The 55,135-nt window shown below is 66.9% G+C and carries 45 protein-coding genes and 3 tRNA genes; 16 read left to right on the top strand and 32 right to left on the bottom strand.

The window, feature by feature from the left end; genetic code table 11:
* The 8 genes from ACK4S9_RS16030 to ACK4S9_RS16065 all read right to left on the bottom strand — a co-directional run.
* On the bottom strand, positions 1 to 1,515 hold a 1,515-nt coding region (locus ACK4S9_RS16030; RefSeq protein WP_409727435.1), incomplete at its 3' end, for a PAS domain S-box protein.
* The gene (locus ACK4S9_RS16035; RefSeq protein ID WP_409727438.1) at positions 1,512 to 2,591 is read right to left on the bottom strand and encodes a 5-methyltetrahydropteroyltriglutamate--homocysteine methyltransferase; all 1,080 of its coding nucleotides are present in this window, start codon (positions 2,589 to 2,591) and stop codon (positions 1,512 to 1,514) included. The genes ACK4S9_RS16035 and ACK4S9_RS16030, both read right to left, overlap by 4 nt.
* Before the next feature lie 96 nt (positions 2,592 to 2,687).
* The gene (locus ACK4S9_RS16040; RefSeq protein WP_409727441.1) at positions 2,688 to 3,524 is read right to left on the bottom strand and encodes a response regulator; all 837 of its coding nucleotides are present in this window, start codon (positions 3,522 to 3,524) and stop codon (positions 2,688 to 2,690) included.
* Positions 3,525 to 3,648: 124 nt separating this feature from the next.
* Entirely contained in the window at positions 3,649 to 4,701 is a 1,053-nt protein-coding gene (locus ACK4S9_RS16045) for a hypothetical protein (RefSeq protein ID WP_409727444.1), read from the bottom strand.
* Between the two features lie 168 nt (positions 4,702 to 4,869).
* A complete protein-coding gene (locus tag ACK4S9_RS16050) occupies positions 4,870 to 5,955 on the bottom strand; it encodes an HlyD family secretion protein (RefSeq protein WP_409727447.1) in 1,086 nt (361 codons plus the stop codon).
* Positions 5,952 to 8,060, bottom strand: coding sequence for a hypothetical protein (locus ACK4S9_RS16055; protein WP_409727450.1), 2,109 nt, complete (start codon positions 8,058 to 8,060; stop codon positions 5,952 to 5,954). Before ACK4S9_RS16055 ends, ACK4S9_RS16050 begins: the two co-directional genes overlap by 4 nt.
* Position 8,061: 1 nt before the next feature.
* The gene (locus tag ACK4S9_RS16060) at positions 8,062 to 9,390 is read right to left on the bottom strand and encodes a glycosyltransferase family 2 protein (protein WP_409727453.1); all 1,329 of its coding nucleotides are present in this window, start codon (positions 9,388 to 9,390) and stop codon (positions 8,062 to 8,064) included.
* A gap of 4 nt (positions 9,391 to 9,394) precedes the next feature.
* Positions 9,395 to 10,726 (bottom strand): diguanylate cyclase domain-containing protein, encoded by a 1,332-nt coding sequence (locus ACK4S9_RS16065; RefSeq protein WP_409727456.1) that lies wholly within the window; start codon positions 10,724 to 10,726, stop codon positions 9,395 to 9,397.
* Between the two features lie 391 nt (positions 10,727 to 11,117).
* On the opposite strand from ACK4S9_RS16065, the gene ACK4S9_RS16070 reads away from it, so the two are divergent.
* From ACK4S9_RS16070 to ACK4S9_RS16085, 4 genes are all read left to right on the top strand, one after another.
* Positions 11,118 to 11,504, top strand: a complete 387-nt coding sequence (locus ACK4S9_RS16070) for a hypothetical protein (protein WP_409727459.1) — start codon at positions 11,118 to 11,120, stop codon at positions 11,502 to 11,504.
* 439 nt (positions 11,505 to 11,943) lie between these two features.
* Positions 11,944 to 12,183 carry a hypothetical protein gene (locus ACK4S9_RS16075; protein WP_409727462.1) on the top strand — a complete coding sequence of 80 codons (240 nt, stop codon included), beginning with the start codon at positions 11,944 to 11,946 and terminating at the stop codon, positions 12,181 to 12,183.
* A 173-nt stretch (positions 12,184 to 12,356) separates the two neighbouring features.
* Positions 12,357 to 12,953, top strand: coding sequence for a YfiR family protein (locus ACK4S9_RS16080; protein WP_409727466.1), 597 nt, complete (start codon positions 12,357 to 12,359; stop codon positions 12,951 to 12,953).
* Positions 12,953 to 14,845 carry an ATP-binding protein gene (locus tag ACK4S9_RS16085; RefSeq protein WP_409727469.1) on the top strand — a complete coding sequence of 631 codons (1,893 nt, stop codon included), beginning with the start codon at positions 12,953 to 12,955 and terminating at the stop codon, positions 14,843 to 14,845. The genes ACK4S9_RS16080 and ACK4S9_RS16085 overlap by 1 nt, the downstream gene beginning before the upstream one ends.
* A 114-nt stretch (positions 14,846 to 14,959) precedes the next feature.
* On the opposite strand, the gene ACK4S9_RS16090 is transcribed toward ACK4S9_RS16085, so the two are convergent.
* From ACK4S9_RS16090 to ACK4S9_RS16105, 4 genes are all read right to left on the bottom strand, one after another.
* Positions 14,960 to 15,505, bottom strand: coding sequence for an FxDxF family PEP-CTERM protein (locus tag ACK4S9_RS16090; RefSeq protein ID WP_409727472.1), 546 nt, complete (start codon positions 15,503 to 15,505; stop codon positions 14,960 to 14,962).
* Positions 15,506 to 16,002: 497 nt separating this feature from the next.
* A tRNA-Arg gene (locus ACK4S9_RS16095) sits at positions 16,003 to 16,079 on the bottom strand.
* A gap of 375 nt (positions 16,080 to 16,454) precedes the next feature.
* Positions 16,455 to 16,531: transfer RNA gene (locus tag ACK4S9_RS16100), tRNA-Arg, on the bottom strand.
* 138 nt (positions 16,532 to 16,669) lie between these two features.
* Positions 16,670 to 16,746 (bottom strand) — tRNA-Arg (locus ACK4S9_RS16105).
* A gap of 157 nt (positions 16,747 to 16,903) precedes the next feature.
* Between ACK4S9_RS16105 and ACK4S9_RS16110 the strand changes: the two genes are divergently transcribed.
* The gene (locus ACK4S9_RS16110; protein ID WP_409727475.1) at positions 16,904 to 20,788 is read left to right on the top strand and encodes a two-component regulator propeller domain-containing protein; all 3,885 of its coding nucleotides are present in this window, start codon (positions 16,904 to 16,906) and stop codon (positions 20,786 to 20,788) included.
* A 1-nt stretch (position 20,789) separates the two neighbouring features.
* Here ACK4S9_RS16110 and ACK4S9_RS16115 read toward each other — a convergent pair whose 3' ends face one another.
* Positions 20,790 to 21,737 carry a D-2-hydroxyacid dehydrogenase gene (locus tag ACK4S9_RS16115; RefSeq protein WP_409727478.1) on the bottom strand — a complete coding sequence of 316 codons (948 nt, stop codon included), beginning with the start codon at positions 21,735 to 21,737 and terminating at the stop codon, positions 20,790 to 20,792.
* A 269-nt stretch (positions 21,738 to 22,006) separates the two neighbouring features.
* Between ACK4S9_RS16115 and ligD the strand changes: the two genes are divergently transcribed.
* Positions 22,007 to 24,700 (top strand): DNA ligase D, encoded by a 2,694-nt coding sequence (ligD, locus tag ACK4S9_RS16120; protein WP_409727481.1) that lies wholly within the window; start codon positions 22,007 to 22,009, stop codon positions 24,698 to 24,700.
* A gap of 52 nt (positions 24,701 to 24,752) precedes the next feature.
* Here ligD and ACK4S9_RS16125 read toward each other — a convergent pair whose 3' ends face one another.
* Both ACK4S9_RS16125 and ACK4S9_RS16130 read right to left on the bottom strand, forming a co-directional pair.
* Positions 24,753 to 26,216, bottom strand: coding sequence for a catalase (locus ACK4S9_RS16125; RefSeq protein WP_409727484.1), 1,464 nt, complete (start codon positions 26,214 to 26,216; stop codon positions 24,753 to 24,755).
* Between the two features lie 91 nt (positions 26,217 to 26,307).
* Positions 26,308 to 27,768: an App1 family protein gene (locus ACK4S9_RS16130; RefSeq protein ID WP_409727487.1), complete on the bottom strand. Its 1,461-nt coding sequence runs from the start codon at positions 27,766 to 27,768 to the stop codon at positions 26,308 to 26,310.
* A gap of 162 nt (positions 27,769 to 27,930) precedes the next feature.
* Between ACK4S9_RS16130 and ACK4S9_RS16135 the strand changes: the two genes are divergently transcribed.
* Entirely contained in the window at positions 27,931 to 28,503 is a 573-nt protein-coding gene (locus ACK4S9_RS16135; RefSeq protein WP_409727490.1) for a hypothetical protein, read from the top strand.
* Between the two features lie 4 nt (positions 28,504 to 28,507).
* Here ACK4S9_RS16135 and ACK4S9_RS16140 read toward each other — a convergent pair whose 3' ends face one another.
* From ACK4S9_RS16140 to ACK4S9_RS16150, 3 genes are read right to left on the bottom strand one after another with little or no spacing between them, the layout of a single operon-like run.
* Complete coding sequence (locus ACK4S9_RS16140) at positions 28,508 to 28,744, bottom strand: hypothetical protein (RefSeq protein WP_409727493.1); 237 nt, start codon at positions 28,742 to 28,744, stop codon at positions 28,508 to 28,510.
* A 3-nt stretch (positions 28,745 to 28,747) separates the two neighbouring features.
* Positions 28,748 to 29,827 (bottom strand): Ku protein, encoded by a 1,080-nt coding sequence (locus ACK4S9_RS16145; protein ID WP_409727496.1) that lies wholly within the window; start codon positions 29,825 to 29,827, stop codon positions 28,748 to 28,750.
* A 38-nt stretch (positions 29,828 to 29,865) separates the two neighbouring features.
* Positions 29,866 to 30,831 (bottom strand): SDR family oxidoreductase, encoded by a 966-nt coding sequence (locus ACK4S9_RS16150; RefSeq protein WP_409727499.1) that lies wholly within the window; start codon positions 30,829 to 30,831, stop codon positions 29,866 to 29,868.
* Between the two features lie 178 nt (positions 30,832 to 31,009).
* Here ACK4S9_RS16150 and ACK4S9_RS16155 point away from each other — a divergent pair, with 178 nt between their 5' ends.
* From ACK4S9_RS16155 to ACK4S9_RS16165, 3 genes are all read left to right on the top strand, one after another.
* Positions 31,010 to 32,464 carry a diguanylate cyclase gene (locus ACK4S9_RS16155; protein ID WP_409727502.1) on the top strand — a complete coding sequence of 485 codons (1,455 nt, stop codon included), beginning with the start codon at positions 31,010 to 31,012 and terminating at the stop codon, positions 32,462 to 32,464.
* A 48-nt stretch (positions 32,465 to 32,512) separates the two neighbouring features.
* Positions 32,513 to 34,156, top strand: coding sequence for a SulP family inorganic anion transporter (locus ACK4S9_RS16160; RefSeq protein ID WP_409727505.1), 1,644 nt, complete (start codon positions 32,513 to 32,515; stop codon positions 34,154 to 34,156).
* A 130-nt stretch (positions 34,157 to 34,286) separates the two neighbouring features.
* Entirely contained in the window at positions 34,287 to 36,080 is a 1,794-nt protein-coding gene (locus ACK4S9_RS16165; protein ID WP_409727508.1) for a DUF1302 domain-containing protein, read from the top strand.
* Positions 36,081 to 36,082: 2 nt separating this feature from the next.
* Here ACK4S9_RS16165 and ACK4S9_RS16170 read toward each other — a convergent pair whose 3' ends face one another.
* Positions 36,083 to 36,715: a 1-acyl-sn-glycerol-3-phosphate acyltransferase gene (locus ACK4S9_RS16170; RefSeq protein ID WP_409727511.1), complete on the bottom strand. Its 633-nt coding sequence runs from the start codon at positions 36,713 to 36,715 to the stop codon at positions 36,083 to 36,085.
* Between the two features lie 178 nt (positions 36,716 to 36,893).
* Between ACK4S9_RS16170 and arsC the strand changes: the two genes are divergently transcribed.
* The gene (gene arsC / locus ACK4S9_RS16175; RefSeq protein WP_409727514.1) at positions 36,894 to 37,241 is read left to right on the top strand and encodes an arsenate reductase (glutaredoxin); all 348 of its coding nucleotides are present in this window, start codon (positions 36,894 to 36,896) and stop codon (positions 37,239 to 37,241) included.
* Between the two features lie 36 nt (positions 37,242 to 37,277).
* Here the strand turns inward: arsC and ACK4S9_RS16180 are convergent, their stop codons facing one another.
* The 3 genes from ACK4S9_RS16180 to ACK4S9_RS16190 form a co-directional block, all read right to left on the bottom strand.
* The gene (locus ACK4S9_RS16180; protein ID WP_409727516.1) at positions 37,278 to 38,495 is read right to left on the bottom strand and encodes a DUF1565 domain-containing protein; all 1,218 of its coding nucleotides are present in this window, start codon (positions 38,493 to 38,495) and stop codon (positions 37,278 to 37,280) included.
* Positions 38,496 to 38,648: 153 nt separating this feature from the next.
* A complete protein-coding gene (locus tag ACK4S9_RS16185) occupies positions 38,649 to 39,086 on the bottom strand; it encodes an acyl-CoA thioesterase (RefSeq protein WP_409727519.1) in 438 nt (145 codons plus the stop codon).
* Positions 39,087 to 39,174: 88 nt separating this feature from the next.
* Positions 39,175 to 40,029 carry an endonuclease/exonuclease/phosphatase family protein gene (locus ACK4S9_RS16190; protein ID WP_409727522.1) on the bottom strand — a complete coding sequence of 285 codons (855 nt, stop codon included), beginning with the start codon at positions 40,027 to 40,029 and terminating at the stop codon, positions 39,175 to 39,177.
* A gap of 91 nt (positions 40,030 to 40,120) precedes the next feature.
* On the opposite strand from ACK4S9_RS16190, the gene ACK4S9_RS16195 reads away from it, so the two are divergent.
* Positions 40,121 to 40,459 carry a hypothetical protein gene (locus tag ACK4S9_RS16195; protein ID WP_409727525.1) on the top strand — a complete coding sequence of 113 codons (339 nt, stop codon included), beginning with the start codon at positions 40,121 to 40,123 and terminating at the stop codon, positions 40,457 to 40,459.
* Here the strand turns inward: ACK4S9_RS16195 and ACK4S9_RS16200 are convergent.
* The 4 genes from ACK4S9_RS16200 to ACK4S9_RS16215 all read right to left on the bottom strand — a co-directional run bounded on the left by ACK4S9_RS16200 (position 40,456) and on the right by ACK4S9_RS16215 (position 45,462).
* Positions 40,456 to 41,184: a hypothetical protein gene (locus ACK4S9_RS16200; RefSeq protein WP_409727528.1), complete on the bottom strand. Its 729-nt coding sequence runs from the start codon at positions 41,182 to 41,184 to the stop codon at positions 40,456 to 40,458. The two genes, ACK4S9_RS16195 and ACK4S9_RS16200, sit on opposite strands and share 4 nt — an antisense overlap.
* A 3-nt stretch (positions 41,185 to 41,187) precedes the next feature.
* The gene (pepN, locus tag ACK4S9_RS16205; protein WP_409727530.1) at positions 41,188 to 43,845 is read right to left on the bottom strand and encodes an aminopeptidase N; all 2,658 of its coding nucleotides are present in this window, start codon (positions 43,843 to 43,845) and stop codon (positions 41,188 to 41,190) included.
* A gap of 251 nt (positions 43,846 to 44,096) precedes the next feature.
* A complete protein-coding gene (locus ACK4S9_RS16210) occupies positions 44,097 to 45,152 on the bottom strand; it encodes an alkene reductase (protein ID WP_409727533.1) in 1,056 nt (351 codons plus the stop codon).
* A gap of 13 nt (positions 45,153 to 45,165) precedes the next feature.
* The gene (locus ACK4S9_RS16215; protein WP_409727536.1) at positions 45,166 to 45,462 is read right to left on the bottom strand and encodes an ArsR/SmtB family transcription factor; all 297 of its coding nucleotides are present in this window, start codon (positions 45,460 to 45,462) and stop codon (positions 45,166 to 45,168) included.
* Between the two features lie 115 nt (positions 45,463 to 45,577).
* On the opposite strand from ACK4S9_RS16215, the gene sugE reads away from it, so the two are divergent.
* The gene (sugE, locus tag ACK4S9_RS16220) at positions 45,578 to 45,898 is read left to right on the top strand and encodes a quaternary ammonium compound efflux SMR transporter SugE (RefSeq protein WP_409727579.1); all 321 of its coding nucleotides are present in this window, start codon (positions 45,578 to 45,580) and stop codon (positions 45,896 to 45,898) included.
* Positions 45,899 to 45,902: 4 nt separating this feature from the next.
* Here sugE and ACK4S9_RS16225 read toward each other — a convergent pair whose 3' ends face one another.
* Positions 45,903 to 46,886 carry a succinylglutamate desuccinylase/aspartoacylase family protein gene (locus ACK4S9_RS16225; protein ID WP_409727539.1) on the bottom strand — a complete coding sequence of 328 codons (984 nt, stop codon included), beginning with the start codon at positions 46,884 to 46,886 and terminating at the stop codon, positions 45,903 to 45,905.
* Between the two features lie 58 nt (positions 46,887 to 46,944).
* Here ACK4S9_RS16225 and ACK4S9_RS16230 point away from each other — a divergent pair, with 58 nt between their 5' ends.
* The gene (locus ACK4S9_RS16230; protein WP_409727542.1) at positions 46,945 to 48,141 is read left to right on the top strand and encodes an acyltransferase family protein; all 1,197 of its coding nucleotides are present in this window, start codon (positions 46,945 to 46,947) and stop codon (positions 48,139 to 48,141) included.
* 110 nt (positions 48,142 to 48,251) lie between these two features.
* On the opposite strand, the gene ACK4S9_RS16235 is transcribed toward ACK4S9_RS16230, so the two are convergent.
* The 3 genes from ACK4S9_RS16235 to ACK4S9_RS16245 all read right to left on the bottom strand — a co-directional run bounded on the left by ACK4S9_RS16235 (position 48,252) and on the right by ACK4S9_RS16245 (position 50,327).
* Positions 48,252 to 48,725, bottom strand: coding sequence for a hypothetical protein (locus ACK4S9_RS16235; protein ID WP_409727545.1), 474 nt, complete (start codon positions 48,723 to 48,725; stop codon positions 48,252 to 48,254).
* A 66-nt stretch (positions 48,726 to 48,791) separates the two neighbouring features.
* A complete protein-coding gene (locus ACK4S9_RS16240) occupies positions 48,792 to 49,664 on the bottom strand; it encodes a pirin family protein (RefSeq protein ID WP_409727548.1) in 873 nt (290 codons plus the stop codon).
* 66 nt (positions 49,665 to 49,730) lie between these two features.
* A complete protein-coding gene (locus ACK4S9_RS16245) occupies positions 49,731 to 50,327 on the bottom strand; it encodes an FMN-dependent NADH-azoreductase (RefSeq protein ID WP_409727550.1) in 597 nt (198 codons plus the stop codon).
* Between the two features lie 112 nt (positions 50,328 to 50,439).
* Between ACK4S9_RS16245 and ACK4S9_RS16250 the strand changes: the two genes are divergently transcribed.
* Positions 50,440 to 51,423, top strand: coding sequence for a LysR substrate-binding domain-containing protein (locus tag ACK4S9_RS16250; RefSeq protein WP_409727553.1), 984 nt, complete (start codon positions 50,440 to 50,442; stop codon positions 51,421 to 51,423).
* Here ACK4S9_RS16250 and asd read toward each other — a convergent pair.
* The gene (asd, locus tag ACK4S9_RS16255) at positions 51,356 to 52,171 is read right to left on the bottom strand and encodes an archaetidylserine decarboxylase (protein ID WP_409727556.1); all 816 of its coding nucleotides are present in this window, start codon (positions 52,169 to 52,171) and stop codon (positions 51,356 to 51,358) included. The two genes, ACK4S9_RS16250 and asd, sit on opposite strands and share 68 nt — an antisense overlap.
* A 242-nt stretch (positions 52,172 to 52,413) precedes the next feature.
* Between asd and ACK4S9_RS16260 the strand changes: the two genes are divergently transcribed.
* Positions 52,414 to 54,621: a TonB-dependent receptor plug domain-containing protein gene (locus ACK4S9_RS16260; RefSeq protein WP_409727559.1), complete on the top strand. Its 2,208-nt coding sequence runs from the start codon at positions 52,414 to 52,416 to the stop codon at positions 54,619 to 54,621.
* Positions 54,622 to 54,680: 59 nt separating this feature from the next.
* On the opposite strand, the gene ACK4S9_RS16265 is transcribed toward ACK4S9_RS16260, so the two are convergent.
* A partial coding sequence (locus tag ACK4S9_RS16265) for an IS1595 family transposase (protein WP_409727562.1) occupies positions 54,681 to 55,135 on the bottom strand: 455 nt, incomplete at its 5' end.

Genomic DNA, 55,135 nt, shown 5'->3' on the forward strand with positions numbered 1-55,135 from the left:
GCGCAGTTCCGGCGGATACAGCGTGCCGACGCGCGGTTCGCCGAAGCTCTGGAACTCGCTCGAGGTGGCCCCGGACAGCGTGACCATCGTGAACAGGGTGCCGTCGCCTTCCTGGCCGTAGTGGATGAAGGCGCCGAAGCGCGCGCCGCTGACCCCCAGCGCCGCCTCGGTGGCCGCGCGCAGCAGCGAGCGCAGGTCGCGGGTCGAGGCCAGGATGCTGCCGGTATTGTTGAGCAGCTCGAGCACGTGCGATTCGTCGCGCAACGCCTGCTCGGCGCGCTTGACCTGGTCGACGTCGGTATTCGTACCGAACCAGCGCACCACGCGGCCGTCGGCGTCGCGCACCGCGCTCAGGCGCGTCAGGTGCCAGCGGTAGCTGCCGTCGGCGCCGCGCAGCGGGAACTCCATCTCGAAGGGTTCGCCGCTGCGGATGGTCTCGCGCCAGCGACCCATCACCGCGGGCAGGGTGCCGGGCTCGATGGTTTCCTGCCATCCCCAGCCCACGCTCTGCTCCGGCGTGCGCCCGGTGTACTCGTACCAGCGGTCGTTGAACCAGACGATGCCGCCGTCGGTGCCGGCCATCCAGGCCAGCTGCGGGATCGTGTTGGCCAGCGCGCGCAGCAGTTCCTCGCTCTGGCGCAGGGTGTCTTCGGCGCTCTTGCGGCCGCTGATGTCCTGCACCACGCCGGTCATGCCGACCAGGGATTCCTGGCCCTTGCGCTCGGCGTAGTCGGGCCGACCGACCAGGGCCACCCAGCGCGCGGCCTGGTGTCCGGAGGCGCCGGTGGCGACCCGGCATTCGATGTTCAGGTCGGCCCGCGCCTCGAAGGCCTTGAGCACGGCGCGCCGCACCTGGATGCGGTGCTCGGGATGCAGGCGCGCGCGCAGTTGCGGCCAGGGCAGCGGGGTCTCGGCCGGCAGGCCCAGGATGCCGGCCGCGCGCGGACCCAGGATCACGCGGTCGAGCGCCGCATCCCAGCGCCAGTCGCCCAGGCGTCCGGCCGCCAGCGCCACCTGCAGGCGGTTGTTGTTCTCGACCAGGGCCTGCTGGTCGAGCTTGCGCTGGGTGATGTCCTGGAAGTACAGAGTGAGGCCGTCCGGAGAAGGGTGCAGGCGCATCTCCAGCCAGCACTGCAGGCGCACATAATAGAAGTCGCGCACCACCGTTTCGCGGCGCTCCATGGCGCGCCGGCAGTCTTCCGCCACCGAGGTGCCGTGCAGGTCCTCGAACTCGTCCCACAGGTTCTTGCCGACCAGGCCCGTGCGGTGCTTGTCCAGCGGCGCGATCATGTCGAGGGCGCGCCCGTTGATGTAGGTGATGCGCCAGTCGCGGTCGACCGCGCAGAAGCCGTCGGACAGGCTCTCGAGCATGTTTTCCATGCGTTCGTTGGCGCGGCGCAGCGCTTCCTGGGCGGCCAGCAGTTCTTCCTCGGCGCGCTGGCGCGCCGCCAGCACGCTCTGGGCGTTGCGCAATGCGGCCGAACGCATCATCTCGATTTCGTGCTCGTCGCTCACGCGGCGCCCTCCAGCAGTGCGCTTGCCAGGCGCGTGCCCTCGACCCGGGCCCGTATCTTGGCGAAGGCGGTGGCGCGGCTGACGCTGTCGTCGTCGAAGAAGGGGGCGAAGCCGGCATCGTCGGTCGTGCCCAGGCGCGGCGGCGCGAGGTAGCGCGCCGCCAGCAGCACCCGGTCGCGCACCTGCGCCGCGCTCTCGATACGCGCGTCGAAGGGATCGACCACGCCGACGAACACGCGCTGTTCGGGACGCGCGTAGTCGCGCGCGATGCGCAGCACGCGTTCGGGGTCGGGCTGGCCGGCCATCGCGATATAGAAGCTGCCGGCGCGGATCTCGAACAGCGCCGGCAGCAGTTCGGCATAGTCGACGCCGTCCGCGCCGCCGTGCGGGGCGCGGATGCCGGCGGCCGACACGTGCAGCCCGATCCGGGCGCGTTCGGCCGCGGTAAAGCGCGCCAGGGCCATGTTGTTCAGGTGGACGAAGCTGGCCAGCAGGGCGCCGCTCGGGTCCAGCCGCATCGCCAGCGGGCCTTCGGCGAAATCGATCTGCACCTTGTGGGCGCCGGCGTCCAGGCAGCGCCGGATCTCGGTCTCGTGTTCGCGAACCAGGTCGTCGAGAAACTGTTCGCGCGGATAGCCTTCCAGGCCGTCGGGCGGGTAGAGCAGCGACAGCGCCGAGGGCGAGATGATGGCCTGCTTGATCTGCGTGAACGGCCGGGTCGCATGGCGCTGCGCCGCGCGCAGGTACTGGTCGGCGTAGCACTGGTAGCGCAAGGGACCGTGCGTCAGGCGCGGCATGCGGTGGCTGGTGAGGCCGGAACCGGTCTGCACGGGAATGCGGAAGCCGTCCGGCGCGGTATTGGCCGCGCCCCGGAGCGGATAGCTCCAGAAGTTCTCGAACTTGCCCTGCTCGCCGTCGCTGATGACGCTGGCCCCGGTGGCCTCGAAATCGGCCACGGTCGCGCGCACCGCCGCCTCGAGCAGGGGCGCGAGCTCGCCCGTCGTGGCGCCGGCGCGGATCGCGGCGACCAGTTCGGGCGGACGAGGAATGCTGCCGATCGGTTCAGTTGGAATCATCAGTGCTGGCATGTGGCCGGCGAGGCGCGCGGCTGCGCCTGGCCTGGTACGGGCCATTGTAGCCCAGCCGAAGCCTGCCGGCACGCGGCACTGGCCTCACCTGGCGGGCGCCGGCTGGCGCGCCACCTTGTCCAGGGCGTCCTGGAGCTGGTCGAGCTCGTAGGGCTTCTGGAGCGACAGATAGGGGAACTCGAGGTGGCGCAGCAGCGAGTCGCCATAGCCCGAGGCGAAGATCACCTTCAGCGCCGGATAGTCTTCGAGCGCGCGGCGCGCCAGGTCCACGCCGGACATGCCGGGCAGGCTGACGTCCGAGAACAGCACCTGGTAGCGCTGCTTGGCCAGCAGCGCGAGGGCGTCGTCCGGATGGGCCACGCCGTCGGCCTCGTGGCCGAAAGCCTTGAGCATCTCGCAGACCAGGTACTGGGAATCGAGGTTGTCCTCGACCACCAGGATGCGCAGGCCGGCATCCTCGGTTTCCGGCTCGTTCCCGGCCGCCATGGGGGTGGGCGGCGCCAGCAGGATATGGATGCCGCCGACACCGCCGTCGCCGCCGGGCAACGGGGTCAGGCGCAGGTCGCAGCGATGCTCGAGCGGGCCGTCGGCATGGCGGAAGCTGAGCAGCGTGTCGGCCACCACGCCCGGCTGTCCGGACCAGGCCTGCTGCAGGACTGGGCCGGCCGCCGATAGGGGCGGCGGCAGCACCGAAGGCACCGAGCCGCCCGGCACCCGGCCGCAGCCCAGGCCGGCCAGCGCGGCATAGGCGTCGTTGAAGACCAGCACGGTTTCGCGCCCCCACACCAGCAGGCCCGGCAGGGGAGAGTTGAGCAGCAGGTCGGCGGCCACGCGCAAGGGCGCGGGCCAGCGGGCGGGCTCGCCCAGGCTGCTTCCAGACCAATCATAGGAGCTAGCGGTGCGCGGATCGTGTTGGAGCATGGGCAGACTGTTGTAGGAACGAAAACATGGCGGCCATCCTACACCAAATGTGGCCGTATCGCCGCCTTCATTCGTGCGCCGTCCGCGCTACGCCCCGCGCTGCTTATTGCCCGGCAAAGGCAAGCTACATCCGCATCGAGCGAAACGCGCGGAAATCGTGGATCGCCAACCCGCCATAGCCGGTATTGGCGCCAAAGAAGTTATTAACCGATGCAAGATTACTTTCCATCCTGCTATAACCTTCCTCGCAGAACGTGATCTTGGCAGGCTCGAGATTGCATGTTGTTTCGACACCGATCATAGTCTGCTTTCCCTTCGACATGGCGTACGAAATCGGGTGCTCGGCGTGCGAAGTAATGCTGTCTTCGCCCATTGCGTAGTCGCGGTAGGCCATCAGGGTCGTGCCGTCTACGGTGTCGACCATCCAGTGAGAAAGTGAACGCGTGATGCCCTTGCGGGTAATGGCGACATATGCGTATCCCATTGCGATATCGGCATTGAGCGATAAATCGGATGTATTCGCCACTTTCATTTTGGCATAGAGGTCGATGAGTTGGTTGCCGAGCGAAACTTTATTCTGATTCCAATCGGGTAAGCCATGCGGTTCGATATCGAAGTGGAGTCCGCTCGGGCGCGCCCCGCTCAGCCCCGCGACGAATGCGCTGGCCTTCTTGACCATGTTCACTGCCATGTAATGATTTTCCGTACGCGACCATTCGGGCGCACCGAACAACAGCTCGACCTTGATCGAGCGGGACGCGGCGCGCTCGATGAATCCAGCCAGCAATGCAGGCTTGTTCAGCAATGCCTGACTGTGCAGGAAGATGACGTTGACCCTTCGCTGCGCAGCAAAATCCAGCATCGCCTTCTGCTTCGCATTCGTGCCGATGTCGCTGTCGAACCAGCTCCACATGGCGCGCGTGGCCGTGGCCGCGCTGGGGGCAACGGTGCTTGCAGTAGTCACCGACGCCAGTGTCAGGTTCGTCGCCGACGCGCTCGGCTGCACTGGTGCGGTGCCTTGCGGGACGTCATCCCGCTGCTGGGCGACGCGGAACGCCGGCAGGCTTTCGGACACGCCAATCGCGCTGTCAGGTGCAAGCGGCTCGACATTCGCGCCGCCACATGCTGCGAGTGCTATTGATAATGTTGCCAGGGAAATCGCTCGTTTGTAAAACATAATTCTGCACAGTAAGTTTCTGGAGGACGCACAGAATAACTTACTACACAGAAAAATATAGCGAGGAAATATCTAATATATTTTGATTGCTTATCGGTATCTTATAGCTGACCGATAATCCAATAGCCAAATGCAAATCGAATTAACATGATGAAATAAGAATTGGCATTATCGCATGGACTGCCCGGAAGCATAAAGCCGGTTTGCCAATGCGGTAGAGCCCTGACGATCACTGGGGAACAAATCGAATCTGACATCAACGGGCAAAATGTTGATGCGGTATCGCTCCGGCAGTGCCGGCACCGGGTCGAGCATCGCGATCAGCGAATGGTGGCGCACGACGAGGGGATTGGCGCGGTCCGCCGGCAGACGCTGAGCCGTGGCCTTGACCTCGGCCACCATGGCGCGGTGCGTGTAGCCGTCGAGGAAGCGAATTGTCGCCCAGCTACCGATGCTCGCGTCGGAAGCCGCCGACGGATCGACATAGACTTCGACCTTGGGCGCGTGCGCGGAACGCACGTCGGCAACCTCGGCGTTCTCGGCCAGCCATTCGCCGGGCTTCGGGAATACCTGGGTCACCGTACCGTCGCGTGGCGCCACCAGACGCAGGGAACGGATGCGCGCCTCGACCTCCGCCAGGCGCTCACGCAGGATGCCCAGCTGTGGGTCCTCGACCACGGTATCCGGCGCCGCGCTGGTGGGAATCGGGACACTGTCGCGGCGCGCCTGCAACAGGGCGGTGTAGGCTTCATCCAGTTCGGCTTTGGTAGCCGCCCCCATGTCCATCAGCGCGCGCAGGTCCCGGTATTGCTGCTCGCGTAGCGCCAGCAGAGGCCGCGCGGCCGGATTGGGAGGCACGGGCCGCGCCGTCGCGGAGCGCGCTCGCGCCTGCTGCTGCCGCTGAGCGTGGCCGAGGGCGGCCTGCAGCGCGTCCCGCTGTGACTCGAGCACTTCATTGCGCAACTGCGCGACGGTGTCCCCGGCATGTACGCTGTCGCCCTGGGACCGACTCTGCACCAGCCGTCCCGCAAGCGGCGTCTTCACGAGGCTGTGGTCGATCGCAACGAAGCCCGGCATGCTGACGAAGATCGCGTTGTAGACCACGCGTCCCAGGAACAGCAGCAGGGGCGCCAGCACCAGTACGATCAGGACGCGCCAGCGCCAGCTCGGCAGGCTGCGCTTGCTGGGTGCATAGTGAACGGCAAGCCCATTCGTTTCGAAGGCGGTCGGCGGTTGTTTGAAACTGATCTTCATGGCTTGGCTCCAAGAAATTGATCGAGCGATTGGACAAGAATGCCCCGGAAATTCGGCTCGCCTTGCAATGCCTCGCCGACTTCGCGCAAGGCGGCAAGCGCACGGTCCGGCGCCATGCGTCCATAGCTTTCCGCGCTGGGCAACTCACGTTCCACCGATTGCGCCAGGCTGATGCCGAGCCGGGGATGGGCCTGCAGGACGCGCGCCAGGAAAGCGGTGACGCTCGGCGCCTGGGTGCTGTAGTACATCACCGTGACCTCGTCCACGCCGCCTGCCGCCAGGTTGCGCAGCAGGGTGTCGCTGGCGTCGCGCGGATGCAGCGACATCCCGAGCGGCACACGGTGGGCGGCGCCGAGCCGGCGGGTCAGTGCCGTTATCCCGGCCTCCCAGCGCGGCTGCTGCGCTGGCGGGAGCTGGGACCGCTCGATATCCAGGTGCAGACCAGCGAAGGGAAGATCGCGCAGCTGGGCGAGCAGATGCAGCAAATCGGCATGGCCCTCCTCGAGCGCCCAGCTGGGCTCCCCGAGCAGCAGCTCAACCCGGATTCCCGCCTTGCGCGCCGCCTCGATGAAGGCGCCCAGCCGGTCGCGCACGGGTCCTGGCCGGGCAACGCGGGCGATCTCGTCGCGTGTCAGCGAAAGCAGGATGCGCTTCGCGGGCGGCAGGCTTTGCAGAACGCTTTGCGCAGGCGAAGTGGCAATGCGCTCGAACAGGTGCCAGGCGTACCAGCCCGGCTTGTCCGCGGCCGCGCCAGCGGCTGCCACGGGAGCCGCTGCCGGTGGTGCGGGAACGGGATCGGGACATGCCCGTCCCATGCCGAGTAGATCGGCCTCGCGCTGCGCTACCGCCAATCGGGCGCGGCCGGCTGCGCGCATTGCCGTGTAATGCGCATAGCGCTTCTGAACCAGGGTTTCCATGGCTGTCTCCCGCGCATGGGCCAGACGCAGCTCGGCGACGCGAATGCCTTCGGCTTCCGCGGATTCGCGCTGCATCAGGGTCGCAAGCCGTTGGCGGGCAATGCCGGCCTGGAGGACGACCTGATCGGCGCCCAGGCGGAAGTCGTTGCGGCGGGCTTCCAGTGCCAGTTCGGCTGCGCGCAGCTCGGCCGCGGCGAGACCGCGGCGCGCTGCGCGCCAGCGCTTCAGTTCGAAGGGAATGCTCACGTCGATGCTGACGGCGCTGCTGTAGCCGCTACGCCCGCCGGATTCCCTGAGCGCCGACTGTGACAAGCTGAGCCCGCCTTCGATCGCGTCCGTGCCCGCGACTCCTAGCGCACGGCGCCGTTCGGCGGCAAGGGCGGCGTGGTACGCAATATCGGGGTGCGCCTCGATCTGCGCCTGCAAGTGTGCGGCGGACAAGCATTGAACCTGGAAGGCGGGCGCCGCGAGTGCCGCCGGATCGACTTCAAGGCCGGTGATCAGCCTGATCGTCGTCACGGCGGACGTGGCCGCGGCTGCCGCATCCGCGGCGTCGTCCTCCGCTTCACTGAAGGTGGCCAGCAGGCGGGCACGCTCATCGGCGAGAACGAGGTGGCGGGCCTGGCGCGAATCCAGACTGCGCCGGCTGCCGGCCGCAGTCGCCGCATAGGCGCGTGCCCGAGCGAGGTCCAGATTGCGGTAGTACGCCTCGGCATAGGCATAGCGCAGGGCCTTCAGCACCTCCAGTTCCGCGGTCCTGTGCCGGTACTGCTGTGCGTTGGCGACGCCCTGCGCCTGGCGACCGCTCTCCTGCAGGGCCGTACGGCTTCCAAACAGCGGCAAGCGGATACCCAGCTGGGCAACGGCGCGTCCGCGCGCCGAAGGAATCGCGGTCAGCACCTGCTCGGCGCTGGATCCGGTCCCATCCGGTAGAAGATTGTCGATCCGGTAGCGCTCAGGACGCGTCGCGTCGCGACCGTGGGCGAGCGTCGCCGCGCCAAACAGGCGGATGCCGCTGTCGGAAGCGAGCTCTACCCGGGCATTGGCCGCCTCGCTCTCGGCGGCGGCCAGGCGCATCCGGTTGGAGTGGCCGATGCGCGCTTCCAGCTCCGCGAGCGTGGTCGCGGCGGCGATCGGCAACGTGCAGGACAGGATGCCTGCGAACAGCAAGGAGTGGAGTCGGCGCATGTCAGAATTTGCTCTTGCGTAGTACCCACCATGGCGCCATTGCCGAATCGAGATGGCCGCGGTTGGCGATTTCATTCAATATCCCAATGGCGGCAACGACCCGCGAAAAAAGGCTGAAGAGGGGATAAATCGGAAGGAACAGGAAGTACAAGGCATCTTTTGTCGGTCGTTCCGAAACGAGTAGCCAGAATGCGCTGAACAGCATTATCAGGAATATCAAATAAACGAGATAGACGAATGCGAGTATTCCCAGGACAATGCCGGTGTCATAGCGCCAGAACAGGATTCCCAGGTAAACAATGATCAAGAAAGGCATGCAGATCTGGAATAAGACGCCGCCCACCAGATGGGAAAAGAAATTCGGCCATCCCAAAAGCGATGGGCGCAGGTTCCTACCGTATTTTCGGAAATAAATATAGAATAAATCTCCGTCCCACCTGATGCGCTGCCAGAAGAATGCGGTCAAAGTGGCGGGCGCATCCGTATGGCCGATGACGCGCGGATCGAATACGATGCGCAGGCCGGGATGTTGACTGCACAATTGTTTCAGGCGCTGTGTCATGTCGAGATCTTCAGCGGTGCCGGCGTCCCATCCAAGCACTTGGCGTAATATATCGGCGCGAAATATGCCGAATGCGCCGGAGATATTATTGATGATCCCGAATTCGGCCAGCCCGGTCTTTCCCCCGCTGATCGATACCAGGTATTCGACAGCCTGCAACCGGGTCACCAGCGAGGAGCCCGCATTGCGGACGCGCAGGTTGCCCGATACCGCAATCACGCCGGGATCGAGGAAATGCGCTGCAGCTCGGTACACCATGTCGGGATCGAAGGAGGTATCGCCGTCGAGCGCCATGACGATATCGCCGGTGGCGATCGACATTCCCGAATTCAGCGACGACACGCGTCCTCCACGCTGCCATTTGGGCAGAACGATCAGTCGGCGCTGCGGCGTCCGGTCCGCCTGGGACTGGCAATCGCGCGCGGCGGCCAGGGTCTCCAGGTTCTGGCGCGCGCCATCGATCACGGGGATGATTTCGATCTCTCCCGGATAGTCCTGGTTTAGCAGGGAAATGATCGTATGCTGGACGTCGCGCCCCTCCGAGTAACAGGTGATCACGCAGGAGACCCTCCGGAAGCGCCGCGGCACGACGGCCGGAGCGGCATTCTGGACAATGCCGTAACGGACGATGCCAAAAATTACGGTAAGAAACAGCGGTAGTTCGAGGAAGATCGCGAAGGGGATGAAGCGCCACAAGGTTTCGAACCAGGTCGACGCGAACACGCCTTGCAGTACGGTCAGGAAGCTGATCAATGCGGTATAGAGCATGGCATCAGGACGCAAGCAATTTATTCATGATCGCGCGCGAGTCGTCATGCTCGCCCAGGTCGCGGGGGGAGTGAAAGGTCCGAATCCTGACCTCCAGTGTCGGTCCGGCCGGCTCATCGCCTGAGCGCGCCAGCTGGCGGAGTCGGGCTGCCGCGGTGTCGGGCGCGCTCGAGGGCAGCAGGAGCCAGATCCGCTCTTGCGAATCATTGCTGGAGACATCGCAATCACGAATGACGTGCCGGAGACGCTCGCCGAATTCCGTCAGCATCAGGCTTGCGCGATGCGATCCGTAGGTGTCCAGCAGTTCGCCGATGTTTCCGATTTCGATCAGGACCACACTGAATTCGAAAGACCGATAGCGCCGCTGGGTACTCGACCACCAGCCAAGCAGTTGGCGGAATTGTCCTGGTACTACATGGCGTGCATCCTGCGCTTCGGAATAGCTCAGGGGGTGGCCTTGCCGAATCGATGCGAGGCCTTGTTCACCGAGGTTCAGGGCATAGACCTCGGCAACGTCGAGTTGATCGGGACTGTCGATACCGCCGCAATCGTAGCAGCGCCCGACCACAGGCGCGTCCATGGCCGCGCCACCACAGTGCAAGCAGGCGTATTGCGCCATGGGCAAGTCGTAGTCGACGCCGATATGCCGCAAGCGCGCATCGCATTTCGGGCAGGAAAGGATGCCTCCGACCTGAAAGTTTTCCTTTCGGGCAACGTGACCGCATGCGAAACAATGCAGCGAAGGCGCGTGCTGGACCTCGATACTCTGGCAAGACGGGCACACTTCGACATAAGACAGGTGAGCGCTGCCGCAGTTGCGGCACAAACGGATGCGATCGACCAGGCGGGCCGCCCGAAGAAGACCGCTGACGACATGGCGCGCCAGCACCTGTGGCGAGTCGAGTTCCGGGCTCAGCACCTGCAACAGCGGATAGACGTAGCGTGACTTGCTGGCGCGGTCGAGCACCGGAGCGAGCTCGTAGCCTTTTCTGATAGCCATGAAGAACAACAGCTTCTCGATATCCTCGAGATCGTCCGGCCCGATACGGGCCTGCTTGACGGCGAAATTGAGCTGTTTGGCCCTCCGGCCCGCATCCTGAATATCGCAACAACCATCGATCAGGGGTGATGCATTCGGAATTTCCGTGAAAAGCTGGCGGTACCAGATTGCCGAAGTGCGCATCTCTTTTGCGAGCGCGTGAATATCGCCGTCCCATGATCTGGAAACCCATATCGCATCCGGATTCAATCCGGATGTCTGGATGGCCTGCCAGGATTCGAAATTGATGCATTCGGCATCGGATATGCTCCGATCGTTCGAAAGGATTGCCAGCACAATGCGCCTCCCTAGTGGATACGGTTTCTGTAGAAGTTATACCGGGCGACGCATCCCGGTAACCAATTATAGGCGGGCTGGAGCGCTTGCTAGTCAAGTATTTACATCGCTTCGCGGATTATGTCTATAAAAAGCCACTCGTCGTTACCGGGAATGGTGCCGGTAATCAAGGCCGCATGGCGCCAGCCTCTATGTCAATAAAGAAATAATGATCCACGAACAGATTCGATTGCGCTGAATCCGATATTTTCATTGTTTTTTATCGGAATCCGGATTATGTTCATATTCGCCAATTCGAACAGTCGGCTCATTAACTGCGGCTCGGCATCGGCGTTATGGTGGAGGGCGAATGGCAGGGTCCAGGGCGGCGGCAGAGAGAAGGGAATTCGGCTTGCGCCTGACAGCGGCGCTGGCGGCGGCCGGCGTTCCGGCGAACCCGGGGCTGCTGCTGGCAGCATTCAACCGACTCGACCCGCGTATGCAAGTGACCGTCTTCGCGGTAAGGAAATGGCTGTCGGGTGGCGCTATTCCTACTCAGGAAAAGCTGCAGCTGTTGGCGGACTGGCTTGGCGTGAGCAAGCAATGGCTGCGCTTTGGCGAAAGCGGCCCGGCGGAATGGCAAGCTTGCCAGTCTGGCGCCGGTCTGCTTCCCCGCGACAAACGCCTGCTGGACGACGTCCACCGGCTCGATGAACTTTCACGTCAGGTCCTGGAGGATCTGGTCACTTCATTGTTATTGCATTTTCCGTCCCGCAGCGTTCGCGTGGATCCAGAGTAGGAAGTCGCCGGATCGTTCCCCGGTACCAGGGCAACAGCGGGTTCGCCAGCGATGTCATGCAATCCGAGCGCTGAGCCTTAGGCCTGGCAGGCACGCCAGGGCGGGGGCACATGGCCGCCGCATCGGTTCCCCGGGCTCGGTCCAGGTGGGCCATCGGCTCAACTCCTCAGTCCAACGTCTTTCCGGAGCGCGTGCAGCGCCCAAAAAAAAACCCGCTTCCAGGAAGCGGGCTGAATCTATTTCCTTGGAGGAGAATAGAGGAGACAGGAAGCATGATGCTGCACTGCCGCAAATCCGTCCAATTTATATTTCAAATGACTGCCATCAAGATTATTGATGAGCCGGGTTTGTCAACCATGCCGTGGCGTCGCCGCGACGCCAGCCTGGCGCGAGGCGCGCACGCTTGGTGCATGGGTGAAAATGTTCTACGATGGCAACTATGTTCAAACCTTCCCGGCTTGCCTGCGCTTGTGCGGCACTGTTTTTGCTGCACACAGGCGGCAGGCTTGCCGCTGTCCGCCCCAGCCAGGCGCAGGACGAGCGCCTCGTGCTTGCGCGGGAAGACCGCGCGTTTGATCGGCTAGCCGGCCTCGCGTCGATCAGGGTGTCCGGCGCCTACGGCCGCGCGCCCATGCGCGTCGGCCAGCGCGACGAAGCCGCCGATGCCGGGCTATCATGAACCCGGCCTCCGCGTGGCGTGCCAGGCAGGTCCCGGCGTCGAACTGGCCCTTGCTGGCGACAACCTGCTGCATGCCCGCCATCCCGAGTTCGGGGCGGCGGGCATGCGCCAACTCGCTGAACGCCCTGTGTTTGCCAGCGCAACGCTGTGATTCTGAAAGCTCCATGACAAGAATGAAAACAAAGCTCCCCGACCGCATGCGACGCCGCCTGGCCTGCCGGGCGCTGGCTCTACCGTTGCCGCTGTTGCTGGCGGCCGCAGTGACGGCGCCGCGCGCGCTGGCGGATGTGGGCGGGGCCCAGGCGCTCGAGCGCCGCGTCAAGGCGGCCTTCCTGTACAAATTCCTCGGCTATGCCGAATTCCCGGCGCACGCCTTCGTCGACCCGAGCGGACCGCTGACGATCGCCGTGGTCGGCTCGGAGGACATGGCGGCCGAACTGGCGCGCATCGCCAGCGGCCGCATGGTCGCGGGACGGCCGATCGCGGTGCGGCAGGTCGCCATGAACGAGGCGCCGCCGGCCGTGCACCTGCTGTTCGTGGCCGGCAGCGACGGCGAACGGGCCGGCCGGGTGCTGCGCGCCGCCCCGGGCGCCTACCTCACCGTCACCGAATGCGACGGCGGCCTGCGCCATGGCAGCGTCATCAATTTCCGCATCGTCGACCAGCGCGTGCGCTTCGACGTGTCGCTCGATGCCGCCGAGAAGAAGAACGTCAAACTCAGTTCGCGCCTGCTGACCGTGGCGAACCGGGTGCAGAAGGGAGGATCGTGATGAGCATGCACGATACCGGTTCGGTCCGCAGCAAACTGATCCTGATGGCGGTGGCGACCACGATCGTCGCGCTCCTGACGGCCGCCATCGCCATGATCGTCGTCGACGCGCGCACCTTCCAGCGCGTCTGGATCGACGACCTGAGCACCCAGGCCGACATCGTCGCCGACGTCGCCGCCTCGGCGGTGTCCTTCAACGACAGCAGTGCCGCCGCGCGTAGCCTCGCGGTGCTGCGCGTGCGTCCGCAGATCATGGCCGCCGCCATCTATACCAACAGCGGCCAGCGCTTCGCCACCTACGCCAAGGCGGGAACGGAAGCTTCCTTCCCGGCGCGCGCGGAAGCGCCCGGCCACCGCATGGAACGCGGCGAACTGGAGGTGTTCCGCCCCATCGTCGAGAACGGCGAACCGCTCGGCACGGTCTACCTGCGCTCGCGCTTCGGGCTGCTGGACCGGGTGCTCAGCTACGGCGCCATCCTGGGCGGCGTGATGCTGGGCGCGCTCGTGATCGCGGCCCTGGTGGCATCGCGCCTGCAGGCCTCGATCACCCGCCCGCTGCAGGCGGTGACGAACGTGGCGCGCCAGGTGATGCTGCGGCGCGACTTCAGCTTGCGCGTGCCCGGCAGGGAAAAGGGCGAGATCGGGGTGCTGGTGGAAGCCTTCAACGACATGCTGGCCGAAATCGGGCGCCGCTCGGACGCGCTGCAGGCGGCCAACCGCACGCTCGAACACGAGATGACGGTGCGCGAGCGCGCCGAGCAGGCCTTGATCGTGGCCGACCGCAGGAAAGACGAGTTTCTGGCGACCCTGGCGCACGAATTGCGCAATCCGCTGGCGCCGATCCGCACCGGCCTGGACATCCTGCGCATCCGCAGCGGCGACGCCCAGGCGACCCAGCGCGCCACCGACATCATGGAGCGCCAGTTGCGCCAGATGGTGCGCCTGGTAGACGACCTGCTGGACGTGTCGCGCATTAACACCGGCAAGTTCACCATCAAGATGGGGCGGGTGGAGCTCAAGGCCGTGGTCAACGACGCGCTCGAGGTGGTGCGCTCCTATATAGAACTGCACGGCCACGAACTGGTGATCGACCTGCCCGACCGTCCGGTCTTCCTGCACGGCGACGCGACGCGCCTGGCCCAGGTGCTGTCCAACCTCCTGAACAACGCCGCCAAGTACACCAACCGCGGCGGGCGCGTCACCCTCAGGGCAGGCGTCGAGGACCGCACCCTGGTGATGGAAGTGGCCGACACCGGCATCGGCCTGGCGCCCGAGATGCTCGACACGGTGTTCGAGATGTTCGTGCAGGTCGATTCGACGCTCGAGCGCAGCGTGGCCGGCCTGGGTGTCGGGCTGTCGCTGGCGCGCAAGCTGGTGGAGCTGCACGGCGGGACCATCGAGGCCAGGTCCGAGGGCCTGGGCCACGGCAGCCGCTTCATCGTGCGCCTGCCGATCGTGGTCGATCCGGAGCCGATCGCCAAGCCGACGCCGGCCGCCTTCATCAGCACCGAGTCCTACCGCATCCTGCTGGCAGACGACAACGTCGACTTCGTCAACAGCATCGGCGCGCTGCTCACGGCCATGGGCCACAGCGTGGTCATCACCCACAACGGGCCCGACGCGCTGGCGGCGGCGGCGCGCTTCTGCCCGGACTACGCTTTTCTGGACATCGGCCTGCCGCACATGTCGGGCTACGACCTGGCGCGCGGGATTCGCCGCCTGGCCTGCGGCTCGATGACGGTGCTGATCGCCGTCACGGGCTGGGGGCAGGAGAAGGACCGCCAACTGGCCTTCGAGGCCGGCTTCGATCACCACATGGTCAAGCCGGTGCGCTTCGAGCAGATCGAGGAGATCCTGGGCAACCGCAGCATCATCAAGAAGCTGCGTACCTGATTCCGGGGCGGCGCCGGGCAGGGCTCGGCCCGGTAGCCGCAGGCTGGCTTTGCGATGGACAAAAAAAACGGAAGCGCTTGCGCGCTTCCGTCGATTCAGTGAACCAGGAGGCTATCAGGCCTGCTTGGCTTTGCGGCGGCGTGCCAGGAAGCCCAGGATACCCAGGCCGCCCAGCATCATGCCGTAGGTTTCCGGTTCCGGAACCGGAGCCAGCATCACGGCGCCGCCGAACGAGGCGCCGGTATCCGACACCAGATTGCCGCTGACCTGCAGGTAGTAGTTACCGGCAACCAGGTTGTCGCTGGAGATGCTCCAGACGTCCATTGCGCCGCTCATCAGCGAGGAGCCGGTGGTGATCAGGGTGTCGTCTTCGCCATACAGCGCCAGGGCAGTGATGTCCAGGCCTTCGCTTTCGCTGCGGCTGATCGACGAGATGATCGCATCCAGGTTCATCGGCATGTCACCGGCGACCGTGAAGGTGAAGCGGTCTTCGAAGGTGTTGCCTTGGTTGTCGGCAGCGAAGGTGTCGCCGAAGAAGGCGGTGTTGTCGATCAGTTCGAGCGCCTGTGGGGAGTTGCCGATGACCTCTTGGGCCATGACGGCCGACGAGCCAAACGAAGCGGAAGCCAACACAATTGCAGCAATCAGAGATTTTTTCATTTCTTTCCTCGCATAGAATCAGCCGCGTCCTGCAGCCTGGGTTTCACGTATCGGGGAACTTCATGCTATCAAACGGGCAAAAAAAAGCACGTGGCAATGTGATTGAACGTTCAACTCGCGCCACGCATGCCACAAATCAAGATATTTCTGAGTGGACATGCTTTCGGGTGCCTCGTCATAGGAGAACTCGTCTCATTAGCGTTGATATGTAGAAAAAAATTCTCGAGTTGCTGAAAATATGTCAGCCCAGTCCTACAAAAACAGGAGGGGCTTTCCGGCGTCGAGCCCCCACGATTTCAGTCCGGTTTAATGAACGAAGCGTAGAAGTTGCTGGGTTTTAGGCGTTTTTGCTGAGTTACCCCAGCAGTGGACTCAAGCTTGGGCGTGCACGCGAACATGCATGCAAGAGAATGCGCCTACCGGCGTCGGAGAAGTGAAGAGGGAATGGCTGAAAAGAAAAATGGCCCAGAATCGCTTCTGAGCCATTTAAGAAAAGTTGGCGCGGCTGGCAGGAATCGAACCCACGACCCCTTGGTTCGTAGCCAAGTACTCTATCCAGCTGAGCTACAGCCGCCCGAGGCACGCATTATAGCAGCATTGGATGATTTGGCAAATCCCCCGATTCGTGAACCCAAGCTCATCCGGAGTGATCCCCCAGCCCCGTTGCGAGGAGCGGACGCCCGGTGAAGCATGGCGGCCGCGGGGAAGGGGGATCGAAAAGCGATGCTGCGGGATGAATCTTCTCAGAGCCGTCTTAGAAGGCGCTTAAGCACGCTTCATAAACCCCTGCCGATCTTGATGACGGGTTTGATGGAACGCCGGACCGGGAGCGCGACCGCGATGCCGGGTTCCACACCGCGCGGGCGTGGCGGATTGGGTGCCGCCGCAACATGCCGGCGCCCGGCAACGAAAAAAGGGACCAGATCTTTCGATCTGGTCCCTCATATTCTGGCGCGGCTGGCAGGAATCGAACCCACGACCCCTTGGTTCGTAGCCAAGTACTCTATCCAGCTGAGCTACAGCCGCCCGATGCAGGCATTATAGCAGGGTGTTTGCGTATTGCCAATGCCTCATTGGCGTCGCCGCCTTTGCGCGCTCCGGCAGGCCGATAACGGGCCGCAACGAAAAAAGGGACCAGATCTTGCGATCTGGCCCCTCATATTCTGGCGCGGCTGGCAGGAATCGAACCCACGACCCCTTGGTTCGTAGCCAAGTACTCTATCCAGCTGAGCTACAGCCGCCCGAGGCACGCATTATAGCAGCGCCTTCTTGTTTCCGGAAGCATCAATTTTTTTCCGTAGGCAAACCCGCTCTGGTAAATTAGCCGGGTTGGAATCTGATGAGACACCTATGTTTGCCTTGAAGCCGGGACCGCGCCTCGCTCTGCTCGTTCTATGTATGCTGTGCCTGTGGGCGGGTGGCGCCTCCGGCGCGCCGCGCAGCCTGCGCTTCGAGCGCCTGTCGATCGAGGAGGGCCTGTCGCAGCAGTCGGTGCTGACCATCCTGCAGGACCGCCGCGGTTTCATGTGGTTCGGCACCCAGGCCGGCCTGAACCGCTTCGACGGTTACCGCGTCACGGTGTATCGCAACGATCCGGCCGATCCCGGCAGCATTCCCGACAATTATGTGCTCGCCTCCTACGAGGACGAGCAGGGCAGGCTCTGGTTCGGCACCAAGGGCGGCCTGACACGCTTCGATCCCGCCACCGGCAAGTTCGCGCGCTTCGCGGCGCCCGCGAGCCCAGGCGCCAAGGCCCCTTACACCGGCAACCGCGCGGTGCTGGCGATCCAGCCCGCGCCCGGCGGCGGATTGTGGCTCGCCACGGGTGACGGCCTGCAGTACCTCGATCCCGCCAGCGGGCGCCTGCGCGCTTACCGCCATGACCCGGCCGATCCGCGCACCCTGCGCGACAACCGCGTCAACGCGCTGGCGCTCGACGGCCGCGGCCACCTGTGGATCGGCACCGCGGCAGGCCTGGACCGGCTCGCCCCCGGCGCCGACCGTTTCGAGCACCATGACCTCGACCCGGACGACCTCCAGCGCAATACCGTGCTGGCCCTGTCGATGGGGCCGCGCGACACGCTCTGGGTCGGCACCGCGACCGGACTGGAAGCCTGGCGCCTCGGCGACGGCGCGCCCGATGCGCAGCCGCAGCGGCGCCGCATCGGGCGCGAACTGGGCATGGAAGAGTCGCGCATCAATGCGCTGTACCACGATCGCGGCAACACCTTGTGGGTCGGCACCGAACTGGAGGGGCTGAAATGGCTGGACCCGGCGACCGGCCGCTTCCTCAGCTACCGCAACGACCCGGCCGACCCGCACACGCTGTCCGACAACCAGGTCAGTGCGATGCTGGTCGACCGCACCGGCACGCTGTGGGCCGGCACCCAGTTCGGCGGGGTCAGCCGCACCGACCTGGCCAGCGGCGGCTTCGCGCGCTATGGCGGCAACGAAGGCCTGGGACGGGCCAAGGTGCGCGCGATCGCCGAGGATCCGGAAGGGCGGGTATGGATCGGCACCACCGGCGACGGCCTGATGCGCCTGCCCCGGCCGGGCGGGCGCATCGAGCGCATCGGCCGGGGCGACCTGCCGGGCGAGGTGGTCAGCGCCGTGGCGCATGCGCGCGGCCGCACCTGGATCGGCACGCCGACCGGCCTGGCCTGGCGCGACGCCGCCGGACGATTCGGCCAGACGGGGCTGGGGGCGAGCCCGGGCGCCAACTATGTACAGGCGATCCACGCCGGACGCAGCGGCACGCTGTGGATCGTCACGCGCGGCGGCCTGGCCGCGCTGGTCCCCGGCCAGGCGCCTGCCCAGGACGTCGTGCGCACCTGGCGCCATGACCCCGACGACCCCGGTAGCCTGGGCGAGAACTACGGGTTCACGGCGCTGGAAGACCGCCACGGGATCGTCTGGATCGGCACCGAGACCGGCCTGGAACGCTACGACCCGGCAAGCGGACGCTTCACCCACTACCGCCACGACCCGCGCAACCCGAACGGCCTGCGCCACGGGCGCATCTATCACCTGATGGAATCGGCGCGCGGCGAACTGTGGGTCGGCACCGCCGGCGGCCTGCACCGCATGGAAAACGGCAAGGATGGGGTGCGCTTCCGTTTCTACCCGTTCAACAAGGGCCCCGAGGCGCTGCCGATCGGCGCGATGATCGAGGACGACCACGGCTTCGTCTGGGCCAGCACGACCGCCGGCATCACGCGCGTCGATCCGGCCACCGGCGCCACCAAGAACTACACCGCCAAGGATGGCCTGGTGGACGGTTCCTACTTCGTCGGCGCCGCCATGCGCAGCCGCGACGGCCAGTTCTGGTTCGGCGGCACCAGCGGCCTGACTTCCTTCATGCCGGATGCGGTGCGCGACAACCCCTATGCGCCGGAGGTGGTGATCACCGACTTCCTGGTGCTGAACCGCTCGCGCGCCATGCCAGATTTCCACGAGAAATCCGCCCTGACGCTGTCGCATCGCGACAGCGTGTTCACCCTCGAATTCGCGGCCCTGCACTATGCCGACCCGGACGGCAACCGCTATGCCTACCGGCTGGAGGGTTTCGACCAGGGCTGGGTCGACACCGATGCGCGGCGCCGCTACGCGACCTATACCAACCTCGACCCGGGCACGTATGTGTTCCGGGTGCGCGCCAGCAACAAGGACGGCGTCTGGAGCGCGCAGCCCGCCGCCCTCGCGATCACGATCACGCCGCCGTTCTGGAAGACCCCCTGGTTCCGCCTGCTCGCCGTGCTGGCCGTGCTGGCGCTGTTCACGGCCGGCTACCGCCTGCGCGTGCGCGGCCTGGTCGCGCAAAAGCTGCTGCTGGAGCAGGAGGTGGGCGTGCGTACCGTCGAGCTGCGGCGCCAGAAGGAATCGGCCGAGCGCCGCAAGCAGGAAATCGAGCAACAGAAGGAAGTGGTGGAGCAGGCGCATCGCAACATCGCGCTGCTGTCCGACATCGGGCGCGCGCTGACGGCGAACCTGGAACGCGAGGCCATCATGCGCACGCTCTACGAGCACGTGCACGCCTTGATGGACGCCAGCCTGTTCGCGGTGGTGCTGCGCCATCCCGAGCGCGGCATGCTGGAATATGCCTACGCCGTGGTCGACGGCGAGCGCCGCGAGGCCTTCGAGCTGCCCGAGGACCCGGAGCGCCACCTGGCCGCCTGGGCCATCGTGCGCGGGCGCGAAGTGCTGGCCGGCGAGCTTCCCGACGAGCTGCCGGATTATCTGCCGGCATTATCCGGCGCAGCGGCCATCCAGCATGCCTTGCCCTGCGCCTGGCGCGCCGGCATGGCGCCGCGTTCGCTGCTCCTGGTGCCGGTGCTGGTGGGCGAGCGCGTGCTGGGCGCACTGACGGTGCAGAGCCCGGCCGCGCGCGCCTATGGCCAGGTGCAGCTCGACATGTTCGAGACCCTGGCGGCCTATGTCGGCGTGGCGATCGACAACGCCAGCGCCTACCGCCAGCTCCAGGACACCCAGGCGCAGCTGGCGGCGCGCGAAAAGCTGGCCTCGCTCGGTTCGCTGGTGGCGGGGGTCGCCCACGAGCTCAATACCCCGATCGGCAACAGCCTCCTGATGGCCAGCACGCTGCAGGAGCGAACCGGCGACATCGCGGCGCGCTTCGACAGCGCCAGCCTGCGCCGCTCCGAGCTGGCCGACTACGTGGCGGCCTCGCGCGAGGCTTCCAGCCTGATCATGCGCAGCCTGCACAACGCGGCGGAACTGGTGAACAGCTTCCGCCAGGTCTCGGTGGACCAGGCCAGCGCCCAGCGGCGGCGCTTCGACCTGGCCCAGGCCTGCCAGGAGATCGTGGCCACCCTGATGAATACCGTGCGCCTGGCCGGGCACCGGCTCGACCTGGCGGTGGCGCCCGGCATCGTCATGGACAGCTACCCCGGCCCGCTCGGCCAGGTGGTGATCAATCTCGTCAACAACGCGCTGCTGCACGCCTTCGAGGGGCCGGGCGGCGGCATGCTGCTGGAGGCCGCGCCGTACGAGGGCGGGGTGCGCATCGTCTTCCGCGACGACGGACGCGGCATCCCGCCGGAACACCATTCGCGCATCTTCGATCCCTTCTTCACCACCCGCATGGGGCAGGGCGGCACCGGCCTGGGGCTGAACATCAGCTGGAACATCGTTACCACGCTGCTGGGCGGCTCGCTGCGGGTGGAGAGCGGCCCGGGACAGGGCACGGCCTTCATCCTCGCGCTGCCGCTGCGCGCGCCCGACCCGCAGCCGGCGCAGGCGGCGCCGGAAAGCGTCGGCGGACCGTAGTTCAGGCGACCACGTTGATGGGCCGGCCGGCGGCCCAGGCTTCGATGTTATCGACCAGCATGTCCGCCAGGGTCTGCATCGCCCCGCCGCTGGCCCAGGCCACGTGCGGCGTCAGGATGAAATTCGGCAGGCGCAGGCGCAGCAGCGGATTGTCGGGCCGCGGCGGCTCCTGGCTCAACACGTCGAAGCCGGCGCCGCCGATGCGCCCGTCCTGCAGGGCCGCGGCCAGCGCGGCTTCGTCCACCAGGCCGCCGCGCGCGGTGTTGATCAGGAGTGCATGGCGCCGCATCAGGCCCAGTTCGCGCGCGCCGATCAGGTGGCGCGTCGCCTCCGTCAGGGGCAGGTGCAGGCTGACCACGTCCGAGGTGGCCAGCAAGGCGTCGAGCGCCAGCTGGACGACGCCGGGATCGCCGATCGGCGAGCGCGTGGTGGCGGCGATCTCCATGCCGAAGGCGCGCCCGAGCTGCGCCACCTTGCGCCCCAGCGCGCCGTAGCCGACGATGCCGAGGCGGCTGCCGGCCAGGTCGCCGATCGGGTGGTCCAGCAGGCAGAAGCGGGTCGAGCGCTCCCAGCGCCCGGCCTCGACGTCGGCCGCGTAAGCCGGCAACTGGCGGCGCAGCGCCAGCAGCAGGGCGAAGCAGTGCTCGGGCACGGACACCAGGGAGTAGTTGCGGATGTTCGACACCACGATGCCGCGCGCCCGGCAGGCCGCGAGGTCAACGTTGTCGGTGCCGGTGGCGGCGATGGCGACCATCTTCAGGTCGGGCAGGCGTTCGATCGCGGCCGCCCGCAGCGGGACCTTGTTGGTGACGGCCACCGCGGCCCCGGCCAGGCGGTCCACGACCTGGTCTTCGCTGGTAGCGTCATGGTCGTGCCAATCGTGCGCGAAAGCGGGGGCGCGCACCCGGGCCTGCAGGCTGTCGCGGTCGAGGAAGACGATTCTGGGCATGGCGTGCTCGCAGGGGTGGTCAAAGCCACATTGTAGACGCCCTTCACGCGCTGGAAGCGACAATGGACAGGGCGAACCTGTCCTTTGGATATGGTGGGCCTGAGCGGCCTGTTATGTGCTGGACCTTCAACGCCTGCGCCGGCTGGCTGGTTGACGGGCTTACATTTGCTTACAAACGGGGCAGGGACGAAGGCAGGGTTAGCTGGCGTACAGTCGCGCCAGCCGGGCGCGGCCTACACTGGCTGCACGACCGTAGCCGGGAGACATCCATGCCAGACGCGCTCAAACTGTACAAGGCCAAGCGCAACTTCGATATCACGTCCGAGCCCGCCGAAGGCGGCGTACCTGGTACCGAGGCGCTCACCTTCGTGATCCAGAAACACTGGGCCACGCGCCTGCACTACGATTTCCGGCTGGAACTCGACGGCAGCATGAAAAGCTGGGCCGTCCCCAAGGGACCGAGCTACGACACCCACGACAAACGCATGGCCGTGCACGTCGAGGACCATCCGATTTCCTATTCCGATTTCGAAGGCACCATCCCGCCCAAACAGTATGGTGCGGGGAAGGTCATCATCTGGGACAAGGGCACCTGGGAGCCGATCGGCGATCCGCACGAGGGCTACCGCAAGGGCAACCTCAAGTTCGCCATCCACGGCCACAAGATGCATGGGCGCTGGGTGCTGGTGCGCATGAAGGGCCGCGGCGACGACAAGCAGGAAGCCTGGCTCCTGATCAAGGAGAACGACGAGCATGCCCGGCCGGCCGAGGAATTCTCGGTGGTGGACGAGATGCCCGACAGCGTCAAGGACCTGCCGATGCCCAAACCGGCGCGCGGCAAGGTGGCGGCCCTGAAGGCCGAAGCGGCGCTTGACGGAGAGCTTGAACCTGCGCGCAAGCCGCCGCGCAAGCGGGCTGCGGCCAAGGCACCGGCGAAACCAGCGGCAAAATCGGCTGCAAAGCCGGCGGCAAAATCCGCGGCCAAGGCCGTGGGCAAGGCGAGAGGCCCCAGGAAGGCCGCCGCACCCGGCCTGCCGGAAGGCGTGGTCGAGGCGGCCCTGCCCGAAACCTTCACGCCGGAACTGGCGACCCTGGTCGACGGCCCGCCGCCGGATCCGGAAAACTGGGTATTCGAGGTCAAGTTCGACGGCTACCGCATGCTGGCGCGGGTCGAGAATGGCGAGGTGCGCCTGATCACGCGCAACGCCAACGACTGGACCGACAAGCTGGCCCCGCTGCGCGAGGAGCTCGAGCGCATGGCGCTTCCGGACGGCTGGTACGACGGCGAGATCGTGGTGCACGACGAGAACGGCAAGCCGAACTTCGGGCTGCTGCAGCTGGCCTTCGACGGCGTGCGCACGGCCGACATCGTCTACTTCCTGTTCGATGCACCGTACTGCAACGGTTATGACCTGCGCGACGTGCCCCTGGTCGAACGCCGCGCGGCGCTGGAACAGATCCTCAGGAAAGCCAAGTCCGACAAGGTGCGTTTCTCCGCCGAGTTCGGCAACAACCCGGACGAACTGGTGGTGGCCGCTTGCAAGGTCGGACTGGAAGGCGTGATCGGCAAACGCCGCGATTCGCGCTACGTGTCGCGCCGCTCGCCCGAATGGATCAAGCTCAAGTGCGGTTTGCGCCAGGAGTTCGTGATCGGCGGGTATACCGACCCGAAGGGCTCGCGCAAGGGCGTCGGCTCGCTGCTGCTCGGGACCTACGACCGCGAGGGCGTGCTGCGCTACGCGGGCAACGTGGGCTCGGGCTTCAACCACGCGTCCCTGAAGGACGTCAAGGAGCGCCTGGAAGCGCTGGCGACCGACGAGAGCCCGTTCCCGCCGCGCGCGGTGCCGGGGCGCCAGCACCACTGGGTCAAGCCGGTGCTGGTGGCCGAGGTGAGCTTCTCGGAATGGACCAGCGCCGGTGCCGTGCGCCACCCGGTGTTCCAGGGCCTGCGCAGCGACAAGCCGGCCAAGGGCATCACGCGCGAGGAGCCGCGCCACATCGAGGACATCGAGGCGGACAAGGGACGGCCGGCGCCGGACGAACCGGTGTCGCCGCCGCCCGCCGGCCTGCACCGCAAGCTGCCGGAAACGCTGCGGGTCACCAACCCGGAGCGGGTGGTCGACCCGTCCACCGGCATCACCAAACTGGACCTCATCCGCTACTACGCGCTGGTGGGCGAGCTGATGATGGAGCACCTCAAGCGCCGCCCATTGACCCTGGTGCGCGCGCCCGCCGGCATCGGCGCGGAGCTGGTGTTCCAGAAGCACGCCGACGTCAAGAAGCTGCCGGGCGTGAAGCAGATGGATGCCTCGCTCGACCCGAGCAACCCGCCGATGCTGGAGATCGCGGGGGTGGAGGGCATCCTGTCGGTGGCGCAGTGGAACGCGATCGAGCTGCACACCCAGAATGCGGTGGCGAAAAGCTACGAGACCCCGGACCGCATGGTGTTCGACCTCGACCCCGGGGAGGGCGTGCAGTGGTCGCAGATGCAGGAGGCGGCGCAGATCATGCATGCCTTCCTCGATGAACTGGGGCTGCCGGCTTTCCTGAAGACCAGCGGCGGCAAGGGCCTGCACGTGGTGGTGCCGGTGAAGCCGGAGTACGGCTGGGATACGGTGAAGGCCTTTTCGCAGGCCATCGTGCGCCACCTGGCGGCGACGCTGCCGGACCGCTTCGCCTTCAAGAGCGGCCCCAAGAACCGGGTCGGCAAGATCTTCATCGACTACCTGCGCAACGGCCGCGGCGCGACCACCATCAGCGCCTGGGCCGCGCGCGCGCGCCCAGGGCTGGGCATTTCGGTGCCCCTCGCGTGGGACGAGCTTCCAAAGCTCAAGTCGAGCGCCCAGTGGACGGTGGCGAACGTGCACACGCGCCTGGATCGGGGGAACGAGCCCTGGGCGGGCTATGCGAAAGCCGCGAAGGGGCTGACCAGGGCGATGAAGATCCTGGGATTCGACGAGTAGGCAAGCTCTCCGGTGGTCGTCGGGTCGACGGCATCCGACGGCCACCCGGGCATCAATCGACCTTGCGCCCCAGCGCCTCGAGCGAGGCCCGCACGCCGCGTCCGTAGGCCGGATCCGCCTTGTCGAACTGGCGCAGCTGGCGCTGCAGGATGTCCTCGTCCACCTGGACCAGGGCACCGGCGAGGTTGTCGCACAGCTGCTGGCGCTCGGCCTGCGCCATCAGGCGGAACAGATTGCCCGGCTGGGTATAGTCGTCTTCCACGCCACGGAAGTCGTAGCGCCCCGCATCGCCGAAGATCGGCAGCTCGGGCTCGCCATGGCCCATGCCCAGCGCGCCGCGGCCGACGCTGTCGATGGTGGCGTAGTTGCGCGCCGCGCCGCCGTTGGCGATCGCCATCGCGCCGTCGCGCTGCTGGTTGTGGAAGGGGCAGCGCGGGGCGTTCACCGGCAGGTGCTGGTGGTTGGTGCCGACCCGGTACAGCTGGGCGTCGTGGTAGGCGAACAGGCGGCCCTGCAGCATCTTGTCAGGCGAGTAGCCCAGGCCCGGCACCACGTTGGCGGGCGAGAAGGCGGCCTGTTCCACTTCGGCATGGTAGTTGTCCGGGTTGCGGTTCAGCTCCAGCACGCCCACCTGCAGCAAGGGGAAATCGCCGTGCGGCCAGACCTTGGTCAGGTCGAAGGGGTTCCAGCCGGTGCGGCGCGACCAGTCTTCCAGCTGCGCGCTGGTGGCGACCTGGATCTTCACGTCCCACTGCGGGAAATTCCCCTCGGCGATGGCGCCGAACAGGTCGCGCTGGGCAAAATCCGGATCGGCGCCGCCCAGGCGGACCGCCTCAGGCGCCGTCAGGTTCCTGATGCCCTGGCGGGTCTTGAAGTGCCATTTCACGTAGACGCGTTCGCCCGCCTCGTTGATCATGCTGTAGGTGTGGCTGCCGAAACCGTCCATGTGGCGGTAGCCGTCCGGGGTGCCGCGCCCTGAGAACAGGATCGTGACCTGGTGCAGGCTCTCGGGCGCGCGGCTCCAGAAGTCAAACATCATGTTGGCCGACTTCAGGTTGGTCTGCGGATCGCGCTTCTGGGTATGGATGAAATCGGGGAAATTGATCGGATCCTTGATGAAGAAGACCGGCGTATTGTTGCCGACCAGGTCCCAATTGCCTTCCTCGGTATAGAAGCGCAGGGCGAAGCCGCGCGGGTCGCGCTCGCTGTCGGCGCTGCCTTTCTCGCCGCCGACGGTCGAGAAGCGCAGGAACACCGGGGTGGTCTTGCCGACCTCCGAAAACAGCTTGGCCTTGGTGTAGGGACGCAGGTCGGCCGTGACGGTAAAGCTCCCGTAGGCGCCCGAGCCCTTGGCATGGACCACGCGCTCCGGAATGCGCTCGCGATTGAAGTGCTGCAGCTTTTCGATCAGGTGGAAGTCCTGCAGCAGCAGCGGCCCGCGCGGGCCGGCGCTGAGCGAGTTCTGGTTGTCGGCGACCGGGATGCCGGAAGCGGTGGTGAGGCGGGGCTGGCGCATGCGAATCTCCTTGTTGTGTACTCGATAGGGAGATTCTATGGCTCCAGGGAGAATTAATAAATTTGATTAATTGGATCGGCCCGATAGCTTTTCATAATCCCGTCTTCGCCGGGGGCGCGTTGTCGTCCTCGCGCTTGTCCGAGCGGATCTCGGCAAGGCGGTCGACCGCGATCAGGCCCTCGGCCGCGGCGTGGGACGCGGCGAACACGCTGTCCGGCGACAGCAGCAACTGGGTGCCGGTGGCGCTGACTTCGTCGATCAGGCGGTCGAGGGCATCGATGCGCGAGGGATCGGGATTGACGTTGCGGATGTAGATCATCTTCACGGCGCCCGGATGGCGGCGCACGACTTCGGCGTAGATCTCGGGATCCTGTTCGCCGCTGTCGCCGATCAGCACGAACTGCATGTCGGGATGGAAGTCCAGGATACGCTCGATCTGGGCCAGTTTGTGGCTGCCGTGTTCGTTGATCTTGAGCACCTGGCGCACGCTCAGTTCGCGCAGCAAGAGGGGACCGAGCGGAATGTCCTGCAGCTTCAGGAAGTCGACCAGCGGTCCGAAAAGGTGCCAGGGGCTGCTCGAAACGTAGAACAGGGGATTGTCCTCGCTGCCGCCGAGACCGTCGCGCAGGGCCCGGTAGAAAGCGGCCACGCCCTTGAAGGGCTTGCGCGTGTGGTGGTTGGTGCGGGCCAGCATCAGCGCCATGTTCAGCTTGTTGGTGACATTGGTCCAGAGGACGGTGTCGTCGATGTCGCTGATGATGCCGAAGCGCGCGCTGGCGGCGGGGACCCGGATCTCGGCGGTGGCGCGCAGCGGCTGCCCGTCCGGCTGCGCATTGTCGGGAAATTCGAGCTCGACCGCATGCCAGCCGCCGCCGAGCGCGATATCGGGGGCGAAATCGAAGGAAAAATAGCCGCCGCCGTCGGTGCGCGTCTCGATGACGCTGCCGGCGAAGCGGGCCAGCACGCGCGCACCGGCCACCTCGTCCGACTCCAGGCGCCGGTACAGGGCGACCAGGTTCTGCCAGCCGCTGTCGGTGCCGCTCTGTTCGCGGAACGCCGCTTCGTCGAGCAGGCGGCCCTTGAGCCACACGCGGCCGGCGTTGCCGAAGCCGAGGTAGGGAACGGCCATCAGGCGCCGCCCGCTTTCCGGCGCGCTCAAGCGGCGCAGGGCGGCAGTGGCGAGGCCGCCGGCCGTGCGCGCCAACCGCTGGCGCAGCGGCGTGGCCGGCGCCAGCTCCTGACTGACTGTGCGCAGCCGGTCGGTGGCGTTGGCGGCCGTGGCGGCGCGCGGCGCGCCGCGTTCGACCCAGACGCTGCCGCGCGCATTGCGCGTCAGGAGCAGGGCTTGCTGCACCTGCTGCGGTTTCATCGGGTCGACCGGGGTGGCCATCACGTGCACGGCCGTGCCCATTTCGCGCAGCCGCGCGATCTCGGTTTCCGAGAGCAAGCCTGGATTCAGGAACAGGCTCGCCTTGCCGAGGTCGACCCTGGCCGCGATGTCGTCGAAACCGGCGCGGGTCAATACGAGGAAGGGCATGGCACTGTTGGGCATGGTCGATTCGGGCATGGTCGCGTTATGCGAAGTATGGCGCAGACGCGCGCAATCGTCCGCACGCTACGGGCATTGCCGTGGCGGGACAATCGCGGTGCGCGCTGTCGTGCGCGCCGTGCTTCTCTGGCAAGCTGGAGTACCTCTCACTTGCGCCGGCCATTCATGAACATCGTGTGCATCGCCTGGGGTTCCCTGCTGTGGAAGCCCGCTCCCCTCAAGCTGGCCTCGGGCTGGCATCCCGGCGGTCCGCGCCTGCCGCTCGAATTCGTGCGCAAGAGCGACGACAGCCCGGAAGTCGCCCTGGTGCTGTGCGAAGGCGCGCGCCCCATGCCGACCTATTGGGCCTACCTCGATGCGCCCGACCTCGATGCGGCGCGCGCGATGCTGGGCGAACGCGAGAAGATCACACCGGCGCGGCCGGACTGGATCGGCAGCATCCCGCCGGTGGGCGGCGCACGGACCGACACGCGCATCGCCGCCTGGCTGGCGCACATGCGCGTCGATGCCGCCGTCTGGACCGCGCTGCCGGCCAAGTTCGACGGACAATCGGGGCGGGTCCCGACGGCGGACGAAGTGGTGCGCGCGCTCGATCGCCTGCCGGGAGACGAACGCGCCGCGGCCGAGCGCTACGTGCGCTCCACGCCCCCGCATATCGACACGCGCTACCGGCGCGCCATCGCGGCGCGCCTGGGATGGCACGCCGAACGCGACGCCCACGTGACCCGGATGCGCTGAGCGCCTAGGACGATTCGTTCTTGAAGATGCCGCGGATGTTCATGGCCATCAGCGCCGCCTGCAGGACGATCAGGGCCCAGGCCTCGTCGTGGATGCCCCACACGATCCACAGTACGTTGCTGAGGATGAACATGGAAAAGCCGAACACGCGCCGCTCGGCGCGCTTGGAGCCGATCAGGTAGGCCGCGAACAGGGTGACCAGCATCGCCGGCCACTGGAGGAAGTCGATGAATTCATCCATCCTTTACGCAGCCTTCCTGCGGCGCGGGGCGGCCGTCGATGGTGCGCCGGTCGCGCGTTTGGGTGCGGCGGCGGTCTTCCTGGCCGCCGGCTTGGCCGCGGCTTTCGCCGCGCTCTTGCGCTTGGGCGCCGCGCCGCTGGCGGCGACCCGGTCGGTCCCGTGCGCGGCGGCCTTGCGCGCCCGCGGCGGCGCTTCCTCTTCCTCCTCGTCCTCGGCGGCGGGCCGGCGCTTCTTCGGCGGCGGCGGTTCGTCGTCGTCATCGTCATCGACGGCCGCGGCCTTGCCGGGCTTCTTGCCCAGGCTGGCCTGCAGGAGCGAAACCAGGTCGATGACCTTGCCGGTCTCGCGCTTCGTCTCGCCCGGTTCGGGCATGGTGATGGTCTTGGTCTGGTGCGCCTTGACCTTCTTCTCGATCAGGGCCATGACGTCCTCGCGGTAGGTGTCGTGATACTGCTCGGGATCCCAGTCTTCGGCCATGCCCTGCACCAGCGCCATCGCCATCTTGAGTTCCTTGTCGGTGATCGCGGCCTTCTTGTCGTCGGCCGTGGGAATCTTGAGGTCGCCCGCGTCGCGGATCTCGTCGGCGTAGCGCAGCGTGTTCATGACGATCGTGTCGCCCACGCACACCAGCGCCGCCAGGTGTTGCTTGACGCGGATGACGACCCGCGCGATGCCGATCTTGCCCGCCTTGCGAAGCGTCTCGCGCAGCAGGGCATAGACCTTGTCGCCGCCCTTGCCGGGGGCGAGGTAATAGGGCTGCTCGAAGTACAGCAGCGAGACGTCCTCGGCATCGACGAAAGCGAGGATGTCGATGGTCTGGGTGGCCTCCGGGTTGGCGCGCCGCAGGTCTTCGTCCGACAGCACGACGTATTCGCCGCTGGTGTATTCGTAGCCCTTGACGATGTCGTCCCAGGAGACTTCCTTGCCGTTGCCCTTGTTGTAGCGCTTGAAGCCGACCGGCGAGAAGTCGCGCCGGTCGAGCATGGTCAGGTCGAGCCCCTTGTTGTCGACCGCCGGATACATATCGACGGGGATGTGCACCAGCCCGAAGCTGATCGCACCCTTCCACATGCTGCGCGGCATAACTCCTCCTCGGTAGATGTTGCGTGCCAGTTCGTCCCTTATTCGCCGACCTTGCCGGTGACCGGCAGGATCACCCCCGTGATGTAGCCCGAGCACACCGGCGAGGCCAGGAACACGTAGGCCGGCGACAGTTCCTCCGGCTGGGCGGGACGCTTGAAGGTGGTGCTGGCGCCGAATTCCTTGATGTCCTCGGGCGACTGGTCGGCCGGGTTCAGCGGCGTCCAGACCGGGCCCGGGGCCACGCAGTTGACGCGGATGCCCTGGTCGATCACGCTGGCCGCGAGCGACATCGTGAAGGCATGGATGGCGCCCTTGGTGGCGGAATAGTCGAGCAGCTTTTTCGAGCCTTTCAGGCCGGTCACCGAACCGGTGTTGATGATCGACGAACCTTCCTTGAGGTGGGGCAGGGCCGCGCGCGCCATGTGGAAGTAGCCGTAGATGTTGGTGCGGAAGGTCTCGTCCAGCCGTTCCTCGGTGATGTCCAGTAGCGAGCTGGCATGTTCCTGGAAGGCCGCGTTGTTGACCAGGACGTCGAGGCGCCCGAATTCGGCCACCACCTTCTCGACCGCGTCCTTACAGAACGCGGCGTCCTTGACGTCGCCCGCGATGGTGACGCAGCGCCGGCCTTCCGCCTCGATGCAGCGTTTGGTTTCCTCGGCGTCCTCGTGCTCGTTCAGGTACATCACGGCCACGTCGGCGCCTTCGCGCGCGAACAGCACCGCGACCGCGCGCCCGATGCCGGAGTCGGCCCCGGTGACGATGGCGGCCATGTCTTCGAGCTTGCCGCTGCCCCTGTATCGCTCCGCCATGAACTTCGGCTTCATCTCCATCTGGGCCTCGATGCCCGGCTTGGCGAGGTGCTGCTCGGGCATCGGCGGGGCCGGCTGCTGGATCCCGGTCTGCACGGCTTCGTCGCTCTCCGCCTTCTGCATGCTGCCGTCCTTCTGGTCCTGGCGGCTCTGGATCGCCTTCTGCTTGTTTGCCACGTCATCCTGGTGTGCCATTGCGGTGCTCCCTGTGAACGTTCAATCGACCCGTAGAGTATCGATGCGTCGCTCGGTGCCGGACGGTGCGCTCCCACACACACCGGGACAATTCTTCACTATGCCCTGGCATGGCTTTATGGCAAACTTTCCATCGTTTTGTCACACTCTGGCTTGCCGGGAAATGAAAGGAGCACGGATGTCTCAGCAGGAAGGCGCGCGGCAGGCGGCGAGCGGCCTGTTCGTCAATGCGTCCGCGCCGCGCCGCGCCGCCTTCGAACGCGCCTGCGCCGGCCTGTTCGCGCCGCTGCGCATGGCCGATGGCGCCGAGGCGGCCCTCGCGATGCTGGCGCAGCAACCGGCCGACGTGCTGGTGCTCGACCTCGAGTGCTGCGAGATCGGCATCGACCTGCCGGCCCTCGGCCAGCTGCTTGCCGGGCGCGCGGGACGGCCGGTGCTGGTGCTGTGTCCCTTCGCGAACGCGCGCTGGCTGCCCGCCCTGATGGCCCATGGCCCGCTGGCCTACCTGATCACGCCGCTGGACCCGGAAGCACTGCGCCAGGCGGTCGGCGCGCGCCTGCGCGGCGGCTTTGCGCCGGCGGCCGAGGCAGAACCGGCGGCCCTGCTGGCGCTACTTAGTCAGGCCCAGCAGGCGCTGGCCGCGGCCGACGAGGGCATCCGCTTCGGCGAGCGCCTCTGCGCCGCCATGCTGGGCTGGCCCGGGGTGGTGCATGCCGCGCTGTTCCAGCGCCATGCGGGGGACGAACTGCGGCTGGAAGCGCAGCACGGCGCGGCGGGACTCGACCTGGCCGCCGTACTGGGGCGCGCCGAGCGCCTGCTGCAGTCGCCGCTGCGCCATGCCTTTCCCGGACTCTTGGCGGCCGCCAGCGGCGAGACCGTGCTGCTCGATGCCGTCGACAAGGCGGGCGAGCCGCAGCTAGCGCAGGCCCTGCGCGACCAGGGCGTGGACATGGTGGTCGGCGTACCGGTTCCCGGGTCCGGCCCGGGTGGGCCGCGTGGCGCCCTGTGCCTGTCGTTCGGACAGGCGCGTGCGCTGTCGCTCCCGCACTGGTCGACGCTGGAGGACCTGGCGCAGCTGACCGCCTTCGGGCTGCGCATGGCCGAACTGATGCGCGAGAACGAGGAGCTGCTCGGCCGGGTCACCCAGCTGGCGACCCTCGACCCCCTGACCGGCGTGGCCAACCGCCGCCATGGCGAATACCTGATGGAACAGGAGCTCAGGCGCGCCCGCCGCTACCGCACGCCGCTGGCCCTGATCGCCTTCGACATCGACCGCTTCCGCAACGTCAACGATGCCTACGGCCACCCGGTGGGCGACGTGGTCCTGCGCGCCGTGGCCGACACCGCCCGCGGCCTGCTGCGCTCGAGCGACGTGCTGGTGCGCTCGGGCGGCGAGGAATTCCAGGTGATCGCACCGCATACCAGCGCCATCGACGGCTTGAGGATGGCCGAGAAGCTGCGCGCGGCCATCGAGGCCGCCGAGCTCCCGGGCTGCGACCACGTGACGGTCAGCCTGGGCGTGGCGCAGCTGGGCGAATTCGAGAGCGGCGATGCGCTCGCCGTGCGGGTAGGCGCCGCGCTGGCGCGCGCCAAGCGGGCGGGGCGCAACTGCGTCGAACTGGCGATGCAATGAGCCTTCCGTCCGTGTTAGGCTAGCACCTTTTCTGTCGGGCAATACCTTATGCTTCAGTGGCTGCAGCACTACCGGCGTTCCATGCTGCCGGGCGACATCAGCGCCGGCATCGTCGTGGCGATGATGATGATCCCGCAGGGCATGGCCTATGCGCTGGTGGCCGGCCTGCCGCCGGTGGCCGGCATCTACGCCAGCATCGTGCCGCCGCTGCTGTACGCGCTGTTCGGCACCAGCAGCACCCAGTCGGTGGGGCCGATGGCGATCATTTCCTTGATGACGGCGTCCAGCCTGGCCCCGCTGGCGGCGCCGGGCAGCGCCCTGTACGGCGTGCTCGCCGCCCAGCTGGCGCTGCTCTCCGGCGCCGTGCTGCTGGCCTGCGGCCTGCTGCGCATCGGCTTCCTGGCCAACTTCTTTTCCCGTCCCGTGATGAGCGGCTTCACGATCGGCTCGGCGCTCCTGATCGCCTGGGGCCAGGTGCGGCCGCTGCTGGGCGCCATGCCGCCCGCCGTCCACTGGCCGAGCGCGGCGCTGGGACTGGGCTCGCTGGCCGTGCTGGTGTGGGCGCGCCACTACATGGCCGCCACGCTGCGCCGCGCCGGGCTGGCGCCGGTGGCGGCCGACATCGGCGCCAAGCTGGCGCCGATGCTGGTGGTGATCGGGGCGACCGCGCTGGTGCCGCTGATGAAGCTGGAAGCGGTCGGGGTCGCCACCACCGGCTCGGTGCCGGCCGGACTGCCGGGGCTGAACCTGGCAACGTCCAGCGCCCACTGGCAGGCCTTGCTGCAGCCGGCGCTCCTGATCGGGTTCATGATCTTCCTGATCAGCATGTCGGGTGCGCAGACGCTGGCGCTCAAGCGCGGCGAGAAGCTGGGCAGCAACCGCGAGCTGGTGGGCCTGGGCGCGGCCAACCTCGGCAGCGCCCTCAGCGGCGGCTTCCCGGTCACGGGCAGCATCTCGCGCTCGGCGGTGAACTTCGCCGCCGGCGCCAACACGCAGCTGGCCAGCATCATCACGGCGGCGCTGCTGGCGCTCGCCCTGGTGGCCCCGAACGGCTGGCTGGCCCTGCTGCCGCTGCCGGTGCTGGCCGCCACCATCATCGTCGCGGTGCTCGGCATGCTCGATCTCTCCACCCTGACCACGTCCTGGCGCTACGACCGCGCCGACGCGGCGGCGCTGCTGGCCACCGGCGCCGGGGTCCTGGTGCTGGGCGTGGAAGCGGGCGTGGTGGTGGGGGTGGCGCTGTCGATGGGAGCGCTGATCTGGCGCGCCAGCCGTCCGCACATCGCGCGGCTGGGCCGCATCCCCGGCAGCGAACACTTCCGCAACGTGGACCGTTATTCGACCGAGACCGCGCCCGGTCTCTTGATGCTGCGCGTGGATGCCGGACTGTTCTTCGGTAACGTCGAGGCGGTGAACGAACGGATCGAGGACGAACTGGCGGCGCGCCCCGATACGCGCCACCTGGTGCTGGTGCTGTCGGCGGTGAACGCCATCGATACCTCGGCCCTGTTCGGGCTGGGAGAGCTGAATGCCTCGCTGCGCCAGCGCGGGGTGCTGCTGCACCTGGCCGAGGTGAAGGGACCGGTGATGGACCGGCTCAAGCACAGCACGCTGCTGCAGGCGCTCAATGGGCGCCTGTTCCTGAGCGCCGCCATGGCCTGGGACGAGCTGGCGCCCGGGCCGGTCTCATGATTAGTTCCTAAAATGCAACGCTGTATTGACATCGTGTCGACCGGTCATTAGGATTGATCAGGCGCAATATCAAATCAGGTGTGACAGGCTTGGGCCTGGAGCGCACGCGCCGAACCGGATAAGGGCAGGGATGACCCGACATGAGACGCCTGCAAGCAGCGTTGCCGTTCGCAGGACAGGCGCGGCGATCGCACTTGCCGCGCTGGCGGCCGGAGCGGTCCAGGCGGCCGAGGTCAAGGCCAGCGGCCAGCTCATGGCCGGCAACGTCTACCGGGTGCAGGACCGGGACCCTGATCTCCTCACCAACGTGAATGCCCCCGCGCTTGGCCTGATGGGCTACGGTAACGGGAGCAACGCCGACGACGGCAATACCAATTACGCCAGGGGCGAGGCCGCCTCGCGCGCGATTCATGCCTTGCTCGACATCGCAGCGGCGGACGGCAACTGGTCGGGGCTGGTGCGTATCAAGGCCTGGCACGATGCCGGGCTGGCGCGCGACGGCCGGCCCTGGGGTAACGTCGTCAACGGCTACGGCGCGGGGGCGCCGCTGTCCGACAGGGGCATGCCGCGGCTGTCGCGCTTTTCCGGTGTCGCGCTGCTCGACGCCTGGATCGAGGGCAGGGCTGAGCTGGCGGGGATGCCGGTACTGGCGCGCATCGGGCAGCAATCGACGACCTGGGGCGCGCGCTCGATGACGCCGGGCGGGCTCGAGGCGCTCAATCCGCGCGACCTGCCCGGGCTGCACCGCGCGGCCCCGATCCCGAACGAGAGCATGGTGCCGCGGCCAATGCTGTTCGGGCGTATCGAGCCAGGATCCGGCCGTGGGTCGAGCCTTGCGCTGGAAGCCTATTACCAGAGCGCCTTCCGCCCGTCCGCACTCGACGCCTGTGGCACGCTGTGGTCGATGAGCGACTACCTGGTGGAGGGGTGCGACCGTGTCATGAGCGGACAACCGCTGGTAAGCGACCGCGCCCGCACCGCGCTTGGCGTCTACCAGAAACGGCTGCCGACCTTGACGCCGAAAGCGAAGGAATTCGGCTTCGGCGCCACCTGGCGGCCAGACGAAGGGCTCGAGCTCGGCCTGTACCATGCCCGCTATCATGCCCGCACCCCGCTGCCTGGCCTGCGCCGCAGCTTGCGCCCCGGTGGGCCGGCGCTGCGGCCCGGTGATCCGGACGGGCGCAACATGGCGTACTTCACCGAGTATGCCGAAGGCCTGCGCATCACGGCGGCGACCTTCTCGCGCAAGCGCGCCGGCACCAGCATCCACGGCGAAGTCTCGTACCGCCCCGCGCTGCCGTTCATGCTGGCGCCGGGCGACGTGCTGCCGCCTTTTCTGAGCGCCACGGCGCCATCGCTGTTGCGGGCGCGCGCCGATGCGGTGCCGCCGGGCGGCTTCTTCCACGGTTACGACCTGTATGCGATGTGGCAGGCCCAGGCCGGCGTGCGCCGCGAATGGACCCTGGCCGCGATGGAGCTGGCGTTCGGCGCGGAGGTCGTGGGCAAGCGCGTGCGTGGCCTGCCCGATCCGTCGGTGCTGCGCTACGGGCGCGGGGACAGCTTCGGGGCCGGCGCCGTCAACGGCAGCTGCGCGGTGAGCACGCGGGATGCGGCGCGCCAGTGCAGCCTGCGCGGCTATGCGACGCCGGATGCCTGGGGCTACCGGCTGCGCCTGGATGCGCGGCTGCCCAGCCTGGCGCCCGGACTGGCCGGCAGCGCCAGCCTGCTGTTCGTGCACGACGTGAAGGGCTGGTCGGGCGACCTGCTGCTGGGCGAGGGCCGCAAGTCCGCCAACCTCGCGCTGCGCCTCGAATACCGGCAGCGCTACCTGGCCGAGCTGGGCTACCAGCCGTCCTGGGGCGGGGATTACAACGCGGCCGCGGACCGGGATACGGCCTCGTTCGCGCTCGGGCTACGCTTCTAGGCTCAGCTGCGGCGGCGCTGCGGTTCGGACGGGTCGCGCGGCGGCGCCAGCTTGATCGGCGCTGCCTGGTCGGGATAGAGCGCCTGGCGGCCTTCGTAGACGGCGGCGATGGCGGCCATGTCCTGGTCGGGGTCGCCGTTCAGCTTCAGGGTGTGGACCACGCTGAGCACCTTGGCGCGGTAATCCATGTAGACCAGCAGCAGCGGCACGTCGGCCGTGGTGGCCAGGTGGTAGAAACCGCTCTTCCAGTGCGGGCGGTAGCTGCGCGTGCCTTCCGGGGTGATCCCGATCCAGCACCAGGGCGAGGCGAGCATGGTCTGGGCCAACTGGCGGGTGGCGCCCATCGAGGCGCGGCGGTCGACCGCGATGCCGCCCCAGTAGCGCATGAGCGCGCCCATCGGCCCCCGGAACAGCGAATCCTTGGCCAGCCAGCGGAACTTCAGGCCGAGCGCCCACTTGCCCAGCAGGCCGATAGGGAAATCCCAGTTCGAGGTATGCGGATAGACCACGGCGATCCCGTGCGGCCCCGGCAGGGGCTTGAAGTGCAGCTGCCAGCCGGCCAGGTTCAGCAGGCGAAGCGCGGCGCGCTGGCCCCAAGTGGGAAGTGCTGCGGGGCGCAGCAGGTGTTCGCTCATCGATTCTCCGTCGCGGTTCAAACGCTTTTTCCCAGGCAGGTTTTGTTTTCTGCCGGAAAAATAAGCGTCGAATTCTATAGCGAGCGGGGGCGAGGAACAAGCAAAAAAGCTGGTGCCGGACATGAGCTGTGGTTATGATGCCGCTACTTTTTCGGCAATATTGAAGAGCATCTAACACATGGATATCACGATTTACCACAATCCGCGCTGCGGAACCTCGCGCAACACCCTGGCGGCGATCCGTGCAGCCGGCCATGAACCGCAGGTGGTCGACTACCTGGCGGCGCCGCCCTCGCGCGAGCAACTCGCCGCGCTGATCGCGGCGGCCGGCCTGAGCCCGCGCGAGGCGGTACGCAGCAAGGAAGCCCTGTTCGGCGAACTCGGCCTCGACCGGCCCGGCGTCGACGACGCGGCCCTGCTCGATGCGATGGCTGCGCATCCGGTCCTGATCAACCGTCCTTTCGTCGTCACGCCGAAAGGCGTGCGCCTGTGCCGCCCGTTCGAGCGGGTGCAGGAAATCCTGTAGGGCGCTCGTCAAGCAGGGACGCGCCGTAGCGCGCCCCTACTGCGCACCCGGCGCCGGGCCGCCGGTCGGCTCCGAATCGGTATACGGTACCGCGCCGATGTCGATCGGCCGCCCGGGGCGCAGGGCGACCGCGTCGCCAGCGTCGGGCGGCAAGCCCTTGCCGATCGCCGGCGAGCCCGGCTGGAGCCGGAAGTCCGGCGTGGCCAGCGTGCGCCCATAGTCGGCGAACAGGGGCGCGGCGGCCACGGTGCCGCTGTGCCGGCGTCCCGCAGAGAGCTTCCAGTCGCCGCCCGCATTCTGGTAGACCAGGTTGTTGCGGTAGCTGATGTTGGCGCCGGTCGCACCCTGTTCCATGATGCCGTGGCCGTTGTCGTAGACGATGTTGTTGGCCGTGTGCGTATGGTCGTTGGGCCCGGTGCTGTGATAGAAGTCGCCGCCACCGACCACGATGCCGGTGCCGCAGCCGACCACCGTGTTGCCGCGAATCGTCACGTGGCTGGCGTCGTGCCACAGGTGGATGCCGGCGCCCGAGGTCCGGTAGATGATGTTGTCGCGCACGCTGGCCGTGGTGCTGACGTAGATGCCATGCATGTAGCGGCAATCGGGCGGGCCGATGTCGTGCACGTTGTTGCCGACCACTTCGGCGTCCTTGCCCTTGTAGTAGCTGTCGACGCCGATGCCGGCCCCGCCCTTGGCCTCGCAGGGCACGTCGTTGCCGATATGGTGGATGTGGTTGTGGTGGATGCCGTTGTGCGAGCCGCCGTTGTAGATGCCGCTCAGCCACTTCATGCCGCTCTGGTACTGGCCGCCGTCGATCTCGAAGCCGATGATGTCGAGGTAGTTGGCGCGGTTGTCCCAGGCTGCCGGCTGGCGCGAGTCGAGCGGCGGCACCAGGCGCGCGCCGCCGCGCTCGGTCGATTCGAAGACGATGCGCGCCTCCGCCGTGCCGTGGGTATTGGTGCGTATCCCGCCGAAATAGGTACCGGGCGCGACGTGCACCGTGGTGCCGGGCGTGACGGCCTGGGCCGCGCGGCTGAGGGTGCGGTAGGGTTCGTCGCGGGTGCCCGGATTGCTGTCCGAGCCGGACGGCGACACGTACAGGTGCGTGCGCACCAGTTCGGGAATGACGAGGTCTTCCTGGCCGGGCTCGCGCAGGCGGCAGCCGGACAGCAGCACCGCGCCAAGCAGCATGGAGAGCAGGGCGGCCAGCAGCGGGCGTGTGGCGGACGGGACGGCGGACGGGTAGGGGCGCATCTCTTTCTCGTGGCAGCGGACGTGACCGAGTCAGTTTGACCCAGCACAAGCGGGAGGGAGGCCGGTTGTCTCAAGGTCTACTTTGATGACACTCAACACGTCGCACCGCTTCTTCGGCGATCAACCGCGGGCAGGTTGCCCCGGCCGCCCGTGCTAGGCCGACGGCGCCAGCGCCGGCATGTAGGTGTCGATGAACTCGGCCGGCATGCGGCGCGCACGGCCGCTGCTGATCTCGATGCACACCAGGTCCCAGCGCCCGCGCAGCACGGTGGCGCCGTCGCTGTCGCGCACCAGCTGGAAGCGGCGCTCCATGGCGAGCTTGCCGTCGCCGGCCACCAGCCAGGTGGCCAGGGTCAGGGGCTCGCCCAGCAGGGTCGGCAGCAGGTAGTCGTATTCGCCGCGCCGGATCGCCATGGCGCGATCCAGGCGGCGGTAATCGTCCAGCGTCAGGCCGAGCCGCCCAGAATGGGCCCAGCCGGCCTGCTCGCACCAGCGCACGTAGACCGCATTGTTGGTGTGGTTCAGGCCGTCGATGTCGCCGGCTTGCGGCATGACGGGCAGGGTGAAGGGCTGCGGGTAATCCCAATCCAAAATGGCCTCGTGAAGCAGATGGGGTGGGCGGCATGCGGCCGCGACCCCCCCATTGTACGGCGCGCCGCCGGCCCGGGTGTCTTGACGCTCACGCCTCCCAATCGAGCTCGACCGAAAGGGCCTGGTGGTCCGAGCCCTGTTCGCTGGCGTCCACCCGCACCCGCCGCACGCGCCCGGCCAGGTCGGCGCTGGCGAACACGTAGTCGAAGGTAAACGGCGCCGAGGCATTCGGGCTGGCGTCGTGCAGGCCGACGGTGGGGGCGTGGCGCCGCCCCGGCTGCGCCAGCTGCCAGCAGTCGCGCCAGGGCTGGACGCCGTCGCCGAAGGGCGCCAGCAGGCGCTGGTGTTCGGGCGATCCGGGCAGCATGTTGAAGTCGCCGGCGAGCAGGGCCGGCAGGGCGCGCGGCGGCACCGCGAACGGTCCGCGCCCCGGGGCCGGCGGGGCGGCCGCATGCAGGCTGGCTTCGCGGTGCAGCTCGCGCAGGCGCTCGACCTGCGCCATGCGCTGGCGCTGCGAGAAATATTCGAGGTGCGCGGCCACCACGCGCAGCGGGCCGCCGGGCGCCGCCACCGTCAGCTCCAGCGCGGTGCGCGGCATGCTCATGACCTCGGGCTCGGACGGCCAGGGCAGCGAGTGGCGCAGGGCCTGCAGGACCGGATGGCGCGAGAACGCCATCAGGCCGAAACGGCGCCGTGGCGCGTCCGCGGCGTTCGCCTCGGCGGTGTCGCAGGCGATGGCCTCGAATCCGGCATAGCCGGGCAGGCGTTCGCGCAGCATGGCGAACTGGTCTTCGCCGCTTTCGGTGTAGCCGCTCGAAACTTCTTGCACACAAAGCATGTCAAAACTGCAAAATCGGTCGAGGCATGCGATGATACGGTCGAGGTCGGTCTTGCCGTCCGGGCTGCGGCCGGACTGGATATTCCAGGTGACGAGCTTGAACATGAGGGTCCTTTCAGTGGACCCACAGGCTAACCGCCTGGGCACACCGGACGTTTGAAGAAGCTCAGGCGTGCGGGATACTTAAGGAGCATGGATGTTTACGATGATCCTGCTGCTCTACCTGCAGCAGCACCGCGACGTGACGCTGGAAAGCACCAGCCTGCGCGGAACTTTCCAGACCAAAAAGGCATGCGAGGCGGCCGCGGTGCGCGCGCGCGGACCCTTGCCGACGCCGGATGGCTATGCGGCGGCCTGGCATGACGCGATGTGCATCCCGATCAACCGGGGCGTTACCGTCAACGAGGGCAAGCCGCTCGACCTGGGCAAGCTGCTGCAAGGGCGCCCGCCGGTGGTGTGCGAAGGCACCGGGGCCTGGCGCCGGGTGACGGAACTGTGTGCGCCCGCGGCGGACGGCAAGGGCGGGATGCGCTAGTCGCGCTTCCAGTCCCCATGGCTCGGGCAGCGGATCAATCCCGCGGCCCCGCCGCCGCCGCCGCTGTCGAACTGGGTGGCCCCGCCGCCGTTCGCGCCGCCGATCTGCGGCCGCCCGCTGCCGCCCGTGCGGCACCATACCTTGCCGCCCTGGCGGAAACGGTAGATGACCTGGCCGTCGGGCGCGGTATAGGTTTCGCTGGTCACGCCGCGACGGGTGTCCTTGTGGGCAGCTTCGAGCGCCCGCCTGAAGCGCCCCATCGGCGTGTCGGCCACTTCCGGCACGCCTGACTTCCCCTTGCGCATCTCGCGGTCGATGATGACGGCGTCGCGCTTCGCGCGCCCGACCATTGCATCGAGCGCGGATTCAGGCGCGGCGGATGGCACCGTGATGGCGAAAGGATCGGCAACGCTTGCCGGCGCTTGCGGCGCCGGGGTGATGGGCTCCGCCTCGGGAGCCGTGTCGGTGTTGGCGCTGCCGGTGCGCGCCGATGGCGTGTTGCGGGCAGTGCTGCGGGGCGGGGGCGGTTCGCGACGAATCCGCGGCAGTGCAAGCGCGGGCGGCGGCACGGGAATCAGGTCGATGACCCGTTCCCCGGGCAGTTCAGGCAGCGGCGGCGACGGCCGATGCGCGATCCGCCAGCCCCAGGCCAGCAGCAGGTGGATGCCCAGCGTGGCCAGCAGGGGCCACGCGCGCGTGCGGCGCGGGTAGGGCGCCGCCGCCACCGATCAAGCCTTCGGCGCCGTGATCGCCTTCTTGATCGCCACGCAGCGCTGGTCTTCCTGCAGCGTGTCGAGCAGGGCGCGGCGGGTGCCGGCCGACAGGTCCTTCATGGTGTCGGCGGCGCGCTGCAGGCGCTGGACGCTTTGCGGCGTGCAGCCGGTCGGGATCATCGTGCCCGCGTAGCTGCGCATGAAGACCGGACCGGCCGCCTTGTCGATCGCCGGCAGCCTGGCCAGGCGCTCGCTTGCGGTCTGTTCGGCCAGCTTGCGCTGTTCGACCGGATACATGGCGCCCATCGCGGTGCGGATGCGCGAGAAGGGCAGCTTGGTCTTCAGGTCCTGCACGGTGCCCAGCCACTCGCTCTTGAGCTTCGGATCCGGGCGCACCACGGTCGCGGCCAGCGCGGCGCCCTGGCCGGTGTCGGACTTGTCGCGCGCCGATTCAAGCTCGACCAGGCCGGCCGCGCCGGGAACGTCGAAGCGGTTGAGGCGGTTGATGATGGCCCAGCGCTGGTCCTGGCTGATGTTCAGGCCTTCGGTGCCTTTACCTTCGAGCATGCCGGCCAGGCGCGCCAGCGCTTCCGGGCTGCTCGCCAGGCTCATGTAGGTGCCGAACCAGCGGCGCTGGAAGGCGTCGTCGCCACGGCTGGCCAACACGCCCTGCCAGGCCATGTCTTCCAGCGCCTTGCCGGTCTTGTTCGCGTAGGCACGCTGTGGACCGTCCTTGAGGCCCATGGCGTCCAGGTAGTACTTCGAGTAGCTTACCTTGCCCAGCACGTCGCCCAGCAGGGTGTAATCCTTCTCTTGCGGCGCATTGGTGAGCGCCACCTCGATGAATTCGTTGAGCGGCAGCTTGGCGTCGCGCACGCCGTCCCACAGCGCCTGCCAGAGCATGGCGCGCAGCAGCGGGTCGTCCACGCCGCCCAGGGTAGTACGGGCGGTTTCAAAAGAGCGCTGGTCGAGGTTGACCTTCACGAAGCCCCAGTCCTGGTAGTTCGGATACACCAGGTCGGGGCAGGCGCTGCCGACCATGCCGGGGACATCGGTCTTGGCGCCGGAGTACGTCACCGGCACGTTCTTGGCCAGCACCAGCTTGCCGTTCTCGCGCTTGAAGGCGCCTACTTGCACGCGCTGCTCGCGCAGGGTCGGCAGGGCGCGGCTTGCAGCGGACTGGGCCAGCGAGAAGCTGCTGATCTTGCCGCCCGCGCAGCTGAAGTTGGCGGTGATGGTGTTCACGCCGGCCTGGTACAGCCATTCCTGGCTCCACTTGGACAGGTCGCGCCCGGCGGCCTGGCCCAGGCTGCCGATGAAGTCTTCCAGCTTCGCGTTCTGCCAGGCGTATTTCACCAGGTAGTTGTGCACGCCCTTGCGGAAGGTTTCCTCGCCCAGCATGTGGCGCAGCTGCTTCAGGGTCGAGGCGCCCTTGGAATAGGTGATGGCGTCGATGTTGTCGAAGGCGTTGGCCGAGGAAGGCACCGGCACCTCGATTGGGTGGGTCGAGACCTTCTGGTCCATGGTGTAGGCGCCCTGCTTGTCTTCCTGGTAGAAGGCCTGCCAGGCGTCCTTGAATTCGGTGGCTTCGGCGGTGGCCAGGGTCGCCATGAAGGAAGCGAAGCTCTCGTTCAGCCACAGGCCGTTCCACCACTTCATGGTGACCAGGTTGCCGAACCACTGGTGCGCCATTTCGTGCATGATGACTTCGGCCAGGCGCATCTTCTGCGCCGGGGTCATCTCGGCCTTGTACAGGAAGCCGCCTTCGGCGAAGGTGATCGCCGCCGCGTTCTCCATGGCGCCGTACAGGAAGTCCGGCACCAGCAGCTGGTCGTACTTCTCGAACTGGTAAGGGATGCCGTAGTAGTTGTCGAAGAATTCCAGGCCGGCCTTGGTGTAGCGGAACCAGTCGCTTGGGGTCACCTGCTTGGCCACCGACTGGCGCGCGAACAGGCGCATCGGGTACTTGCCGCTCTTGTCTTCCCAGACCTGGTAGGGGCCGGCGTGCAGCGAGAAGTTATACGGGCTCAGGCTCTTGGTCCTGGGGAAGGTCCAGCGCTTGCCGGCCGGCGCGTCGACGATGCTCGACTCCCGGGTGGCGGTGACCACGTGCCAGTCGCTCGGCGCGTTCACGGTGACGGTGTAGGTGGCGCGCAGGTCGGGCTGGTCGAACACGGCGAACATCTGGTGCGCGGCGGCCGGCTCGAAGTGCGAGTAGGTGTAGACGCGGCCGTCGACCGGGTCGACCATGCGGTGCAGGCCTTCGCCGTTGGTGCTGTGCGCACGCTCGTAGTCGATGGTGACGGTATTGCGGCCCTTGGCCAGGTATTCCGGCGCCAGGGTGACGAACCAGTTGTTGTAGCGGATCGGGACCTGCTTGCCGTTGATGCTGACGGACTTGACGGTCGCCTTGTCGAGGTCGATGCTCAGGGCCGAGTCGGTATCCTTGAGGTCGAAGCTGACCGTGGTGGTGCCGGCGAAGTTTTCCTTGCCGGTGAGCGTGAAGTCGAGCACGTAGTCCACGTTCGACACGCGGGCCGAGCGGGCCATGGCGTCGGCTTCCGACAGGTAGGCGTTCTCGGCGCGCACAGGGGCTGGAGCGGCATGCGCGGCGTGGAAGACGAAGGCGGAAGCGATGGCGAGTGCCATGGCGCGGGGGGCGAAGTGTTTCACGTGGTCTCCTGGGCAGCGCAGTCTCGGTGCGCAATATAAATAATCGCGCAAGAATAGCATGAGCGGAGTGCCATTTACACCACATACATACGCAAATGTAGAACGTCTGTACGGGTTTGCGGTGCCAGGAGAGTGAGGTGGTTTATCGAGTAACTGGGGTCCCGGCCTGCGCCGGGACGACGGCTCTCACGCTCACGCGAAGATAGTCGTCATCCCGGCGAAGGCCGGGATCCAGTTCGCGCCTCGTTAGCTCAGGCAAGCGCCGGATAATCGATATAGCCCTCCGGCCCCGAGCCATAGAACAGTTCCGGGCGCGGCTGGTTCAGCGGCGCATCCTGCTTCAGTCGCTTGGGCAGGTCCGGATTGGCGATGAACCACACCCCGAAGGCCACCGCATCGGCCTCGCCCGATGCGATCAAGTGCTCGGCGCTCTCCTTGGTCAGCTTTTCGTTGGCGATGTAGACGCCGCCGAATTCCTTCTTGAGGTGGGCGCGCAGGCTGTCGCCGCCGATGGCTTCGCGGGCGCAGATGAAGGCGATGCCGCGCTTGCCGAGCTCGCGCGCGACGTAGCCGAAGGTCTCGAGCGGGTTCGAGTCGCCCATGTCGTGCGAGTCGCGGCGCGGCGCCAGGTGCATGCCGACGCGGTCGGCGCCCCAGACCTCGATGCAGGCGTCGGTCACTTCGAGCATCAAGCGGGCGCGGTTCTCGACCGGGCCGCCGTAGACATCCGTGCGCTGGTTGGTGGAATCCTGCAGGAACTGGTCGAGCAGGTAGCCGTTGGCGCCATGGATCTCGACGCCGTCGAAGCCGGCCTTCTTGGCGTTCTCCGCGCCCTTGCGGTAGGCCGCGACGATCGCCGGGATCTCGTGCGTTTCCAGCGCGCGCGGAGTGGCGTAGTCGCGCATCGGGCGCAGCAGGCTCACGTGGCCCTTGGGCTGGATGCTCGACGGCGCGACCGGCAGCTGGCCGTCGAGGAAGTGCGGGTCCGAGATGCGGCCCACGTGCCACAGCTGCAGGACGATGCGCCCGCCGGCCTTGTGCACGGCCTCGGTGACGATCTTCCAGCCTTCCACCTGTTCGTCGGACCAGATGCCCGGGGTGTCGGCATAGCCCACGCCCATCGGGGTCACCGCGGTCGCTTCCGACAGGATCAGGCCGCTCGACGCGCGCTGCACGTAGTATTCGGCCATCATTGCGTTCGGCACGCGGCCCGGGCCCACGGCGCGCGCGCGGGTGAGCGGGGCCATGATGATGCGGTTCGGCAGTTCGAGTGCGCCCACCTTGATCGGGTCAAACATCGTCGTCATTCTTGGAGTACTCCTAAAGTCCGTCATTCAGTTGGGCGAGGAAGGCCTGGATGGTCTCCTCGTTACGCTGGAAGAAGATGAACTGCCCGACGCGCCGCGTGCTCACCAGCCCGGCCTTGTGCAGGGTTGCCAGGTGGGCCGAGACCGTCGATTGCGACAGCCCGGCGCGCTGGTCGATCAGCTTGCAGCACACGCCCATGTCGAGCGGGTGTTCCTGCTCGGCGAAATGCCGGTGCGGCTCCTTGAGCCAGTGCAGGATCTGGCGCCGCACCGGGTTGGCCAGGGCCTTGTGGATCGCGTCGATGTCCATGAGCTCTTCCTTATATCGGGTTCTTTCGATCCGAATATCGTGATTTTACGATATATCGGAAAATCCTGCCGGGCGCCGGTATACTCGGCGCCTTTGCGGATGACAGGGAGTAATGATGAGTTGGGTATATCTATTTATCGCGGGGCTGCTGGAAGTGGCCTGGGCAGTCGGCCTCAAGTACACCAATGGCTTCACCAGGCTGATGCCGTCCTTGTGGACCTTGCTGGCGATGCTCGGCAGTATCGGCATGCTGGGCCTGGCCTTGCGCGAACTGCCGCTCGGGACCGCATACGCGGTGTGGACCGGCATCGGGACGGTCGGCGTCGCCATTGCCGGTATCGTGATGCTGAACGAACCGGCCGACGCCCTGCGCCTCGGCGCGATCGCGATGATCGCCGCCGGTATCGTCGCGCTCAAGTTCCTGTCGCCGGGCTGATCGTTTATTCGCGCCCGAAGGACGGGTTCGGGCGGGTCAGGTAGTACCACTCCGAATTGGCGTTGGCTTTCGCATCCGGGAACAGGATGCGGCCGCTGAACTCCGCCACCACCTTGCTGCCGTCGGCGCGCACGCCGATCTCCTCGCCTTCCTCGACGCGGTCGAAACTGGCCCACTGGCGGCTGAAGGCGTCGTCCGCATGCAGCTTGTCGTGCACCACGACCATCGACAGCGCTTCCATCTCCTCGAAGGGCACCGGTTCCGGGTCGGGCGCGGCGATCAGCTTCAGGTGCGCGAGAGTATTCATGATGGCGCGGTAGGCCACTTCGGGCGCCGCCGGGTCGAGGTGCTGGCCGCATTCGAGCGTGAGCGCGTAGCCGCCGGTGCTGCGCATGTATTCGGTGGTGCCGACGCCGTAGCGCAGCACGGTTTCCAGTTCGTCGGCATTGCGGCTGCGGCGCTTGACGCCGTCGCCGTAGGCGGCCAGCCAGCCGTCCACGAAACGCTTCACGCCGAGGCGGCGCGCCCAGGCGCGTTCCTTGGCTGCATGGCGGAAGGGCTGCAGCGTACCGTCGTTGTCGAGCGGGCCGACCATCACGAAGGGCAGGCCGCCCACCGCATTGAAGGAGTGCAGGTCGAGCAGCACGTCGTGCCGGGCCAGCAGGGGGCAGAGCCAGTTGGCGATGTGGTCCTCGAAGTCCTGCGGGTCATCCTTGGGGAACAGGTTGCGGTTCAGGTTGCGGTCGCCGTTGCGGGTGTTCTGCTCGTAGGCCTTGGGGTTCACCACCGGCACGAAGGTCACGCTGCCGGCCGCGATGTGCAGCTTGCCACTGTCGATCTCTTCCATCACGCGGCGGATGGCGATGCTGCCGCAGACTTCGTTGCCATGGGTCGCGCCCATGATGATGACGCGCGGGCCCGGCTGGAGGCCGGTGTAGTTGACGGACTTGAATTCGTATCTTGCGTGCTGCTGGCTGGGGGAGGTCATGCGCTGCTGTCCAAGGGAAATAAGTAAGTGCCGACATTTTATCGGCAAACAGTGGCACATGCCGAAGCGCCGTGGCATGATCCGCAACTTCCCAACCGAAACGGCCAGCATGTCCACCCACTCCACCCGCGTCCACGGCCTCGACACGCTGCGCGCGCTCGCCGTGACGCTGGTCGTCCTGCACCATTACGTGCTGTTCGTCAGCAATGCGCCGACCTTCGGCTGGGTGGGCGAGATCGGCTGGGTCGGCGTCGACCTGTTCTTTGCCCTGTCCGGCTACCTGATCGGCAACCAGATCTTCGCGGGCATGAAAAGCCCCGGCGGCTTCTCGCTGAAGCATTTCTATGCGCGCCGCCTGCTGCGCACGCTGCCGAACTACTGGGTGGTGCTGGCGCTGTACTTCCTGTGGCCGGCCTTTCGCGGCGAGGCGCCGCTGCTGCCGCTGTGGGAGTACGCGACATTCATCCAGAACTTCGCCTTGGAGCCGGGCATCGCGTTCTCGCACAGCTGGTCGCTGGCGATCGAGGAGCAGTTCTACGTGCTGCTGCCGGCGCTGGCGCTGCTGGGCGCGGCCTTGAAGGGTTCGCTGCGGGGCTCGCTGCGGCTGGCCTGGAGCGCCATCGCGCTCGCCTTCATTGCCGGCATGCTGGTGCGCGCCAACCTGTGGCAGGAGATGGCGGAGCAGAACTATAAGCTTTACTTCTATTTCAAGTACATTTATTACTCAAGCTTATGCAGATATGACGAGTTGCTGGCCGGCGTGGCCCTGGCGCTGCTGCGCAACCAGCATGCCGGCATCTGGGCCCAGCTGACCCGGCACGGCAACCTGATGGGCGTGCTGGGCCTGCTCGTGTGCGCGCTGGCGTTCCGGTTCTTCCTCGACGATCGCTACGGCTTCGGCATCACCGTGTTCGGCTTTCCGCTGATGGCGCTCGGCTTCTCGCTGCTGATCGTCGCCAGCGTGGCCGAGGGCTCGCTGCTGCGCGGCCTGCGGGTGCCCGGGGCCGGGCAGCTGGCGCTGTGGTCCTATGCGATCTACCTGCTGCACAAGCCGGTATGCGTGATGGCGGCCGGATGGCTGCAAGGGCAGGGCTATGGCGCCGGGCATCCGCTGACGATAGGGGCGCTGCTGCTCCTGTCGGTGGTGACCGGCTGGCTGCTCTACAAGCTGGTGGAAACGCCCTTCATGCTGCTGCGCGAGCGCTATGTGCCGAGCAATGCGGCGCGGCCAGCGTCGCGGCAGGTCATCGTGTAGCTGGACGCGCGGACGGCGGAGCCGTCCACCCTACGCCTGGCTCGCGGTCCTAGGGTGTTCGGCTATGCCGAACGCGCGTTCAAGCAGCCGTTGATTTGCCCATGTGCGATTCAAGACCGCGCCTCGATGACGCCGAACGCGGCCGGCGCGTCCGCCAGGTAGGCCAGGATGGCGTTCGCCTGCACGTGCGGCTCGTAGCTCGAAGTATCGCGGATCGCCTGGCGCAGCCCCGGCACGGTCTCGACCGTGTGCGGGCTGCGGTAGGCCGCGACCAGGAGCGCCGCCAGGTCGACCGGCGCCCCCTGCCCGCGGCGCAGGCGCTGCTCGATGATGCCCAGCAGGGTGCGCTGCATGCGCGGCGTCGGGTTGAGGATTTCGCCGAACAGGGAAGGGGTGTTGGCGATCGCTTCGCACATGCGCTGCTCGATGGCGTCCGGTTTCAGGTCCGAGGGAATGTCGAAATAAGCCTTGTTCCAGCGCGTGCGCGCATAGGCGTGACCGGGCGGGAAGGAGTCGGCCGTTTCGAAGCCGAGCGCGCGGCTGGCGCGCCCGAGCAGCTCGGCCAGGGTGTCGATCAGGGGCATAAAAAAACGGGATGAGCCGGTGTCATCCCGTCAGTGTATCAGGCGGCAATGGCGCTCGGCAAAGCCTCAGGCTGCGAACCGCCCCGCCCGGAAATCGTCGAAGGCCTGGTACAGCTCTTCGGTGGTGTTCATGACGAAGGGACCGTGCTGCGCGATCGGCTCGTTCAGCGGGCGTCCCGCCAGCAGGATCAGCCGGGTCGGCTCGAGCGCCTTGATGCGCACGCCGTCGGCGCGCGCGGCATTGTCCAGCACCGCCATGCGCGTCTTGCCCACGCCCTTGCCCTCGACCACCGCGTCGCCCCGGTACACGTACAGGAAAGCGTTGTGGCCCTGCGGGATCGGCTGCTCGAAGCTCACGCCGGCCGGGATCTCGATGTCGAGATAGAGCGGTTGCGTCACCTCGCGCTGCACCGCGCCCCGCACGCCGTGGGCCTCGCCGGCGATCACCTGCACGGTCACGCCGTCGTCGCTGGTGAAACGCGGCACTTCCTCGGTCGGGATGTCGCGATACCACGGGTCCATCATCTTGTCCTTGGCGGGCAGGTTGAGCCACAGCTGGAAGCCTTCCATCAGGCCCTCGTCCTGCTCCGGCATCTCGGAGTGGATCACGCCGCGGCCGGCGGTCATCCACTGCACGCCGCCATTGGTCACCAGGCCCTCGTTGCCGGCGCTGTCGCGGTGGCGCATACGGCCGCTCAGCATGTAGGTGACGGTCTCGAAGCCGCGGTGCGGGTGCTCGGGGAAGCCGGCGATGTAGTCGCCCGCCTTGTCGCTGCCGAAGGCGTCCAGCATCAGGAAGGGGTCGAGGCGGCGCTGCAGGGAACCGGTCAGCACGCGGTTGATCTTCACGCCCGCGCCGTCCATCACGAACTGGCCCTGGATCAGGCGTTCGACGCCGCGCGATGTCGCGATTGCCGCTGTGTTGGTCAACTGGGTCATGCTGTTCTCCTCGTGCTTCGGTTCGTCGTGCGCCGCCTCCCGGCGGCGCGCTGCCAGGTCAATGCCTTAGGCCAGCGCCGCTTCCACGGCTTCGTTGGCTGCCTGCTGGCCCTTGGCGGCCATCTCCGGACCCATGTTCAGGCCCGACGAATAGATGAAGGTGTGGTCGGTCAGGCCCAGGAAGTTCAGCAGCATGCGGATGTGCGGCACCTGCGGGTCGGCTTCCACCGGGTACACGCCGCCGCGAGCCGTGGCCACGTACACCTTCTTGTTCTTCAGCAGGCCTTCCGGACCGGTCTCGGTATAGCGGAAGGTCACGCCGGAGCGGGCGATCGCGTCGAACCAGTTCTTCAGCTGCACCGGCATGCCGAAGTTGTACATCGGGGCGCCGATCACGATCACGTCGGCGGCCTGGGCCTCGGCGATCAGCGCGTCGTCCAGGGCCACGCGGGCGGCCTGCTCGGCGGTGCGCTGGTCGGCCGGGGTGAACAGGGCACCGACGGCGGCGCCGTCCAGCACCGGGTGCGGTTGGGCGCCGAAGTCGCGGCGCACGACTTTTGCATCAGGGTTGCTCGATACGAGCTTATCGACGATCAGCTTGCTGACGCGGGTCGATTCTGAATCATTGCCACGGACGCTGGAGGTGATTTGCAGGATGTTCATGTTTTGTGTCCCTTCATTCCAAGATAGTTTGTCGATGCAGACAGGTTAGTGGTTCCAAAAACGAAGCGGAAGCCATTAGAATGGATAACATTAACCCACTGGTGGAACAATCATGGAAGTCGAACCGAATGACCTGCTGCTGTTCGCCCGCATCGTCGAGGCGGGCAGTTTCAGCCGCGCGGCCGAGCGGGTGCAGCTGCCGAAATCGACCGTCTCGCGCCGCATCGCGCTGCTGGAGCAGAAGCTGGGCGAGCGCCTCCTGCAGCGCACCACGCGCAAGCTGGTGCTGACCGAGTTCGGCGCCAGCCTGCTCGAGCACGCGCGCAAGGTGGCGGAAGAGGTCGAGGCGGCCGGCGCCCTGGCCCAGCACCGCCAGGGGGAGCCGAGCGGCAAGCTGCGCATGTCCCTGCCGGGCGACTTCGCCAATATCGGCCTGCAGGAGGTGATTGCGCGCTTCATCGCGCGCTATCCCGAGGTGTCGCTGGAACTGGACCTGTCGCCACGCCGGGTCGACCTGATCGCCGAAGGCTTCGACATCGCTATCCGCATGGGCGAATTGCCGGACGACGCCTCGCTGAACGCGCGCCCGATCAACCTCGAACACTGGGGACTGTATGCCTCGCCCGCCTACCTGGGGCGGCACGGCCTGCCCGAGCATCCCGACGACCTGCTGCGGCACGACCTGCTGTGCATGCTGAGCCGCTACGGCGGCGCGACGCCCTGGGTGCTCACCCGCGGCAAGCTGCGCTGGGAACGGCAAGTGCCTGCGCGCCTCACCGCCAATTCGCCCGAACTGCTGGCGCGGCTCGCATCGCGCGGCGCGGGGATCGCCGCCAGCTCGCTGACCTTCGCCGGCCCTTACCTGCAGACGGGGGAGCTGGTGCGGGTGCTGCCGGAATGGGAGCCGCCGACCACCCAGGGATGGGCGGTCTTTCCGGGCCGTCGCCTGATGCCGGCCAAGACCCGGGCCTTCCTCGACCTGATGGAAGAGAAATGCACCGAATACGAAGGCCGGTCCATAGCCGCGATCAGCGCGGACGGTTCCCCATCGTCTCGCCCAGGCGCACCGGACGCTCCGGCGCCCACTCGCCGTTGAAGGAGATCGTCCCCTTCTTGAACAGCATGACGACGGTGGAGCCGAGCAGGAAGCGGCCCATCTCTTCGCCTTTCTTCAGCACGACGGGATGCGAATCGTAGCTCCATTCGCAGATGCGCGGCATGCGCGGCGGATTCACCACGCCGTGCCAGCTGGTGGCCATGCTGCCGACGATGGTCGCGCCCACCAGGGTCATCACGAAGGGGCCGTGTTCTTCCGACTCGAACACGCACACGACACGCTCGTTGCGGGCAAACAGGCCCGGCACGCCGCGCGCCGTGGTCGGGTTCACCGAGAACAGCTTGCCCGGCACGTAGATCATGCGCGTCAGGCGGCCATCGCAGGGCATGTGGATGCGGTGGTAGTCCTTCGGACTCAGGTAGAGGTTGGCGAAGTGGCCGTGCTGGAAGTGCGCCGCCAGCGTCTCGTCGCCGCCGACCAGTTCCGCCGAGGTAAATTTATGCCCCTTGGCCTGGAAGATGTGGTGGTCGTCGATGTCGCCGAACTGGCTGATGGCGCCGTCCACCGGGCACACGAAGTCGGCATTCGCCAGCGGGCGCGCGTCACCGCGCAGCGGGCGCGTGAAGAACTCGTTGAAGCTGCTGTAGCTGGCGATGTCCGGGTTCGCCGCCTCGTCCATGTTGACGCCGTACTTGGCCACGAACCAGCGGATCAGGCGCGTGGTCATGGCGCCTCCCTTCGCTCCGGCCACGCGGCCGGCGAAGTTGGTCAGCGCCGTCTTCGGCATCACATATTGGGGCAGGACTTTTATCCGGGACACTTTGACAGGCCTCTCGATTTGAAAACGATCGCGCATTATACGGGCTTCACATACGGGAATGCATGTTTATCGCCTGCTAACAGTGTACTCCAGTGCTCGTATGGACGGCGTATGCGAGAAAAATAGTTGCAACATGCATATTCGATTCTTGGAGACAGGCTGAGTTGCTTCTGGGACAATTGCGATTCCTATCACTTTCGAAGTATTCAATGTCCCCCGTATCCCGTCCCTTCCGTTTGACCGTGCTCGCCGCCGCGATCAGCCTGTGCCTTCCGGCTCTCAGCGCCTCCGCGCAAGATGCCAAGACCCCGGCGCCAGCCGCTGCGACCAAGGCGGAGCCGGCCAAGAAGATCTCCCAGGTCGAGGTGAAGGGCACGGCCGACAGCTATGACCCGCGCCGCGACGACACCGCCACCAAGGTCGTGGTCAGCAGCGAAGAAATCACCAAGTACGGCGACACCAATGTGCTGGACGTGCTCAAGCGCGTGCCGGGCATCACCGTCAATTCGTCCAACGGCCGCGGCGGCGAGATCCGCATGCGCGGCCTGGGGGCAGGCTACACCCAGGTCCTGGTCAACGGCGAACGCGCGCCGGCCGGCTTCTCGATGGACTCGCTGGCGCCGGACTCGATCGAGCGCATCGAGGTGCTGCGCGCGGCCAGCGCCGAGTTCTCGACCCAGTCGGTGGCGGGCACCATCAACATCATCCTCAAGCGCGCGGTCAAGAACCGCCTGCGCGAGCTGAAGCTGGCCGCCCAGGGATCGAGCAATAGCTACGGGCCGAACGCCAACCTGCAGATGTCGGACCGCGACGGCGGCTTCTCGTACTCGATCTCGGCCAACGCGATGAAGGACCGCTTCGAGTTCGAGTCCACCGGCGAGGAACGGGGCGTGGCGCCCAATGGCGAAGTCACCATGCTGCGCACTATGGTGCTGCCGCAGAAGGGCGAGATGAGCGTGGTGAACCTGAGCCCGCGCCTGAACTGGACGCTCGGCCAGGACAATACCCTGACCTCGCAGACCTTCATCAACCAGCACCGCTTCAAGAACCGCTTCAGCCAGCCGACCACGACCCTGATCGGTCCGCCGCCCGCCTATCCGAACCTGGCCAATGCCTTCGAGGCGAAGAACGGGTTCCTGCGCTCCGACCTCTCCTGGGCGCGCAAGTTCGAGTCCGGCGCCAAGCTCGACCTCAAGGTGGGCGCACAGGCCCTGGAGAACGAGAGCATCTCGCAGCGCACCGCCGCAACCAGCGCCGGCCTGCCGCTGCTGGACACCACCAGCCTGCTCGACGGCCGCGACCGCGGCGTGAACTCCACCGGCAAGTACAGCCGCACGATCGAGAAGGGCCACACCTTCGCCTTCGGCTGGGACGGCGGCGTCGACACCCGCGACGACGAACGCAAGGACATCAACCGCGTGCGTGTGAGTGGCAACGTCCCGTCCTACGAAGTCTCGGAAGCGCGCGTCAAGCGCCTGGCCGTGTTCGCGCAGGACGAATGGAATATTACCCCGGCCTGGTCGATGTACCTGGGAGCGCGCTGGGAAGGCATCCGCACCCGCGTCACCGGCAATACCTTCGAGCGCGGCGAATCGAGCTCCAACGTCTGGAGCCCGATCATGCAGACGCTCTACAAGATCCCCGGCAAGAAGGGCGACCAGCTGCGCCTGGCCCTGACCCGCACCTACAAGGCACCCGGCGTGGGCAGCCTGACCCCGCGCCGCCAGGTGAGCGAGAACAACAGCTCGACCGAACCGGATTACCGCGGCAACCCGAACCTCAAGCCGGAACTGGCCTTCGGTATCGACGCGGCCTGGGAGCACTACTGGGCCGAAGGCGCGCTGCTGTCGGTGAGCGTGTCGCAGCGCCGCATCGACGACTTCACCCGCAACCTGACCTATTTCGACGGCGAGCGCTGGATCCAGACCCCGAGCAACCAGGACAGCGCCGTCACGCGCTCGCTCGAGATCGAGACCAAGTTCCCGCTCAAGGCCGTCATGAAGGACGCGCCGGCGGTCGACCTGCGCGCCAGCGTCAACCGCAACTGGTCGCGCGTGCAGTCCGTGCCCGGCCCGGACAACCGCCTCGACCAGCAGACCCCGCTGACGGTCAACCTGGGCGCCGACTACAAAGTAGGCGCCCTGAGCACCGGCGGCAGCTTCGCCTACCGCCGCGGCGGCCCGGTGCGGGTGTCTGTTAACCAGCGCGCCTACGTGATGCCGCGCCGCGAACTGGACATGTATGCGCTGTGGAAGTTCGACGCGCAGCGCCAGCTGCGTTTCGCGGTCAGCAACATGACGAGCCAGGACTTCATCAACGAAAACACCTACGAGGACGAACGCTTTGGTGCGCAGACCCGCAGATTCGTGTTCCCGCAAGGGGTGCGCTACCGCCTGACCTATGAGCTGAAGTTCTGAACGCCCTTCCGAACCGACTGCAAGCCCGGCCTCTGTGCCGGGCTTTCTTTTTGGCGCTGTCACCGTTCGCTATGGATGACTCCGATCGCAATGCGCAGTAATTGCTCCGCCGTCGTGATCCGTCCTCCATCGAGCGCCCGGCGCCATCCAAGATAGTTCGGCAAGTAGCGCGAAGCGACACCGCGGAAGCGGCTCAGCCATTGCCGGAAGCGCTGGTGGTAGGCGTTCACGTTTTGCACATGGACGGCGCCGGCAAGGCCGCGGCGTACCCGCACGCCGGCGCGCAGGTTAACCGCCTCGTGCGCAATGCCGTGCTTGCGGGCGAAACTGCGATAGGCGGCGTGCGCGTCGCTGACCAGGAGCACCTGCCGCTCGAGCCTGGGCAGCAGGTGGCGCTCCAGCTGCGCTACAGTCAAGGCGCCGCGGCCGACCACGGCATCGACGGTTTGGCCACTGCGGTCGCGCGCGACCAGAATGCAGTCGAGCTCGCGTGAGATGCCGCGCTTGCCTGCGC

The sequence above is a fragment of the Massilia sp. genome, from assembly GCF_046293535.1.
In the GTDB taxonomy this organism is placed as follows: domain Bacteria; phylum Pseudomonadota; class Gammaproteobacteria; order Burkholderiales; family Burkholderiaceae_D; genus Telluria.

What these genes read in the sequence shown, in the direction of transcription:
- ACK4S9_RS16230 (WP_409727542.1), top strand. Translation starts at nt 46,945, where the DNA reads ATGCCGAAGCGCCGTGGCATGATCCGCAACTTCCCAACCGAAACGGCC.
- ACK4S9_RS16180 (WP_409727516.1), bottom strand. Translation starts at nt 38,495, where the DNA reads ATGCGCCCCTACCCGTCCGCCGTCCCGTCCGCCACACGCCCGCTGCTG.
- ACK4S9_RS16215 (WP_409727536.1), bottom strand. Translation starts at nt 45,462, where the DNA reads ATGGACATCGACGCGATCCACAAGGCCCTGGCCAACCCGGTGCGGCGC.
- ACK4S9_RS16125 (WP_409727484.1), bottom strand. Translation starts at nt 26,216, where the DNA reads ATGCGCCAGCCCCGCCTCACCACCGCTTCCGGCATCCCGGTCGCCGAC.
- ACK4S9_RS16195 (WP_409727525.1), top strand. Translation starts at nt 40,121, where the DNA reads ATGTTTACGATGATCCTGCTGCTCTACCTGCAGCAGCACCGCGACGTG.
- ACK4S9_RS16090 (WP_409727472.1), bottom strand. Translation starts at nt 15,505, where the DNA reads ATGAAAAAATCTCTGATTGCTGCAATTGTGTTGGCTTCCGCTTCGTTT.
- ACK4S9_RS16170 (WP_409727511.1), bottom strand. Translation starts at nt 36,715, where the DNA reads ATGAGCGAACACCTGCTGCGCCCCGCAGCACTTCCCACTTGGGGCCAG.
- ACK4S9_RS16250 (WP_409727553.1), top strand. Translation starts at nt 50,440, where the DNA reads ATGGAAGTCGAACCGAATGACCTGCTGCTGTTCGCCCGCATCGTCGAG.
- ACK4S9_RS16165 (WP_409727508.1), top strand. Translation starts at nt 34,287, where the DNA reads ATGACCCGACATGAGACGCCTGCAAGCAGCGTTGCCGTTCGCAGGACA.
- ACK4S9_RS16035 (WP_409727438.1), bottom strand. Translation starts at nt 2,591, where the DNA reads ATGATTCCAACTGAACCGATCGGCAGCATTCCTCGTCCGCCCGAACTG.
- ACK4S9_RS16145 (WP_409727496.1), bottom strand. Translation starts at nt 29,827, where the DNA reads ATGCCGCGCAGCATGTGGAAGGGTGCGATCAGCTTCGGGCTGGTGCAC.
- ACK4S9_RS16085 (WP_409727469.1), top strand. Translation starts at nt 12,953, where the DNA reads ATGAGCATGCACGATACCGGTTCGGTCCGCAGCAAACTGATCCTGATG.
- ACK4S9_RS16190 (WP_409727522.1), bottom strand. Translation starts at nt 40,029, where the DNA reads ATGTTCAAGCTCGTCACCTGGAATATCCAGTCCGGCCGCAGCCCGGAC.
- ACK4S9_RS16040 (WP_409727441.1), bottom strand. Translation starts at nt 3,524, where the DNA reads ATGCTCCAACACGATCCGCGCACCGCTAGCTCCTATGATTGGTCTGGA.
- ACK4S9_RS16060 (WP_409727453.1), bottom strand. Translation starts at nt 9,390, where the DNA reads ATGCTCTATACCGCATTGATCAGCTTCCTGACCGTACTGCAAGGCGTG.
- ACK4S9_RS16115 (WP_409727478.1), bottom strand. Translation starts at nt 21,737, where the DNA reads ATGCCCAGAATCGTCTTCCTCGACCGCGACAGCCTGCAGGCCCGGGTG.
- ACK4S9_RS16150 (WP_409727499.1), bottom strand. Translation starts at nt 30,831, where the DNA reads ATGGCACACCAGGATGACGTGGCAAACAAGCAGAAGGCGATCCAGAGC.
- ACK4S9_RS16055 (WP_409727450.1), bottom strand. Translation starts at nt 8,060, where the DNA reads ATGCGCCGACTCCACTCCTTGCTGTTCGCAGGCATCCTGTCCTGCACG.
- ACK4S9_RS16240 (WP_409727548.1), bottom strand. Translation starts at nt 49,664, where the DNA reads ATGACCCAGTTGACCAACACAGCGGCAATCGCGACATCGCGCGGCGTC.
- ACK4S9_RS16140 (WP_409727493.1), bottom strand. Translation starts at nt 28,744, where the DNA reads ATGGATGAATTCATCGACTTCCTCCAGTGGCCGGCGATGCTGGTCACC.
- ACK4S9_RS16160 (WP_409727505.1), top strand. Translation starts at nt 32,513, where the DNA reads ATGCTTCAGTGGCTGCAGCACTACCGGCGTTCCATGCTGCCGGGCGAC.
- ACK4S9_RS16245 (WP_409727550.1), bottom strand. Translation starts at nt 50,327, where the DNA reads ATGAACATCCTGCAAATCACCTCCAGCGTCCGTGGCAATGATTCAGAA.
- ACK4S9_RS16225 (WP_409727539.1), bottom strand. Translation starts at nt 46,886, where the DNA reads ATGACCTCCCCCAGCCAGCAGCACGCAAGATACGAATTCAAGTCCGTC.
- ACK4S9_RS16155 (WP_409727502.1), top strand. Translation starts at nt 31,010, where the DNA reads ATGTCTCAGCAGGAAGGCGCGCGGCAGGCGGCGAGCGGCCTGTTCGTC.
- sugE (WP_409727579.1), top strand. Translation starts at nt 45,578, where the DNA reads ATGAGTTGGGTATATCTATTTATCGCGGGGCTGCTGGAAGTGGCCTGG.
- ACK4S9_RS16210 (WP_409727533.1), bottom strand. Translation starts at nt 45,152, where the DNA reads ATGACGACGATGTTTGACCCGATCAAGGTGGGCGCACTCGAACTGCCG.
- ACK4S9_RS16235 (WP_409727545.1), bottom strand. Translation starts at nt 48,725, where the DNA reads ATGCCCCTGATCGACACCCTGGCCGAGCTGCTCGGGCGCGCCAGCCGC.
- ACK4S9_RS16080 (WP_409727466.1), top strand. Translation starts at nt 12,357, where the DNA reads ATGAAAACAAAGCTCCCCGACCGCATGCGACGCCGCCTGGCCTGCCGG.
- ACK4S9_RS16045 (WP_409727444.1), bottom strand. Translation starts at nt 4,701, where the DNA reads ATGTTTTACAAACGAGCGATTTCCCTGGCAACATTATCAATAGCACTC.
- arsC (WP_409727514.1), top strand. Translation starts at nt 36,894, where the DNA reads ATGGATATCACGATTTACCACAATCCGCGCTGCGGAACCTCGCGCAAC.
- ACK4S9_RS16110 (WP_409727475.1), top strand. Translation starts at nt 16,904, where the DNA reads ATGCTGTGCCTGTGGGCGGGTGGCGCCTCCGGCGCGCCGCGCAGCCTG.
- ACK4S9_RS16050 (WP_409727447.1), bottom strand. Translation starts at nt 5,955, where the DNA reads ATGAAGATCAGTTTCAAACAACCGCCGACCGCCTTCGAAACGAATGGG.
- ACK4S9_RS16075 (WP_409727462.1), top strand. Translation starts at nt 11,944, where the DNA reads ATGTTCAAACCTTCCCGGCTTGCCTGCGCTTGTGCGGCACTGTTTTTG.
- ACK4S9_RS16135 (WP_409727490.1), top strand. Translation starts at nt 27,931, where the DNA reads ATGAACATCGTGTGCATCGCCTGGGGTTCCCTGCTGTGGAAGCCCGCT.
- asd (WP_409727556.1), bottom strand. Translation starts at nt 52,171, where the DNA reads ATGCCGAAGACGGCGCTGACCAACTTCGCCGGCCGCGTGGCCGGAGCG.
- ACK4S9_RS16130 (WP_409727487.1), bottom strand. Translation starts at nt 27,768, where the DNA reads ATGCCCAACAGTGCCATGCCCTTCCTCGTATTGACCCGCGCCGGTTTC.
- ACK4S9_RS16260 (WP_409727559.1), top strand. Translation starts at nt 52,414, where the DNA reads ATGTCCCCCGTATCCCGTCCCTTCCGTTTGACCGTGCTCGCCGCCGCG.
- ligD (WP_409727481.1), top strand. Translation starts at nt 22,007, where the DNA reads ATGCCAGACGCGCTCAAACTGTACAAGGCCAAGCGCAACTTCGATATC.